This is a genomic window from Cryptosporangium sp. NPDC048952 (genome assembly GCF_043197895.1).
Taxonomy (GTDB): domain Bacteria; phylum Actinomycetota; class Actinomycetes; order Mycobacteriales; family Cryptosporangiaceae; genus Cryptosporangium.
Window position 1 is genome coordinate 397311 of sequence record NZ_JBICTY010000001.1, and the last position, 55877, is coordinate 453187.

Below are 55877 nucleotides of genomic sequence, written 5' to 3' on the forward strand. Positions count from 1 at the left end.
GGTGCATGATGGAACTCATGACTCCTCGCCGCCTCTCCGCACGTGAACTCATCGCGAGTGCGCTCGACGAGGACAGCTGGGAGTCGTGGGACCAGCCGGTCACCGACCCGGTCGACGCCGACGACGACTACCGCGCGGCGCTGGCGGCGGCCCGGGAGAAGACCGGTGTGGACGAGGCGGTGCTCACCGGCGCGGGCCGGATGCGTGGGCGCCGGGTCGCTGTCGTCGTCGGTGAGTTCCGCTTCCTCGCCGGTTCGATCGGCGTCGCCACGGCCCGGCGGGTGGCCGCCGCCGTCGAACGCGCGACGAGCGAGGGGCTGCCGCTGATCGCGGCCCCGACGTCCGGCGGCACCCGGATGCAGGAGGGAACCGTCGCGTTCCTGCAGATGGCGAACATGACCCGCGCCGTGACCGCGCACAAGGCCGCCGGCCTGCCGTACCTCGTCTACCTGCGCCACCCCACGACCGGCGGCGTGTTCGCCTCGTGGGGGTCGCTCGGGCACGTGACGGTCGCCGAGCCGGAGGCGCTGGTCGGGTTCCTCGGGCCGCGGGTCTACGAACTGCTCAACGGCCGCGAGTTCCCGGCCGGCGTCCAGACCGGTGAGAACCTGTTCATGCACGGGCTGGTCGACGCCGTGCTGCCGCCCGAGCAGGTCACCGACCTCGCGGTCCGGACGCTGGACGTCCTGTGCTCGCCCCGGAGCGGGCTGCCGCGGGTGGCCGACGTCCCCCGCGAGGAGCTCGCGGACGTCCCGGCCTGGGAGTCGGTGACCCGCTCGCGCCGCGCCGACCGACCGGGCGTCCGGCGGCTGCTCAAGTACGCGGCCCAGCCGGTGATCCCGCTGAACGGCACGCAGCAGGGCGAGACCGGCTCCGGCATGCGGCTGGCACTGGCCCGCTTCGGCGCCGCGCCGGCCGTCGTTCTGGGGCAGGACCGCCGCGGGCAGACCGCGGAGAGCCCGCTGGACCCCGCCGCGCTGCGGACTGCCCGCCGGGGCATGCGCCTGGCGCAGGAACTGCGCCTGCCGCTCGTCACGATCATCGACACCCCGGGTGCCGCGCTGTCGCGCGAAGCCGAGGAGGGTGGCTTGGCCGGTGAGATCGCGCGCTGCCTCGCTGACCTGATCGACCTGCCTACACCGACGCTGTGCGTGCTGCTGGGGGAAGGGACGGGCGGTGGCGCGCTGGCGCTGCTGCCCGCGGACCGCGTGATCGCGGCCGAACACGCGTGGCTCTCGCCGCTCCCGCCGGAGGGCGCGTCGGCGATCGTGCACCGGACGACCGAGCGCGCGCCCGAGATGGCCGCTGCCCAGGGGGTGCGGTCGCGGGATCTGCTGCGGCACGGGATCGTGGACCGGATCGTGGCCGAGCGTCCGGACGCGGCTGACGAGCCGGAGGCGTTCCTCGCCCGTCTCGGGCGGGTGATCGAACACGAGCTGGTGGGCCTCCTCGACCAGGAATCCGATCAGCGCGTCAAAGCCCGCACCGATCGTTACCGTCGAATCGGCAGCTGATTGGGCGAGTGTTGCCAATGAACCGAGGCGGATTCGTTCCTACGCTCGCCTGATGCGAGTCGTGATCGCTCTCGGCGGGAACGCGATGACCTCGGCGGACGGCAGGGCCCGCCCCGAGGATCAGATCGCGGCGATCCAGCGTGCGGCCGGGCCGATCGCGGACGTGGTCGCCGCCGGTGCCGAAGTCGTGCTCACCCATGGCAACGGCCCCCAGGTGGGCAACCTGCTGGTGAAGAACGAGATGGCCGCGCACGTGGTGCCGCCGGTGCCGCTCGACTGGTGCGGTGCCCAGACCCAGGGAACTGTCGGATTCGTCCTGCTCAACGAGCTTTCCGCGCGCCTCGCTGACCAGCAGGTGGCGGCGCTGGTCACACGCGCCCTCGTCGACCCCCTCGACCCCGGCTTCATGAACCCGTCCAAACCGATCGGCCGCTACCTGCCGTCGGCCGAGGCCGCGCTGATGATTCAGCACGGCCAGCGCTGGGAGGACCGTGGCGAGCGTGGCTGGCGCCGCATCGTCGCCTCACCGGAACCCCGGGCGATCCTCGACGCCCCCGCCGTGCAGGCCCTGCTCGCCGCCGGGTACGTCGTCGTCTGCAACGGCGGTGGTGGCATCCCGGTGGTCCGCGAGTCCGACGGTCGCCTGCGTGGCGTCGAAGCGGTGATCGACAAGGACCTCGGTGCGGCGCTGCTCGCCCACACGCTCGGCGCCGACACGCTGGTGATCGCCACCGACGTCGAGGCGGCGGTCGTCGGGTGGGGTACCCCAGGCGCTCGACCGCTCGGGGCAGTGGATGTCGCATCGATGCGCAAACTCGCCGCCGAGGGCCACTTCGCGTCCGGATCGATGGGTCCGAAGGTGGAGGCCGCCTGCCGGTTCGCCGAGAATGGCGGGCGATCGGTGATCACCTCGCTCGACCACATCGCGGACGCCGTCCACGAAACCGTGGGAACCGTAGTAACGAAGGAGATCTAATGCCCGAGGCCATCGAAGTACGCAAGGTCCCGATCCTCAACGTCAGCGACGCGTCGGGCCTCGCGCAGCTCATCGACGACAAGATCCTGGACGCCGACCGCGTCGTCGCCGTGATCGGCAAGACCGAAGGCAACGGCGGCGTCAACGACTACACCCGCATCATCGCCGACCGGGCGTTCCGTGAGGTGCTGGTCGCCAAGGGCACCCGCAGCGCCGAAGACGTCAAGCAGATCCCGATCGTGTGGTCGGGCGGCACCGACGGTGTTCTCTCGCCGCACGCGACGATCTTCGCCACGATCCCGGCCGACCAGGCCGAGCAGACCGACGAGCCCCGCCTCACTGTCGGCTTCGCGATGAGCGAGGTGCTGCAGCCCGAGGACATCGGCCGCGTCGCGATGGTCGAAAAGGTCGCCGCGGCGGTGAAGGTCGCGATGGAGCGCGCCGGCATCACCGACCCGGCGGACGTGCACTACGTGCAGACCAAGACCCCGCTGCTGACGATCCACACGATCCGCGATGCCAAGAGCCGCGGCAAGACCGTGTGGACCGAGCACACCCACGAGTCGATGGACCTCTCCAACGGCACCACCGCACTGGGTATCGCGGTCGCGCTCGGCGAGATCTCCATGCCGACCGACGCGGACGTCATGCACGACCGCTCGCTCTACTCCTCGGTGGCCTCCTGCTCGTCCGGCGTCGAGCTGGACCAAGCCCAGGTCGTCGTCGTCGGCAACGCGCGGGGCGTCGGTGGCCGGTACCGGATCGGGCACGGCGTCATGAACGACGCGCTCGACGCGGACGGGATCTGGGACGCGATCAAGTCCGCGGGCCTTTCGCTCCCGGACCGGCCCCGTTCCGCGGACCTGGAGGGGCGTTTGGTGAACGTCTTCCTCAAGTGCGAGGTCTCCCAGGACGGCGTCGTCCGCGGCCGCCGCAACGCGATGCTCGACGACTCCGACGTGCACTGGCACCGCCAGATCAAGGCCACCGTCGGCGGTGTGACAGCGGCGGTGACCGGCGACCCGGCGGTGTTCGTGTCGGTCTCCGCGGCCCACCAGGGCCCCGACGGTGGTGGCCCGGTGGCCGCGATCGTCGACCTCGGTTCGGGCGAGCCGACGGGCTACCGCGCCTGATCCTGCGCTTTTCGGAGCCCGGGCCGTTTTCGGCCCGGGCTCCGTTACGTTTCGGCCGTGGACGTCATCGGGATCGTGCTGGCGGCTGGCGCGGGGCGGCGGTTCGGGGGGCCCAAGGCGCTGGTGGAGTACCGGGGTTCGCGCCTCGTCGACCGGGCTGTTGCGTTGCTGCGCGACGGGGGGTGTGGCTCGATCCTCGTTGTATCCGGTGCTGTGCCGCTCACCGTTCCGGGCGCGACCGTCGTCCACAACCCGGCCTGGGAGTCCGGGATGGGCTCTTCAGTGCGAGCTGCGCTGTCAGTGGCTGATGCCGCTGCGGCCGTCCTCGTCCCCGTCGATACGCCTTTTCTCGGTCCTGACGCTGTGAGCAGGGTGATCGCGGCATACCGCGCCGGGGCGATCGTCGCCGCCGCTACCTACGGAGGTAAGCGCGGACACCCCGTGCTGATCGCCGCATCCCAGTGGGAGGCAGTCCGGGAAACGGCTGTTGGTGACGTCGGAGCCCGCGCTTTTTTGAAGCAGCACCCCGAGCTGATCACGCCGGTGCCCTGCGACGGCACCGGTCGCCCGGACGACGTCGACACACCAGATGCTCTGGTGTGATCTACGCTATACCACAATATAACGGGGCGAAAACCTTCAAGGTGCGCATTCGGAGCCGACAGGTAGCGCGAAGGGTGCGGGCACTACGGGGGAGCAACACCATGCGGCGGACGATCACCACGGCCTTCCTGGGCGCGACGCTGGCTTTGACTGTGACCAGCCCGGCGCTGGCCGCTCAGTCGCCCAGCGGATCCACGTGGACCGCGAAGAGCGACTGGAGCCTGCTGGTCGACAACGGCCGCGACATGGACCAGATCGTCGACGGCAGCACCAAGACGCTGCTCACCGGTGAGGCGTTCCAGCGCAAGTACGGGTCGTACTCGCGTGACGGCCGCCGAATCGTGTACTCCGACCAGGGCACGACCGGCTTCGGCGCCCAGATCTGGACGATGAACGCCGACGGGTCGCACCGCCGGCAGTTGACCGCGCTGGACACCGAGGCCGTCGGCCCGGAGCTCTCGCCCGACGGGAAGCTGATCGCCTTCCAGACGCAGGGCGCGATCTGGGTGATGAAGGCGGACGGCACCGGCGCTCGCAAGGTGAGCCGCGACGGCTACTACTACGGCACCGGCATCAGCTGGGCTCCCGACGGCACCCGCTTCGCGGTCACGCGCGGCACGATCGACGAGCGCAGCGGCGAGCCGTACGACATCGAGGTGGTCTCCGTGCGGGCCGACGGTTCGCGCGAGATCGCGCTGACCCGCTCCGGCGGTGACAAGAACAGCCCCGCGTGGAGCCCCGACGGCGCCGCGATCGTCTTCAGCCAGGCTCTCGACGGCGGGAACTACGACCTCTGGTCGATGAAGGCCGACGGCAGCGGGCTCAAGCAGCTGACCCGCACGAAGGACATCGGCGAGCAGGACACCGTGTGGGACCCGACCGGCACCGCGATCGCCTACGCGGCGTGGGCGCAGCAGACCGAAACGGCTCCGCGGGTGATGAAGGCCAAGGCCGACGGCACCGCCGCCAAGTCGATCAACGCCGTCGGCTACCCGACCAGCTGGAGATGACATGCGGATCCGCCGCCGACCGTCGCCCTGCCGCCCGGTCTCGCGCCGAAAGGCCTCGACCCGGCCGTCCGTCCGCAGACATCTGCCACCACCCACCAGACCGCTGACCTGAGGAGGTGATCATTCGAAGACCACCCACAACGCCACAGAGTCACTGCGTCATAGAGGTCGGGCCGGTCCAGGTGGACCGGCCCGACTGCGCGTGGCTCGGCTCAGGCCGCGGTGTAGACGACTACTCGTAGGTCGCCCGGGTTGAGGGTGAGGACGTCGAGATCCAGGTCCAGGTGGCCGTGGATCGGGCTCGGTACGCGCAGTCGGTCCGCGTGGCCGCCCGAGAGGGGTGGAGCATCCCAGAGCTGGACGAATTCCGGGCTTCGGGCCAGCAGATCGGTGATCATCGACGACAGCTCGACGTCGGCCGGGTAGCGACGGGCCGCATCACGCAATTCGGCCACAACGGTGGCCCGGAAACCGTCGAGCCGGTCGGGTTCGCGGAACACCGAGGGCCCGGCCTCCGTGAACGCCCGCCAGACCACGTTCCGATCCCGCCCCGGCGTCTCGGGAACGGTGCACACGTCCGAGTGCCAGAGTTCGTTCGCGGCCAGCACGGTCCAGCTCGCGTCGCAGACACAGACCGCGACTTCGGTCAGCCGGTCCAGCATCCGACGGGCCGTCTCCGTTACCTCGCGCGGGACCATGCCGTCCGGCTCGGGCGACGCGGCGAACCCGGCCAGCGAACGCAGCCGGGCGTGCTCTCCCGACGTCAGTCGCAGCGCTCGCGCGAGCGAATCGACCACACCGATCGACGGTCGCCGGCGACCCTGCTCGAGGCGCTTCACGTGCTCTTCCGAGACGCCCACGATGCCGGCGAGCTCGTCCCGCCGCAGGCCGGGCACGCGCCGGACGGCAGGTAACGACGCCGCCACGCCGACCTCGCCCGGCGTGAGCCGCTGCCGCAGGCTGCGCAGCGCACTCCCGAAGTCGTCGTCCCGCCGCACAACCCCATTGTGTCAGCCGCGAGCGACACCCAGCCCAACCGCTCAGTCGCTCAGTCGCTCAGTCGCGGGCGAGGTTCGGTCCGCCCGGCACCGCGGCGTCCGCGGCGTCGACCGGCTCCATGTAGAACCGTGATCGCCGGATCAGCCCATCGCGCACCGTGATGATGATGACGCCACGCAGCTCCTGGCCGGCTGCCTTGGTGTAGTGCCACTCGCCCCACGTCTCGTCACCGACCTCGACCGCATTCGTCATCGCGATCGTGATGTCCGGCGACATCGTGAAGATCATTTCCCAGTTCCGGCGCACCTGCTCCGGCCCGTGCACGTCCCGGGCCGGGTGCGCCGGCCACTCACCCACGAAGTCCGGCCCGAAACAGGCCGCGATGCCATCGAGGTCATGCCCGTTCAACGCACCGATCAGGCGCTCCACCAACGAATTGCTCATGACGCCAACGCTAGACGCGATACCCCCGGCCCTATCGGGGCCAAGATGTACCACGCACGCGTTTTGCCAGGAACCTGTCGAGCGACACCCCTGGCAGCGGACAGCTTCCTGTCAATCCGCGCCGCGGCTGGGGAGGGGGCGCGGCGGCCAGCGTGACAACTACTTCCAGCTCGACGGGTCTCGGATGTCGCCGGTCATCTCGAACTCGGCGATCGCCCGTTCCGCGAAGTCCACCCCCGCTGAAACTCGGCCCGGCTCCGGCCGACTCACCACCATCACCCTCGTGTCCCCATCGGGCGCGAAGTAGTAGTGGTACTCCCCGCCCGACACGTTCGACTTCGCGACCGGATACGGCCCGATCTGCATGGTGGGCGGCGCCGAACCGCCCATGTTCAGCTGGAACTCCACCCCCGGCCCCACGCCGGCCCGAGCCAGATACATCGCCCGGATCGACGACGTACCCCCACCGGACGAGATGTCCAAGCGCGTCAGCGGCACCTTCGGCGTCACCGACCTGAACGGGAGCGGCGTCGGCGAGCCGAACGTCACGCGCAACGACTCGGCGATCCGCACGGCCACCTCTTTCGCACCCTGCGTGTCCCGGACGTCGACCGAAGCCTGCGCCCCCGACGCCCACCGGAACCGCAGCTCACCGGCCCAGGTACGCACACCCCGGCTCGTTTCCCGCGGGATCCACGTCGTCGCGGAGCCGTTGATCTCCGGTCCTGGTCCAGCCGCGCGTCGCATGGGCTTGTTCGACGGTTCGAGGTCGGGCACCCCGAGACCGCGCGCTGCCACGTAGATGGTGACCCGCTGCGCGCTGTCCTCGAACCCGCCGCTCGTCGTCGCCGTGTAACGCGCGCCCCGGGGCTCCTGCTCCACCCGCCAGTGATCCAGACCCGCTGGCAGCCAACCCGGTTCGACCTGCAGCGCCGCTGGGTCGAACGCGGTGGGTGCAACGACCGTCGGTGACACGGGCACCGGAGTGGCCGGGGGAACCCGGCTGCTGTCGGTCGCCAACGCCAGCGCCACGCTCCCGAACGTCAACAGCAGCACCAGCGCCGCCGCGCCGGCCATGATCAGCCGCTGTCGGCGACGGCGCCGCCACTTCGCTGTGGACGCCGCGGCATAGGAATCCACGTCCGTGTGCATCGGCATCTCCGTGGCCACGTCGTGCAGCAACTCTCGGAGCGTCGGCTCGTTCATCGTCCGCTCCATTCCTGGGTGGAAGCGACTTCTTCGGGGAGGACGCGGCGGAGCGCGGCTAGGCCCCGTGCGGTGTGGCTCTTGACCGTGTTCGCCGGGCAGCCCAACGCCTCAGCTGTTTCGTCGACCGAGAGGTCTGCGTAGTAACGGAGCACCAGTGCAGCGCGTTGTTTCGCCGGCAGGGTCGCCAGCGCGGCCCGCAGCGCGAGCGTGGAGGCCGGGTCGGGGCCGGCGACGGCCACGTGTTCGGGTACGCGGTCGACCAGCACGACCCGGCGGGCCCAGTTGGCCCTGCGCTCGCTCAGGAACACCCGGACGAGCACGGTTCGGGCATAGGCGAGCCGGTTGTCGGCCAACCGTGCCCTGTCCCACGCCAGGTAGAGCTTGACCAACGCGTTCTGCACGAGGTCGTCGGCGCGGTGCCCGTCCTGGCAGAGGACGTACGCCAGCCGGCGCAGCACGGGTAACGCGGACCGGACGTACTCGTGGTACTCCTCGTCCTCCATAACCCCTATGAGGCACCCCGCCGCTGCTCGCGTTGCGGCAATGTTCGAATTAGTTGTCGGGCACTGGGTAGAATCGCGCGGCGTGACTCTCCGTCTCCATGACACCGCCAGCAGGTCTGTCCGCGACTTCGTTCCGATCACTCCGGGGCGATGCGGGATCTACCTGTGCGGTCCGACGGTGCAGTCCGCGCCCCACATCGGTCACCTGCGCTCCGCGGTCAATTACGACGTGTTGCGGCGCTGGCTGACGCGGTCGGGCTACGAGGTCACGTTCGTACAGAACGTCACCGACATCGACGACAAGATCCTCGCCAAGGCCGAGGACGTCGAGTGGTGGGCGCTGGCCTACACCAACGAGCGGGCGTTCGCCGACGCCTACGCCGCGCTGGGCTGCCTCCCGCCGACGATCGCTCCCCGGGCCACCGGGCACGTGCCCGAGATGATCGAGCTGATGAAGCGGCTCATCGACAGCGGCAATGCTTACGACGCCGAGGGTGACGTCTATTTCGACGTGCAGTCGTACCCGGAGTACGGCGCCCTGTCCGGGCAGCGCCTCGACCACATGCAGGGCGACGGCGCCGACGACAACTGCAAGCGCGATCCGCGCGACTTCGCCCTGTGGAAGGGGCGCAAGACAAACGAACCGCCAACTGCTTCCTGGCCGACGCCGTGGGGCCCCGGTCGCCCCGGCTGGCACCTCGAGTGCTCGGCGATGGCCGGCCGGTACCTCGGCGAGGCGTTCGACATCCACGGCGGCGGCCTCGACCTGGTGTTTCCGCACCACGAGAACGAGATCGCGCAGTCGAAGGCGGCCGGGTTCGGGTTCGCGAACTTCTGGGTGCACCACGCCCTGCTGAACCTCGGCCCGGAGAAGATGAGCAAGTCGCTCGGCAACGTCATCGACCTGCCGCACGTGCTCGGCCTCGTCCGGGCGATCGAGGCCCGCTACTACCTCGCGACGCCGCACTACCGATCGACTATCGACTACAGCGAAGAAGCGCTGCTCGAGGCCGCCGTCGGTTTCCGGCGGATCGAGAACTTCGTGGAGCGGGCGGTCGAGCGGGTGGGCGCGGTCGACGGGGTGCCCAGCCCTGCCTTCGCGGCCGCACTGGACGACGACCTCGGCACACCCGCCGGTATCGCGTCCGTGCACGAGGCGGTACGGACGGGGAACGCGGCGCTGGCCGCGGGCGACGACGAGGGCGTCCGCTCGGCGCTCGCGGAGGTGCGGGGCGGCCTGGAGGTGTTCGGGCTCGACCCGCTGAGCACCGAGTGGGCCGCATCCGAGGCCGGTTCGGCCGAAGATCTCCGTGACGTCGTCGACTCGCTGGTCAAGGTCGCGCTGGAGCAGCGGCAGGCAGCCCGTGGCCGTAAGGACTACGGGGCGGCGGACAGCATCCGGGACCAGCTCAAAGAGGCCGGTATCGTGGTGGAAGACACTCCAGCGGGTCCACGCTGGACCCTCTGATCGAAAGAGTGCGCATGCCCGGCAACAGCCAGCGCCCGAACCGTCGCAAGACGGGAACCAAGAAAGGCGCGGTCGTCGGCTCGGGTGGCCAGCGGCGCAAGGCATTGGAAGGCAAGGGGCCGACGCCCAAGGCCGCCGACCGGTACAAGCACAAGGCGAACCGGTCGGCAGCCGCGGCTGCTCGCCGCACCTCCGGTCCCGACAAGCCCCGTGCCACCCCCGGTCGGCGCGGTCAGGGCACCCGGGAGGGCGCTGAGCTGCTGGTCGGCCGCAACCCGGTGGTCGAGGCGCTGCGCGCCGACATCCCGGCGAGCGCGCTGTTCCTCGCGCTCGGCGTCGACGTCGACGAGCGCATCAACGAGGCGGTGCAGACCGCTGGTGACCGTGGGCTGTCGATCCTCGAGGTGAGCCGGGCCGAGCTCGACCGGATGACCGGTGGGGTGCTGCACCAGGGCATCGGGCTCAAGGTTCCGCCCTACGCGTATGCGGATCTGCCAGACGTGTTGGCCAGCGTCGACGGCCCGCCGCTGGTCGTTGCGCTCGACGGGGTCACCGACCCGCGCAACCTGGGTGCGGTGGTGCGCTCGGCCGCGGCGTTCGGCGCCCACGCCGTCGTTCTTCCGGAACGACGTGCGGCGGGCATGACCGCCACTGCCTGGCGGACCTCCGCCGGTGCGGCGGCCCGTCTGCCGGTCGCTCGCGTCACCAACCTCACCCGGACGCTACGGTCGCTGCAGGAGCAGGGGTTCACCGTTCTCGGTCTCGACGCCGACGGCGAGGTCTCCACGGACTCACTCGAAGTGGGCGCCGAGCCGGTCGTCATCGTGGTCGGTTCCGAGGGACGTGGTCTCTCGCGTCTGGTCGGAGAAGCCTGTGACCAGCGGGTTTCGATTCCGATGACGAACGACACCGAGTCACTGAACGCGTCGGTGGCGGCGGCCGTGCTGCTCGCCGAGGTAGCGCGCCAGCGTCGCAAGGGCTAGTCCGAGCAGGAACCCGTAGACGTTGTCCGCGACGTCACGGGTGTCGCAGAAGCGGCTCAGCGGCAGTAACCGCTGAGCCGCTTCGATGCTCAACGGGAGCAGCATCCCGGCCATGATCAGGGTCTTCCGCCGCGTCAGCGCCGCGAAGGCGCCCAGCGGCACGAACATCCAGACGTTGAGACTCCGGCCGTTGATCGGCCACGGCATCCAGGTGGGCTGCCAGCCCCCGTGGATGCAGTGGCTCGTGTCGTTCGCGAAGACCGCCGGCGCCGGGGCAAGCGTGATGACGAGGATCGTCGCGAGCGTGAGCGCCAGGCCGAGCCCGGGTAGCCCCAGCTTTCTCGCGGTGGGCCGCCAGCCGACGGCGAGTGCTGCCAGCGCGACCACCACGAGCGGCACTATGCGTGCGGCGTCAGCGCGCATGGCGTCGCCCAGAATGAAGAAAGCCTGCACCGACCGGGTCGGTGCAGGCTTTCAACGGTGGGTACTGCGTCAGTCGATGCGGGCGCCGGTCTCGGCGTGGAAGACGTGCACGTCGTCCTTGTTGATCTGCAGGCTCACGGTGTCGGCCAGCGCCGGAACCTTGCGACCGTCGGTACGCGTGACGATCCGCGTGTCGTCGCCACCGATCTCGGAGTGGCCGTAGACGTAGGCGTCCGAGCCGAGCTCCTCGACCAGGTCCACGACCAGCGGGAGGCCGGTGCCGTCGGACACGACCTCGATCGCCTCCGGCCGGAAACCGATCGTGACGTTCTTGCTGCCACCCTCGCTGGCGGCCGCGACCTGCTCACGGGTGAGCGGGACGACGATCGGGCCGAGCTGCGCGCCACCCTCGGTCAGCGGGACCGTCTTGAGGTTCATGGCCGGCGAGCCGATGAAGCCCGCGACGAACGCGTTGCCCGGGCGGTCGTAGAGCGCACGCGGGGTGTCGCACTGCTGGAGCAGGCCGTCCTTGAGGACCGCGACGCGGTGACCCATCGTCATGGCCTCGACCTGGTCGTGCGTGACGTAGACCGTGGTGATCTCGAGCCGCTTCTGCAGCGCGGCGATCTGCGAACGGGTCTGCACACGGAGCTTGGCGTCGAGGTTCGACAGCGGCTCGTCCATGAGGAAGACCTGGGGCTGGCGGACGATCGCCCGGCCCATCGCAACACGCTGACGCTGACCACCGGAGAGCGCCTTCGGCTTCCGGTCGAGGTACTCCTCGAGGTCGAGCAGCTTCGCGGCGTCGCGCACCTTCTCGGCGATCTCGGCCTTCGGCGTCTTTTTGAGCTTCAGTGCGAAGCCCATGTTCTCCGCCACCGTCATGTGCGGGTACAGCGCGTAGTTCTGGAAGACCATCGCGATGTCGCGAGCCTTCGGCGGGAGGTGCGAGACGTCCTTGTCGTTGATGAGGATCGCGCCCTCATTGACGTCTTCGAGACCGGCGAGCATCCGGAGGGAAGTCGACTTCCCACAACCGGAGGGGCCGACCAGGACCAGGAATTCGCCGTCCTGGATCTCGAGGTCCAGCTTGTCGACCGCGGGCTTCGTGGAGCCGGGGTAAACCCGGCTGGCGCCCTGGTACGTGACAGTTGCCATGGTGATGCAGTCCTTTCCACCGGCAGGAACGTGCCGGACGATCCGAGTGGCGAGGACGGCGCACATGGCTCCGTCGCCCGTGGAGCAAAGATAACCCCAACATGTCGTTGACGTTGCTGTTCGGCGAAAGGAAATGCTTTACGCCGATTAACGCCCTGTAAACGACTGATTTCTCTTGGTAATCTCTATGCGCATGAATCGATTCAAATAGTCACGATGGGTGCGCCGATGACGTACATCACAAAGGCCCTGGGTTACCGGCGGGTATACGCCGAGCGCTTGATCGGTTAGGGTCCGCCCATGATGGCCCAGCGCCAGCCCCGTCGGACCGCCACACTCGCGTCGTTGGCGGCGGAACTCGGCGTGTCTCGCACGACAGTTTCCAACGCCTACAACCGCCCCGACCAGCTATCTCCACAGCTGCGTCAGCGGGTGCTCGAAGCTGCGAAGCGCCTGGGATACCCCGGGCCGGACCCGCTCGCCCGGTCGCTGCGCACCCGCCGCGCCGGCGCGATCGGACTACTGCTCACCGAGGCACTGTCGTACGCGTTCCGCGACCCCGCCGCTGTCGAGTTCCTCGAGGGCCTCGCGCGCGAATGTGAAGACGCCAAGACCGGGCTGCTCCTCGTACCGGCCGTTCCCGGCGCCGGCACCGACCCGGCACTCGCCGCGGCCGCCGCCGTCGACGGCTTCATCGTCTACTCGCTGCCGAACGACGACCCCCACCTGGATGCCGCGCTCGCGCGCCCGGTGCCCACCGTCATCGTCGACGAGCCGCTCAACGCTGCGGGAGCCGACTACGTCGGTATCGACGACCGCGCCGCCGCCGCGAAGGCGGGAGCACACCTCGCCGAGCTCGGCCACCGCAATATCGGCATCATCTGCAGCCGCATCAGCTCGCAGCGCGGCCCCGGCGGTCAGGTCACGCCGGACCGGCAGCGGTCGTCTCCTTACGACGTCGTCCGGCTGCGGCTCGACGGCCTCTTCGACGGGCTGCAGCTCGACCGCGACGACGTGCCGGTGTGGGAGTGCTGGGAGAACACGATCGACTCCGCGGCCGCCGCGGCCAAGGAGATGCTCGACGCCTACCCCGAACTGACCGCTGTCGCGTGCACCACTGACGTACTCGCGCTGGGCGCGGTCCAGGCGGTGCGCAGTTCCGGGCGTTCGGTGCCGGACGACGTCTCCGTGACCGGGTTCGACGACATCCCCGAGGCCGGCGCCAGCGGGTTGACGACGGTGCACCAGTCGCACGCGGAGAAGGGCCGGGCCGCCTGGCGTCTGCTCAGTCGCGACGACCGGGACGAGACCCCGACCATGCGGGCCACGATTCCGACTGAATTGCGTATTCGTCAGTCGACGAGTCGGTTGGCCTGAGGCCTGTTGGGCGGCGCTCAGTTCTAGTTGGATGGTCCAGTGGACTCGGTGCGGACCAACTCTGACTTATACCTCGCGATGTCCCGACTCGGTTCCTCCACCCGCAGACCGCTGGAGGAGTTCCTGCGCGCCTGGTGGGCTTCCGGATACGACCTGAGCGACTCGAAGTCGGTGGAGCCGTCGTCGCTGCTCTCGTGGGTCTCGGACGCTCTGACGGCGCCGGCGCCGCCGTTCGAGCGGTACTGGGCGCGGGAGGACCTGGAACTTTCCGAGCTCGACGGGTTCACGGCGTGGTCGCGGGTGATCCGCGCGCAGGTGTGTGACCTTTCCGAGATGACGGCGGCCGGCGTCCTGAGGTCGCAGGACAGCTATCTGGGGTTGGACGCGCCCCGGCCGCCGGGCACCGGACGACGGCCCACACCTCGGCGCTGGTTCAACCTGGACGTCGGCAGCTACCTCGAGTCCGGTGTGATGGCGACGGTCGGCGGGTGGCGTCCGGAGTTCGAGGACGCGCTGGTGGACGAGCCGCCGGCGGAGCCGTTCGAGATCGGTCCGTTCGACTGGACCGACCTCACGAAGTTCGTGCTGGGTGCGCAGACGCACCAGTGAGCACGGAGCGGCTACCATCTGGGTGACCTGCTGGTGTGGCGCAATTGGTAGCGCACCCGACTTGTAATCGGGCGGTTAGGGGTTCAAGTCCCCTCACCAGCTCTCTGTTCTTACGGCTCAGGCGGCTCGCCGCTGGTTCCGGTCGCTGTCGCCCGGCGCCGGGACTTGTGAGATTGTCATGCTGCCCAGATTTCGAGACCGTCGTGTACCTGGAAGTCCTCGAAGTCCTTCACATTGAAGGTCGCCAGCGGAACGTGGTGGACCAGGCAGCAAGCTGCAATCCAGGTGTCGTTCTGCGGACGTGGACGGCCGCGGAGCTGCGCGCCCGCCTGCAGCGCGCCCCAGGTTTCGGCCACCCGACGGCTATAAGGCAGAACGACGACCCGGGTGTAGAAGGAAGCCAACGTCGCCGTACGTCGCGGCCCGAAGTCGCGGACCAGGCGCCAGCGTTCTAACTCGGCGACAGTCACAAACGTGACTGCTAGATCGCGACCCGTCAAACGGGTGGCTAATGGGTCGGCCAGCCGTCCTCGCAGGATTGCCGAGGCGACGTCAGTGTCCAGGACGACGTAACTCACGTTGACGCGGCTCCACGTCGGGACGCGTAGAGGTCGGCGAGGAACTGCTCATACTCCTCGTCGCTCTCCCAGAGTTCGGGGTGTGCGAGCTCGCTGAGTGAGGTCACCGGCTTGATGCCCTGGCGTCGCGCAAGTTCGTCGAGGCTCGGCTCGTCGTCCGGTGGCAGGGCGGCCGGATGCGGGTCAGCGGTCATGGCATCCACCTCCTCCTTCAGTTCCTACAGTTTGCCACCAGAGACGTGGTCCTGGCTCACCCCGAAAGCCCTGTGGATCGACTTTCGAACGGGCAGCCTGCGCGCCGACTGGCTCGCGAGCGTGTCACCCAGATGTCACGCGGACCGCGCAACTACGGCGGACGGCGACGGACGCAGTCGGACGGCGGTCCAGCTCTGACCTGGGGCGGAGTGGAAGACAGCGGCCCTGGACGGACGGTGGCGGACGTGTCACACCGCACTTGTAATCGGGCGGTTAGGGGTTCAAGTCCCCTCACCAGCTCTTTTTTACCGGGCAGTTCGCGTTACCGAGCGACTTGACCGGTTGGCGGAGTAGCCACGTTTCGTCAGAGCCGCCCGAGGTCGAGGTCGATCGTGAGCGGTGCGGTCGTCTTGATGACCCCGGTGTGGAGTTCGCTCTCGCGGTACCGACTACTGGCGGGGTCGAGAACGTAGGTGTAGACGAGGGGGATGCCGGTCGCGGTCTGCTCGACTCGCCAGTAGAAGGCGATGCCAGCCTTCGCGTATTGGTCGGTCTTGACGATGCGGTCGGTGGTCTCGGAGCCGGGCGACACCACCTCGACGACCAGCAAAACGTGCTCCGGCCGGGTGGGTGCGGCGTCGATGGTGTCGGCCCGATAGACCGTGATGTCGGGCCGTCGATTGTTCAACGGAACGTCCGTCAGCTGCACGTCGAAGTCGGTGTCGGCGTTCCAGTCGGTGCCGCCAGCGGCGTCGAGGACGTTCGCGAGGATCCGGGCCAGGCGGTTGTGGCGCTTGGACGCACTGGGACTTACAACGACCATCCCGTCGACGATTTCGATACCCGCGCACTGCTCCTCGGTCCAGGCCGCGTACTGCTCGGCAGTGACCTGGTCGTGCATCCAGGCCGGCGCCACCATCCCAGTCATGCGGCATCTCCCAGCGGCGTGGATCAGCGTGGTGCTGTTGTCGCCAGTCAGCGTAACGTCCGCAGGTGACCGTGGCGCGGTCACGAACCCTGTCACCCAGATGTCACGGTGGCCGCGCAATTGGCGCAGACGGCGACGGACGCAGTCGGACGTCCAACCATCGCTGACCAGCGCCGGAACAGACGGTGGCGGGCGGTTCCGGACGTCGACGGACGCGTCGCACCGCACTTGTAATCGGGCGGTTAGGGGTTCAAGCCCCCTCACCAGCTCTCTTTGACCAGGCAGTTCACGTTCCGGCTCAGGTGACTCGGAAGACCGGCCAGCCGATCTCGGTACGCCACGCCGCAGGATCGCTCGTGTCGCGCGGGCCGACGAGGTAGACCTCGCGCACCGGCCCGGCCACCGACATGGCGTTTTGAACCACCCAGGTGCCGAGTTCGCCGTAGGTGACCTCGACCCCGTCGTGCTCGCCGACGTGGGTCGCGACGGCCAGTTCGGCGGCCGGAAGGGTCACGGGGTGCACGCGTCCGGCGCGAGGTGGAGTGGCCGTCGGCAGGTACACCAGTGCGTGACCACGTTCTTGTTCGAACAGGGCGTTGTCGTAGTTGCCGCCCGGCGGTCCGGCCACCGCCTCACCGACGGCCGCCTGCAGCTCGGCCATTGCGCCGGCGAACCAGGCCTCGACGTCACTACTCCTGACCACGGCCTCCACCGCCGCGACCGTGCGGGCGGGCTCAGCGCGCAGCTCCACGTCGATCGGTGCTGGAGAAGGCTCGAGCAGACGACGCAGCGACACGACGGCTGCCCGGGTGCGGTCGAGTTCGTCCTCGAGGCGTTGCAGGTGCTCTGCGACCAGGCCCCCGCGAACAGCGGGGTCGGGGGTTTGCAGGATGCGCCGCACGTCGCCCAGGGGGACATCGAGTTCACGAAGCCGGTGGATCACCTGCGCGGTCGGGATCTGGTCGACGCCGTAGTAGCGGTAGCCGGTGGCCTGGTCGACCACGGCGGGTTCCAGCAAAGAGGCCTCGTGATATCGACGCAGGGTCCGCACGCTCAGGTGGGTCAGCCGCGATAGCTCGCCGATCGTCAACACTCCCGCAGTCTGAACCCTCCCCCGGGGAGAGGGTCCAGGGGCTTGACTCTCCCGCCGCGGCGGGCCGCACGGTGCTCTCATGACGCACAACAACGATCTCCCCACCGCCGTGCGCGACTTCCTCGCCGTGCACATCGTCCGCGACGCCGACACCGCCTCGAAGTTCCTGACCGAGGACGTGGTGGCCGTCGACCAGGGCGAGACCTTCCGTGGCCGCGACCAGGTCCACGCGTTCCTGCGCGACGCCGGCTCCGAGTTCGAGTACACGACCGAGCAGATCGGCGCTCGCCTCATCGACGACACCCACTGCGTGGTGACCGTGCGGCTCGAGGGCACGTTCCCCGGCGGCGTCGCTGAGCTCGACTACCGGTTCACGCTGCGCGAGGAGCTCATCGCCGAAATCGTCATCGCCAACCACGGGGCCTGACCATGACTGTTACGGATCGCGACCGTCTCGACGGTCGCCGCGCGCTCGTCACGGGCGGATCGAAGGGCTCGGGCAGGGCCGTCGTCGACAGACTGCGGCAGATGGGCGCCGATGTGTACGTCACGGCCCGCACGATGCCCGACGGGTACGACCAGCCCGACCGGTTCATCGAAGCGGACACCTCGACGGCCGATGGCACCGACGTCGTGGCCGCGCGCATCGCCGAGGCCGGCGCACTCGACATTCTGGTGCACGTCGTGGGGGGTGCCTCGACGCCGGCCGGTGGATTCGCCGTCATCAACGACGACCAATGGCTCACCGAGCTCAACCTCAACTTCCTGGGGGCAGTGCGGCTCGACCGTGCGCTGCTGCCGGCGATGATCGAGTCCGGATCGGGCGTGGTGCTGCACTTCACCTCGATCCAGCGTGAGCTACCGCAGTACGACGCGTCCCTTGCGTACGCGGCAGCGAAAGCCGCGCTGCGTACGTACAACAAGGGCTTGGCCAACGAGCTCGCGCCGCGCGGTGTGCGGGTCAACGCGATCAGCCCCGGCGGGATCGAGACCGAGGCGTACGAAAGGTTCGTGGACCGGGTCGCCGAGGGCAACGGCATCACCCGCGACCAAGCGAAGCAGACCATCTTCGACTCCCTCGGAGGAGTACCGCTCGGTCGCTTCGCCAACACCGAGGAGATTGCCGACCTGGTCGGGTTCCTGGTCTCCGATCGCGCCTCGGCGATCGTCGGCGCCGAGTATGTCATCGACGGCGGGACAGTCCCGACCGTCTGAGCGGGAGAACCCATGTCCTCACACGTCGTGGTCCCGGTCGGACCGCCGCCGCCGTTCGACCCAGAACTTGCGCCCGTGGTGGAGATGCTCGGCAGCGTGCGCGCGCCCGACGCCTACCGCCCCGACAACATCGCCGAGATGCGCGCTTCCGTCCCCGGCGTGTAAGCCCCGACCGACGAGGACCTCGCCCGCGGGGGCAGTTACAGCGTGCAGCAGCGCACCGTGCCGGGGCCGGACGGGGAACCGGACATCTCGCTTCTGATCTGTCTGCCGAAGCGCGTGGCGACCCCGACCGCGGCGATCTACCACATCCACGGCGGCGGCATGATCGTCGGAGACAACCGCTTCGGACGCCGCACCCCGGTCCCGTCGCCGACTGCTACGCCGGGCTGACGTGGACGTCGGCTCACGCCGCCGAACTCAACATCGACCCCCAACGCATCGTCATCGCCGGCGCGAGCCCGGCGGATTTCACGAGTTCGACGTCGTGGCTCCGCATGCCGCCATCTCCGGAGACGCCATCGCAGCCCGAGCGGCCTGGCTGCGCGACAGCTGAACATGTAGCGACTCCGCCGCGGCGACGACGGCAGGGCTCTGACCAGCAGCGGAATGGACGTCAGCGGTTGACGGCGGACGGCAAGGTGCGCGTCACGCCGCACTTGTGATCGGGCGGTCAGGGTTCAAGTCTCTTCACCTCACGCGCTGACCCGCTGAAGGGCTCACGAATCAGGGCTCGGTACTTACCCGCGCGCGTCGGGGTTAGGCCACGAAGGCCAGCCACGCGACATCGTCAGTAATCGGTTAAAACTTCCCATAGCGGGCAGTTCTCATCGTAAAGGGGACGAGTTCCTAGGGGGATCGCGATGACTGGCCCAGCTCAGCAATCTTTTCCGCAACAGCCGCCCTACGGCTACGGGCCGCCCCCGAAGAAGAAGAGCAAGTGGCCCTGGTTCGTCCTCGGCGGTGTCGTGTTGCTGCTGGTCTGCTGCGGTGGCGGCGTCGCAATGATTGCCTCCGGTAGCAACGACGACGACTCGACCGCGATCAACGATGCGGCAGCTTCCGCGACAGCATCGGCAGCCAACGTCGACGAGAAGGCGCCGGCCGCCGCAGCCGCGAAGCTGGGTAGCCCCGTACGTGACGGCAAGTTCGAGTTCGTCGTGTCCAGCGTGAAGTGCGGGGCGACGAAGGTCGGCGGCGAATATGCCAACGAGACGGCTCAAGGCCAATTCTGCCTCGTGGCGATGACAGTCAAGAACATCGGAGACGAGCCCCAGAGCCTCGCGTCCTCCGTCCAGAAGGCGTTCAACGCATCTGGCCAGGAGTACACGGCAGACGACTCCGCGTCTCTGTACGTCAACGAGGATCAGCAGGTCCTGTTCAACGAGATCAACCCGGGCAACCAGGTCAAAGGCACGATCGTGTTCGACATCCCAAAGGGCCAGAAGCTGGTCAAGCTCGAGCTGCACGACTCGGCATTCTCTGGCGGAGTTGAGGTGACCGTGTAGGCGCCGCGCCTTCCTTGCGGGGGCCGGGCCGTGCGACTTGGTGAAGCTCGGCCATGGCGACTAATGCTTCGTACGTCGGGGCCCCGGTTTGATGCGGAGAGGTATGGAGTCGCGTCCCCCGAGCGAGCTACATGCAGGTGTCCACCACGCGGTGACGTTTCAGAACCCTGAAATTCATAGCGTTCCTTGTAGCCGCGGCACCCTGGTCGCGGACCCCCTCAAGGAGCGGTCATGCGATTCATCTTCCAGCTCGTAGCGGTCGTCGCCGTCGCTGCGATCGGTGGCCAGGCAGCAACCGCGGCGCAGGGCAACCCCTGGCTCAGCCTCATCGTCGGCCTGGTGGTCGCCGTAGCGGCGGCGTTCGTCTACGGCTGGGTCGTTCGCCGCACCGAAAAGCGGAAAGTCACCGAACTGGACCGAAGCAAAGCCGGCACCCAGTTGGTACGAGGCACCGCGATCGGCCTCGCCATGTGCGCGGCGGTCATCGTCAACATCTGGTTCCTCGGCGACTTCCACGTCGACGGCTACGGCTCCGTCAGCGGCGCCCTGGGCCTCCTCGGTTTCATGGCCGCAGCCGCGACCACCGAAGAACTGATGTTCCGCGGCATCCTGTTCCGCTGGGTCGAGAAGCTGACCGGCACCTGGCTCGCCCTCATCCTGACCGGCGTCCTGTTCGGCGCATCACACCTGTTCAACACCGACGCCACCCTCTGGGGCGCCACCGCGATCGCGATCGAGGCGGGATTCATGCTCGCCGCCTGCTACGCCGCCACGCGCAGCCTGTGGGTCACGATCGGCCTGCACTTCGGGTGGAACTTCGCCCTCGGTGGCATCGTCAGCGCGTCGGTCTCCGGCAACGGCGACTCGAAGGGGCTGCTCGAGACCACGCTGTCGGGCTCGGACATCGTCACGGGCGGCACGTTCGGCCCCGAGGGCAGCCTCTACACGGTGACCGCCGGCGTCATCCTGACGATCGTCTTCCTCTGGCTCGCCGCCCGCCGCGGCAACGTCGTCCCGCTGCGCCGCAGCCGCCGCGAGGCCCCCGTCGCCGCGTGACCCGCGTGACCCGCGTGACCCGCGTGACCCGCGTGACCCCCGTGACCGCGTGATCCAGCGCGACTCCGCGCGACTACCGCGGCCCGCCCAGAGCCTGCTCCAGCAAGCGAATCAGCTGATCGTGCTCGACGGCATCCAGGCGGTCGGTCGCGGGGGAGAGGGCCTGACGAACCTCGACATAGACCCGGTCGGCCAACTCCAGGCCGGCCGGAGTCATGTAGACGTCCACGACCCGACCGTCGTCAGGGTTCTTCCCCCGGGCCAGCAAGCCCCGCTTCTCGGCCCGGTCCACCAGCCCCGACAACGTCGACTTGTCCAGCCCTAGGAACACCGCCAACTCGGTCATCCGGGCCCGGCGATCACGCAGGATGCCGAGCACCCGCAACTGGGTGAGCGACAGGTCGTGCGCGGCACCGATGCGGGTGAGCGCGCCCATCACCTCGAACGACGTCCGGACCAGGGCGTCCATCAGCGCATCGGTACTCATGCCAGGAGACTACTTGACATGGTTCGTATTACAAACCATTCTGAAGATGGTTGGAAATACGAACAAACAGGAGAGCTCAATGCGCGCCGCTGTCATCGACACCCCCGAGACCACTCCGGCCTACCGCGAACACCCCGAACCGCAGCCGACGAGCAGCGACGAGATCGTCGTCGACGTCCTCGCCTCCGGCCTGCACCACCTGACCCGCTCCCGCGCCACCGGCGCGCACTACAGCAGCGCCGGGGCGTTCCCGCTGGTCCCGGGCATCGACGGGGTCGTCCGCGATCAAAACCACAAGCTCCGCTTCGCGGTTCTGGACGATACGAAGCTCGGCATGTTCGCTGAACGCACCGTCATCGACGTCCGACGAAGCGTGGTGCTGCCGGACGGTGTCGACCCCGTGCGGATCGCCGCGGCGATGAATCCCGCGATGTCGTCCTGGGTCGCGCTGCGCCGGCGCGTCGAGTTCGAGAAGGGCCAGCGGGTGCTGGTGCTGGGCGCCACCGGCAACGCCGGGCGGATGGCCGTGCAGATCGCCAAGCTGTTCGGTGCCTCGCACGTGATCGCGGCGGGGCGGGACACCGCGCGGCTCGCCGCGTTGCCCGCGCTCGGCGCCGACGAGGTCATTACGTTCGACCGGGTCGAGCGCGCGGCTGACGTCGACGTCGTCATCGACTACGTGTGGGGCGAGCCGTCCGCCAACGCGATGGTGCCGCTGCTCACGAAGCGCGCCGACCGCAGCGCCCCGCTGACCTGGATCCAGATCGGGTCGATGGGCGGCTTCACCGCGCCGATCCCGTCCGCGGCCCTGCGCGCGGCGCGCCTGCAGATCGTCGGCAGTGGCATCGGGTCCGTGCCTGCCCGCGACTTCCTCGCGGAACTGCCGGAGATCGCCGCGGCGGTGGCGGACGGCGCGATCGACGTGCAGGCCCGTGCGGTGCCGCTCGCCGGGATCGCGGAGGCGTGGAACGAGCAGACCGACGAGCGCATCGTGTTCGTGCCCTAGGTCCGCGTGATCGACAGGCCGAAGGGCACGGGCCCCCACGTGAGGATCGCGGGGCCGTCGTCAGTCCGCCCAGGTCGACGACCTGGTCCGATGCCCAGCCGAGGTCGCCCAGCAGCGCCAGGGTCAGCGTCTTGGCGTCCGGGTCGTCGCCCGACAGGAACGCGGTCATCGCCGCGGGCGGATGCGCCATCAGCGACACGTGCATCATGTTCACCATCCGGACGTCCGGCAGTGCGGCGGCCAGTTCCTCGGCGAGGCTGCTCCCCGGGTAGCGCAGACCGGTGGCGAACCCGTCCGGACCGATGTGCACTGCATTGGCGACGTCGATCAGCACCGCGCCCGGGGGCGAACGACGCGCCGCTCAGGAGCTGAACGGACACGTCGCCGGGTACGGCGTTCACCACCATGTCGGCGCTTGCCACGACGTCGGCAAGCGTGGAACGGGAGCCGAAGGCAACCGGATGCCCGGCGGCCTCGAGCGGACCGGCGAGCGTGCGACGACCGCCCCCGTCCCGGCGAATGCGATTCGTGTCATGCAGCGACGCTATTTCCGAGTCGGTAACAGCGGGATCTGCACCGCACGTTCGCGGGTGCGAGCGGAAGATGCTCACGCAGACCCTCCGCGGGCTCGAGCGTGATGGGCTGGTGGCGCGGACCACTGTCGGGACGGGTCCGTCACAGGGGAAGTACCGGCTGACACCGCTGGGAGGCGATGCCCAGCGTTGTCAACTGGGCGGAAACACACATCACGGAGGTGAGCGCCGCCCGAGCAAAGTGGGATGGGAATTGCTAAAAGTTGGCATCCCACTTTGCGTGTGGATTCAATGACGAGGGGTAGGGGCCATCAGAATCGCTCTGTCCGGGCAGAGCATGATCCCAGGGAGGGAATCCATGGGCTTGGTGTGGCACAGACCGTTGACGCCCGAAGACGTCGCAACCGCATACAGATTGCTCGATCTGCACGAGCCAATCGAGCGCTACGGCGACAGCCCGATGTGTGGGAACGCCGGTCACTGGGGCGCGGCGCCCACCTGGCCGTGCAGTCGCGTCCGCTGGTCGGCCGAGGTGATCGCGGCCTCCGAACGCGGCGAGATACCCGACGAACTGCGAGCACCGGCATGACCACCCCGCCAGAAGATTCACCCGACCTCGCGCTGACTGCGGGCGACGTGGTCGCGCTCGTCGCGCAGCAGATCGAGGTCAGTGGAGCGCGTCCCGTGCTCACCGACGATTCACGGGAGGCGGCCGAGCGGGCCGCGGAGGACCTGCTGGATTCGCTCAGCGGTGAGCAATCCACGCCGCCGAAGCGGGCCAACGGCGCCGAACACGATTCGGATTAAACGAACCGGTTCCGGGCAGCACCGGCCGCATGACGACGACACACAGCGCGCTGGTCGATGCGCGGGATGGTGCTGCCGGCGACGAGGCGTTGCAGCAACTCGGTCGCGCGCTCCGGGCCGCCGGATACACGTTCACGACCGTCACGCCGGTCACCCACCAGCGGGTCAACCGTCGGCCGGGCAACGCCTGGGCGCACGACCTGCGCGGCGCGCTCGGGTGGAGCCGACCGTTCCGGCCCGACACGCTGCCGCCGTCGATCGTCGAGTTGATGGACGCCGCCGGCGTGCTGGAACGCGACGGCGACGCCTGGCGCAGCACCGTGCGATTCTCCACCTACGACGGCGAGCTGTTCGTTCACTCCGCGTTCCCCACCACGGCGGCGAACGCGGTGTTCTTCGGCCCCGACACGTACCGGATGGCCGATGCCGCTGCCGCGCACGTGCTCGCCCGCACCACGCCGGTGCGCCGCGCCGTCGACATCGGCTGTGGCACCGGAGCGGGCGCGATCACCGTCGCCAAGCGCGCGCCGGGCGCCGAGGTGTTCGCCGTCGACATCAACGACACCGCGCTGCGCTACGCCCGCGTCAATGCCGCGGTCGCCGGCACGAGCGGCGTCCGGCCCTGCCGGAGCAACCTGCTCTCCGACGTCGACGGGTCGTTCGACCTGATCGTTTCCAACCCGCCGTTCATGGTCGACCCGGCCGGGCGCGCCTACCGTGACGGCGGCGGGCCCGGCGGTCACGGGCTCACGCTCGCGATCCTCGACGCCGCCACGACGCGGCTCGCGCCGGGCGGCTCGCTGGTCCTGTTCAGCGGCGTCGGCATCGTCGACGGCCACGACTCGCTCCGGGCTGCCGCCGCGGAGCGGCTCGCGTCCACCGACCTCGAGTGGACGTACCGCGAGGTCGATCCGGACGTCTACGACGAAGAACTCGACGGCGACGCCTACTCCGACGCCGAGCGGATCGCTGTCGTTCTGCTGACCGCGGTGCGTCCGGGGTGAGCGCGGCGCTCACGGTCGGCGTCGAGGAGGAGTACCTGCTCGTCGACCCGGTCACCGGGCAGAACGTCTCGGTGATCGAGCAGGTGACGGCCAAGCTGCCGGAAAGTCTGGTGTCGCGGAGCCGGTCGGAGTTCCGGCGGTGCATGGCGGAGATGGTCACCGAGCCGACCGTCGATCTGAGCGACGTGCGGGAACAGTTGTCGCAGAACCGGTCGGCGGTGGCTTCGGCCGCTGCCTCGGCCGGTGTGCTCGCGGTGCCGGTGGGGGCGACGCCGGTCGCGGAGACCGACCGGCGCCCGGTCGACGATCCGCGGTTCGTGGCCATCGCCCGGCACTACGGGGCGATCGCGCACGATCCGGCGGTGTGCGGCACCCACGTGCACGTCGGGGTGCCGTCGCGGGCCGCCGCGATCGACGTGTGCCGGCGGATCCGGCCGTGGCTGCCGGTGCTCCAGGCGCTGACGGTCAACTCGCCGCTCCACGAGGGCGTCGACACCGGGTACGCGAGCTGGCGCTCGGTGCAGCTCGACCGCTGGCCGAGCCTCGGCCCGATTCCGCACTTCGAGTCGGCGGAGGAGTACGACCGGGCGGTGGAGTCGCTCGTCGCGTCCGGGGTGATGCTCGACGCTTCATTGGTGCTGTGGCACGTGCGGCCGTCCGCGAGTTACCCGACCGTGGAGGTGCGGGTCGCTGACACCCCCGCGACGGTGGACGACACCGTTCTGCTGGCCGAGTTGGTGCGCGGGCTGGTCGGTGCTGCGGTCGACGGGCCGGCGGTGGCCGATCACCTGCTGGCGGCCGCGCACTGGAACGCGGCCCGTGCCGGGATGAGCGGCACGCTGCTGGATCCCCGGTCCGGGCGCGTTCGACCGGCGTGGTCCCTCGTCGACGAGCTGGTCGGGCTGTGCGACGACGCCCCGGACGTCGTCAGCGGACTGGAACGTCTGAAGCGCACGGGAACCGGCGCGGACCGGCAGCGCGACGCGCTGGCCCGCACCGGGAGCATCCCCGCGGTCCTCCGCGAGCTCGCCCTCTAGGCCCTGTCCTGCGAATCCATGCTCGGCTGAGCGGGGCCTCGCTGCGAGCGAGATTCGCAGGACAGGGCCTAGTCGCCGGGCGTTCCGAGGAAGGCCTTCGTGAAGGCGAAGGGGTTGGGGGCGTTGCCGGCGCAGGCGTCGGAGTCCGCGTCGGCTTCGACGCCGGTCGGGCACGGGCGGTCGCGGGTGACCGACCACATCGAGTAGAACGCGGCGCCCTTCTCACGCGCGAACTCACCGAGCTTGACGGCGTCGTCCAGGGAGAAGACCTCGGTCGCCGGTGAGTTGACGCCGATCAGCGGGGTCACGGCGATCCGGCTCCAGGCCTCTTCCTCGCTGAGACCGAACACCTCGCGGATCGTCGCCACGGCGTTCGTCATCGCCTGGGTGGCGTAGGTGCCCATCATTCCTTCGGGCTCGGGCGCCGCCCAGCGTCCGTAGTCCATCGCCATGACGTTGACCGCGTCGATCCGGGCGTGCGCGGTCGCCGCCGCGGTCAGGATGCGAACCGGGCTGGCGGTGAACCCGCTCGGATTGACCGGCAACGTCAGCGAGACGTCGAGCTTCTTGCCGCTCGCCTCGGCGTTCTTCTGCAGGAGAGCGATCGCCTCGCCCCGCCGCACGTGCCCCGGGGTGTCCCCGAGCTCGTTGCCTTCGACGTCGAAGTCCACCGCCGTGGCGGAGTACAGGTCGATGACACGCTGATAGGCGTCGGCCAGAGCAGGAACGGAATCACAGACGGCGGCGAGCTCGTCGCCGGTCGCACCACCGAACGAGATCCGGACGTCGCCGCCCGCGGCGCGGAAGTCGTCGATCCGCTGGCGGACCTCTTCGTCGTCGATCGCGAGGTCGCCGTCCCAGCTGGGCGTGCAGCCGTCCTTGGCGACGACGAAACCCAGGATGTAGCGGGAGATACCGGCCTTCTCCACCGAGCCCGCCAGGTCGTACGGCGGGTAGTAGCCCACGTCGACGTAGGGCTCGAACGGCGTGTCCGGTACCGGCAGGGGCGAGGGAGATTCGCTCACCGCGGCGAGGGGGCTCGACGCGGTCACCGCGGTGTCGTCGGAGGGGCGGTTCAGTACGGTCATCGCGCCGGCGGCCAGGACCATGGCGGCACCCAGGCCTGCCATGACGCGGTACGGCGTATCGCTGGGACGCTTGTGGCGGCCACCCTTGACCGGCGGTAAGGGTGGGTGCATGGCGCAACACTCTACGCCGGTGTCAGCGCTCTATCAGCGTCCTAACAGGTCGTATCCGCACACTGATGCACGAGCGTCGGTAAGCGCGGCCGGGTCGGGCGAAGGGGAGCGCCGGTGATGAGCACCGAAACAAGCAGCACCGTCAGGTCGGCCGACGGGACGCCGATCGGGGTGCTCAGCCTCGGGCAGGGGCCCGGACTGGTCGTCGTCCCTGGTAACAACCGCCGGGCGTCGCACTACAGATCGCTCGCCGAAGAGCTCGCGGAGGACTACCGCGTGCACGTGATCGACCGGCGCGGGCGCGGCCGCAGCGGACCGCAGGGGCCGTTCTACAGCATCGAGGCCGAGGCTTCCGACGTTCACGCGGTGTTGCGCGAGACCGAGTCCGACCTGCTGTTCGGGCACGGCCACGGCGGTCTGGTGGCCCTGCACCTCGCGCTGTGGCGCCCGGTCGACGCGCTGGTCGTCTACGAGCCGGCGGTGAGCATCGGTGGCTCGTTCGACGCCGGCTGGATCCCGGAGTTCCGTCGCCAGCTCGCCACCGGGCGGTACGGCGCGGCGATGGCGACGTTCCTCAAGGGCAGCCGGATGGTGCCGCTCGGCAACGCGCCGATGTTCGTCTACCGGGCGCTGGCCGAGATGCTGCTGCACGGCGACGACGGCGCGGAGACCAGGGCGATCCTGGCGACGGCTCCGGCCGAGGTCGACGAGATCGCGCGGCTGGACTCGGACGGCCGGCGGTACGCGTCGATCCACTCACCCACGCTGCTGCTGGGTGGTGGGCGTACCGCCGACTATCTGAACACCGCACTCCAGCGGCTCGACGAGCTGATGCCCGACTCCGAGTGCCGCGTTCGCCCCGAGCTCGACCACTACGCGCCCGACTATTTCGCGCCGCGGACCGTGGCCCAGGACATCAGCGCGTTCATCACGAACCGCAACGCTGCCCGCGTCCAACTGGGTATCGAAAGTGTCCTGGTGGCCGAACACTAGGCTGTCGGCATGCGGCGGTTCGCGGTCCCGGTGGCAGTGCTGGCGCTGCTGACCGGTTGCTCGGCACTGCGCTCCGTACCGTCCACCGAGACGCACATCGTGTCGTTCGAGCTCGAGACCGTCCGCCCGGCCACGTTCGTCGACATGAAGGCCAGCTACTCGCTGGAACCGTTGGCCGACAAGAAGAACACCGCGTTCGGCTCGTCCTGGGACAACGAACTCACGTTCCACTACCCGGACGTGGACCGGCTGACGTTGCTCGGCGAGGTCCGGGTCAAGGACCGTCCGCTGATCCCGCCGCCGAAGGCCGCGGTCGAGTTGCGGTGCCGCATCAAGGTCGACGGTGTCCTGGTCGCGGAGAACACCGGGTTCACCGTGTCGTGCACGCACACGATGACCGCGGGTCGGCAGCAGCGCTCGACGAAGTCGTCCTGATGTGACGTACGTCGCGATTCGGTATCACGGCACCGGGTGACCACTCTTGTTCGTTGTGCCACCAGCTACGGGGAGGGGACCCGCCTTGACCACGAATGAATCACCACGCGGTGGGACCGGACCGTTATTCGCCGCGTTAGCCGTCACCGGCGTCGTGGCGTCGCTCGCCTGGGCCGTCCGGGACATCCCGTCCGCCATCGGCGGTCGTCCGAGCGGTGCCCGGCTCGACCGGATGCGCCAGTCGCCGCGCTTCCACGACGGCGCGTTCCAGAACGAGCAGCCGTCGGCGCTGGCCGCCGTGCCCGGGGGGCGCGGCATGATCGGCGAGATGCTGTTCGGCCGCCAGCGGCGCCGTCCCAGCAAGCCGGTGCCGATCGTGACGCCCAGCGTCAGCGAGCCGGCCTCCACCGGGCTGCGCACCACCTGGCTCGGCCACGCCACCGTCCTGCTCGAGATCGAGGGCCGCCGGGTGCTGTTCGACCCGGTGTGGAGCGAGCGTTGCTCGCCGTCGTCGCTCGCCGGCCCGCGCCGCCTGCACCCGGTTCCGCTGGAGCTGGCTTCCCTTCCCGCTGTCGACGCCGTCGTCATCTCGCACGACCACTACGACCATCTGGACGAAGCGAGCATCCGGACGCTGACCCGGCTCCAGGACGCGTCGTTCCTGGTCCCGCTCGGTGTCGGCGCCCACCTGGAGCGGTGGGGCGTACCGAGCGACCGGATCGTCGAGCTCGACTGGGACGAGACCGCCACGATCGCCGGCCTGGGCTTCACGGCGACCGCGGCCCGCCACTTCTCCGGACGCCTCCGCTCCGACAACGCGACGCTGTGGGCCTCGTGGGTCGTGGCCGGCGCGGAGCGCAAGGTGTTCTACACCGGCGACTCGGGTTACTTCGCGGGCTACGAGACGATCGGCGCCGCCCACGGCCCGTTCGATCTGACGCTGGTTCAGATCGGCGCCTACGCACCGTATTGGCCCGATATCCACATGACGCCCGAGGAGGGTGTCGCCGCGCACGTCGCAGTGAACGGTGGTCTGCTCGTTCCAGTGCACTGGGGGACGTTCAACCTGGCGCTGCACGACTGGTCCGAACCGGTCGAGCGGCTGCTGACCGAAGCCGACGAGTGTGGCGTCCGGGTGGCGGTTCCGCGCCCCGGTGAAGCGGTCGACGTCGACGCCCCGGCGAAGCCCGACGGTTGGTGGCGTTCCATCGCCTGACCACCTGGTTCGGATCCCTGAACTCAGCACCGCCCTCGCGCCTCCCCTCTCCGCGCGGGGGCGGTTCTGCGTCCGCGCACAGTTCCCGTCCCGGCCGCGACCCCCGACCGGGGTGCGCCGGGGTGCGGCGCGCCCACCATTCGGCGGGCGTCCGACTGAGGGGACGGGGTGAGCGTTGACCGGAAGGGGGATTCGGCGGGGCTGCGCCGCGTTACGCCACTACTTAGCGTAATTAGTTGAATCCGGACGGATCCGGTTCAGGGGCCTGGGGGAGGAAGCCGTGTCGAAGGGGTTGCATCGCGCTCAGCGCAGACGGAGAAGATCGGGGTTCGGCGGTCGGGTGGCCGTCGTCGCGGGGGCGGTCGTGCTGGCGACGATCGTCGTCGGGCTGCCGCTGGCCGCCGCCCCGCGGACGGCGACCGGCAGCACGACCGACGGGGCGGCCGCGGACTGCGTCGCGTCCGCCGTCGGGGCGAATCTGGTGCGGATCATCTGCGGCATCACCGACCTGAGTCGCGACGGCGACTCGGTGTACGTCGGCTGGCGGACGACGAGCGGTGGGGTCCGCTCGATCTACCACCGGGAAGGTGCCGGCCACACGAGCTCGGCGACCGGCTACGCGCCGACGGCGGCCGATGAACCGCCGCACCGGGTGCTCTGGAGAATCTGCCGCGACCGGCAGGCTCCATGGCGGGACACGTGCTCGGAGTGGCGGACCGTCTGGGCCTACCCGACCGCCGCCTAAGCCTAGGTTCGTTCGATGTGGCGGACCGGCTGGCCGGGCCGCCACATCTCGACGATCATCACGTTGCGCTCGTTGTCGACCGAGGTGAGCACCGCGTCCAGCAGGTCGACGCGGAAGAGGTGGAACGGCTCCGGGGGGTGCCGTTCGTCGATGTACGCCTTCTGGTCGACGATCTCCTCGGCGACGCCGCTGATCTTGGCGTCGCCGCCGTCCATCGTCCCGTCGCCCGGGTTCGCGTGCAGCGCCAGCCGGCCGTCCCGCCGCAGGTCGAGCGCTTTCCGGGCTTCCCACATCGATCCGAAGGTCAGGTCGGGGCCGTAGAAGTCGACCTCGGTGCCGCTGACCCGCGGTGATCCGTCGGCGCGCAGCGTCGCCAACACGTGGTGCTTCGTCGCCGTGAACCGTGCCTTGATCTTCTCCGCGAGGTCCGGTGCCTCGGCGGAGAACTGCTTCCAATTCGCCATGCCGACGACTCTGCTAGTGAACCCTGACAGTTTCCGGCATGGTTTCGATCGCCGTCACGATGTCGGCCTGGACGCCGGCCACCAGCTCGTCGACGACCGTGTCGTCGAAGCCGATCGTGCGGTCCTCCGCGCGGGACGCCCGCGGCACCTCGCGCACCCGGGTCTCCGCCCAGTGCAGGCAGCTGGAGATGATCCGCGAGCTGGCCGGGTGGACACCCGGGGCGTCCAGGGCCTCGATCAGCGCGAGCATCTCGGGGTCGGTCGCGTCCGACGCCGGGCGCAGCGAGGTGCGGTCGGTCTGGGACAGCGCGGGGGAGCGCAGCGCGACCACCCGGCCGGCGGCGACGACCAGTCGCGTCTGGAACTCGTCCAACCCGATCCGGTCGGCGACCTCCGCGCAGAGGTCGGTCACGGCAGCGGCACCGGCGACGCCGGCGGTCACCGGCAGCTCGACCTCCGCGGTGTCGGCCGACGCCACGCTCGAGGCACGCACGACGCGGTTCCGCCCGGTCGCCTTCGCGTGGTACATCGCACGGTCGGCGTCACGCAGCAGCGCGTCGTCGTCGACCAGGCCGATGGCCGACGCGACCCCGAGGGAGCCGGTGACCGGCACCAGGCAGGATGCCGAGACCTCGACCGGCCGGGCGCAGAGCGCCGCGCGCAGCCGCTCGGCCATGATCGCCGCACCGGACTCGTCGGTGTCCGGCAGCAGCCAGACGAACTCTTCGCCGCCGAAGCGTGCTACGACATCTCCTCCTCGGGTCACGGCCTGCAGCCGCGCTGCGGCCTGGACCAGCGTCACGTCGCCGGCGTGGTGGCCACGCTCGTCGTTGATCTTCTTGAAGTGATCGAGGTCGAGCACGACCAGGGAGAGCGGACGCCCGGTGCGTCGTGCGCGGGCGACCTCGGTACGCATCGTGTCGTCGAAGAACCGGCGGTTGTGCAGGCCGGTCAGCGGGTCGGTCACCGCGAGCCGCTCCTGTTCGCGCAGGGCGGTGGCGAGCTGGCGGGCCAGGTCGGTGCGGTCGCGGGTGACCAGGTACTGCCGCACCATCAGACCGGCGACGACGACCAGCCCGACGAGCAGGGTGCCGTAGCCACCGCCGCGCTCGACGAACTCCAGCGCCAGCCCGATCGAGGCGGCGGTGCCGGCGGCCAGCAGCGGGACGACGGTCAGGTCCCGGCCGACGGCCAGGCGGACCGCGTCGGGCTCCCGGTGCCGGGCGGCGACCACGCCACCGATGGCGAGCAGCACCGCGGACAGCTGGTAGCCGTTGTCGAGCCAGCTCCCGTCGCCGTACGTCCGGTGGATGCGGCCGTACATGTACAGGCAGTCGGTGACCGCGTAGATCAGGTACGACCAGCCGACCAGGCGCACCGAGACCGGCAGCCGGCGGTGACCGGACAGGCCCAGCGTCAGCAGGCAGACCAGCACCAGGATGTCGGCGAGCGGGTATGCGGCGGTGACGACGAGGGAGATGCCCTCGGTGTTCGTCAGCTGCGGCGCGGCCAGCAGCCGCCAACCGAGGGCGCCGAGGCCGACCAGCACCAGCGAGACGTCGAACAGCGCGCGGCCCCGGCGGGAGCGGTGGCCCTGCCCGAATGCGATGAAGAAGCCGGGGAGCACCACGAGGTACTGGGCGAGGAAGAGGGCATCGGAGACCGACGGGTACGGGATCTCGGGGCCGGAGACCCAGACGTACCCGACCCAGACCGCCTCGCCGGCGAGCCAGAGGGCGTACGACGCGGCGAACGCGATCCACGCCCGGCCGGTACGGCTCTGGCCGGCGCGGCGACGGGCGGCGACGGCCGCGGCCACGACGGCCACCGCGATCGGTACCAGGAACAGCGCGTTGGCCGCCGTACGCAACGGGGTGCCCTCGTCGCGGGCCGCCCAGTTGAACACCGCGTAGGCGACGAGCCAGTAGAGGCCGCCGATCGTCGCGAGACGGACCACGCGGTCCGCGCGGATCAGCCGCATCACGGCGGTGCCGGGGCTGCCCTCTGCACCTTCGTAGATCAGCCCTTCACGCTCCGCGGCGAACTTCTCCATCGCGACTCACCCAGCCCCGGCTCAGCGGGCCGCTGCCCGTTCACGCCTTCCCATCGGCGTGTCGGCGCGTCGACAGGAGTGCGGTTGGGGCATCTCCCGGTTGCGCGTCAGTGGCGCGTGAGCACGATCTCCACCGCGCCGGGCTCCGCGGCCAGGTAGCAGGAGCCGCCGACCGGGAACGTGTAGACGGGGTCGGTGGGGCCCACGTCGACGTTCGCCAGTACCGGCACGCCGGCCAGCTGCGGTGCGGTGGTGACGATGTGCCGGAGCAGCTCCTGGGGAATCTCGGTCCGCCGCGGGAACCGGCCGACGACCAGGCCGCGTACGACGATGCCGGTCTGCAGGAGCGACGTGAGGCCTCCGGCGAAGTCGTGGACGCTGTCTTCCGCCACCACGACGACCGCGCCGTCGAGGTCGGGCCAGTACGGCGTGCCTTGCAGGAGGTTGACCGAGCTCAGGGTGCCGCCGACGATCGGCCCGTTGGCGGTGCCCGGCTGCAGCACCCACCAGCCCTGATTGCCCGGCGACGGAACCCAGCTGACGGCCTCGTCACTGAACACCGCACTCCGAAAAGCCGCGACCGTCGCTTCGGCGTCCCTGCCGAACGTCGAGAAGCGCGGTCCCGAGTACGTGACGAGGTTCGCGCGGGCCACTAACGCCCCCTGCAGCGCGTCGGAGAACCCGACGAGCACTTTCGGGTTCGCGCGGATCAGGTCGTAGTCCAGGTGCGGCAGCAACTGGTTGGCGTGACCGCCGTCCACCGTCATGATGCCCGCCACGTCCGGGTCCGCGAACGCGTCGTGCAGGTCGGCGACGCGACCGGCCACCGGCCCGACGCCCAGCGGCCCCGACTCGTGCACGTGCTCGCCGAAGGTGACCCGGACTCCGAACTCGCTCTCCAGCCGGCCCACGGCGGCGAGGCGAACGGCGTCGGGCAGCAGTGCGAGCGACGACGAGGGGGCGACCACGCGAACCTGGTCGCCGGCCGTGAGCTTGCGGGGCAGGGTGGTCATCGGCCGAGGCCCTCCAGCACTTCGGCGGTGGGGAGCCCGGCCAGCGTGGCGCCGGAGATCCGGATCTTGGACTCGCGCAGCCCGCTGCCGATGACCAGGCTGCTTCCCGCCGCCACCGCGCTGTCGACGAGCACCGGCCAGTCCGCGGGCAGGCCGAGCGGCGTCACCCCGCCGTAGGCCATCCCGGTGGCTTCGACCACCTCGTCCAGCGGTGCGAACGACACTTTGCGGACGTCGAGGTGCTTGCGGACGAGCCCGTTGATGTCCGCCCTGGTCGTGGCCAGGACCAGGCACGCCGCGTACTTGACGACGCCACCCCGCTTGCCGGCGACGACGACGCAGTTGGCCGACTCCTCCAGCGGCTCGCCGTACCGCTCGCAGAACGCCTCGGTGTCGGCGTCAGTGGGGTCGATCGCTGCCACCTGCACGTCGCCGAGTTCTTTCACGGCGGCCGCGACCGGCGGCGCGAGCAGTTCGAGGTGGTCGGCGGCGGGTAGCCAGGTAAGCGTCTCGGGCATGCTGCAACCCAACCACGAATGCGCTCGGCGAGAGGAACCCCATGACCGGAGTTGTGCTCGTGACCGGTGCGGCAGGGCGGATCGGTACCGCGCTGCGCACCCGGATCGCGCGTCCGGGCCGCACGTTGCGGCTGCTGGACGTCGCTCCGCTCGGCGAACTCGCGCCCGGTGAGGAGGCGGTGCGTACCTCGCTCGCGGACGCCGAGTCGGTGGCCGCGGCCTGCGAGGGTGTCGACGCGATCGTGCACCTGGCCGGAATCCCCACCGAGTCGACGTACGACGAGATCCAGACGGTGAACGTCGAGGGCACCCGCGCGGTGCTCGAGGGAGCGCGCCAGCACGGCGTCGGCCGGCTCCTGTACGCGAGCTCGAACCACGCGGTCGGGTTCGCGCGGCGGCAGGACGAACCGCTCCCCGCCGACACCCCGTTCGCACCGGACACCTGGTACGGCTGGTCGAAGACCGCGGCCGAGTCGATGTGTGCGCTGTACCACCACCGGTTCGGCATCGACGTCGTGTCGCTGCGGATCGGGACGTGCTTCCTGAAGCCGCCGCACGTCCGGGCGCTGGCCACCTGGCTTTCGTTCGACGACGCCGGCCGACTGGTGGAGGCCGCGCTCACCGTGCCGTCACCGGGCTTCGCGCACGTGTGGGGCGTCTCGGCGAACCAGCGGCGCTGGTGGTCGCTCGCCGAGGGTGAGGCCATCGGCTACCACCCGCAGGACGACGCCGAGGTGTTCGCCGACGGGCTCACCGGAGAGGACTCCGACTACGTCGGCGGCGAATACACCACGCTGCCGCTGGGCGTCAGGCGCTGAGTGAATTCTTTTCGACCGACCCCAGCGGGCTCGCTAAGTCCGCGGGGATCCGTGAGGTTGAAAAGAGTTCACTGACGCCCGGGCGCGGTCGAGCGTCCGGGCGATCGCCAGCGTCTCGTCGAGCGGCATGTACTCCGATTCGGTGCGGCCCGCACGGACGCAGCGGGCCACCTCCTCGGCCTGGAACGTGTAGCCGTTGCCGGGGAGGTCGAACGTCTCGTGCCGGGGCTCGGCACCGCGGCGGTACAGAGTCAGCTCGTTCGCGCGGAAGAACAGTGGGTGCAGCTCGATGCGGCCGCGCGTGCCGGTGATCTCGGCGCGCGTCGGCGTGTCACCGCGCAGCGAGCAGTGCAGCACCGCGACCGCGCCCGAGTCGTACCCGAGCAGGATGCCGGTGTTCGCATCGACGCCGGTCGCGGCCTGACCGGTGGTGGCCAGCACCGTCGACGGCTCACCGAGCAGCATCGAGGCCAGCGAGACCGGGTAGATGCCGAGATCGAGCAGGGCACCGCCGCCCAGCTCCGGGGCCCACAGCCGGCCCTTCGGATCGTAGTCCGCCGCGAAGCCGAAGTCGGCCTGCACGGAGACGACCTCGCCGATCGCGCCGTCGTCGACCAGTTCGCGCAGCAGCGCGATCGCCGGGTTGAACCGGGTCCACATCGCTTCCATGCAGAACACGCCCGCTGCGCGGGCGGCAGCGATGACCTCGGTCGTCTGCCCGGCGTCGAGGGTGAACGGCTTTTCCACGAGGACGGAACGCCCGGCGGCGATGCAGGTCAGCGCGGCGGCCGCGTGGCCGGAGTGCGGGGTCGCGACGTAGACCACGTCGACGTCGGGGTCGTCGGCCAGCGCCTGGTAGCTCGCGTGCGCGGAGGAGATGCCGTGCTCGGCGGCGAACGCCTCGGCGGTGTCGGCGGCACGCGAGCCCACCGCCACGACCTCGTGGTCGGGCAGCGTCAGCAGGTCCGACGTGAACGTCCGGGCGATGCCACCGGTACCCAGGATGCCCCAGCGAAGCTTGCTCATCAGGCCAGGTTAGTGGGGTGCGCGGTCCCAGATGCCGGAGACCATCACTCCGTCGACCTCGAGGTTCGAGGAGAGGACGAGCAGGTCGGCGGTGAAGCCCGGCACCAGCGCGCCGATCCGGCCGCCGAGTCCGAGCGCGCGGGCCGGTGTCGAGGTCAGCGCGGTGACCACCTCGGTGACCGGCACCCCGGCGTCCACCGCGCGGCGGAGTGCGGCGTCCTGGGTGAGCGTGCTGCCGGCGATCGCCCCGGTGTCCTCGACCAGCGCCACGCCACCGCGCACGTCGACGTTGCGGTCGCCGAGCCGGTAGCGCCCGTCGCCGGCGCCGGCGGCGGCCATCGCGGCGGTCACGAGCGCGACCCGCTCCGCGCCGCAGAGGCGGAACACCATCGAGAGCAGCGAGTCGTGGAGGTGGACGCCGTCGGCGATCAGTTGCACCGTCACGTCTGGGTGTTCGAGCAGGGCGCCGACCGCTCCCGGCTCACGTTGCGCCGGCCCTGGCTGCGCGTGGAACAGGTGGGTAGCCAGCGACGCGCCCGCCTCGATCGCGGCGAGGGTCCGCTCGTAGCTCGCGCCGGTGTGCCCGATCGCGACCTGGACGCCCTGGTCGACAGCGCGTTTGACCAGCTCCATCGCGCCGGGCAGCTCCGGTGCGAGCGTCAGCACACGCAGGTGGCCGCGGCTGGCGCGGATCAGGCGCTGCAGCGCGTCGGGGTCGGGCACGAGCATCGCGGCGGGGTCCTGCTCGCCGGCGTGGGCGGGGGAGAGGAACGGGCCCTCGGCGTGGATGCCGGCCAGCTTTCCGGCGTCGGTCAGGTCGGCGAGCGTTCCGGCGGCGCGCACCATGTCGTCCATGGGGGCCGTGGCGAGGCTGGCCAGCGACGTCGTCGTGCCGTGCTCGCGGTGCAGCGACCGAATCGTGTCCGCGGTGCCGACCCGGGAGAAACTCTGCCCGCCACCACCGTGGACGTGGAGATCGACGAAACCGGGAACGATCCACCGTCCACCGAGGTCGATGACCTCGGGGTCGCGCGGGCGGGACCGCTCGGGGCCGCCGACCGCGGTGATCCCGCCGCCGGTCACCGCCACCCAGCCGCCCTGGACCACACCCACCGGAAGGACCAGTGTGGCGTCGGAAAGCACGGGCATGCCGCTCCTCCGCCAGACCGAGATCATGACCGTTGGTCATCGTACCTTCGGCCGATTGTGGTCGACCGGGCGATCCGAGCTCACGCCAGACTGTTCACACGGCCCCGTCCGAAGACGCATCGGTGGCTAGAGTGGGGACGCTACGCGACGCGCCGGAGGAGGGACGAGGAGTCAATGGACCACCGCCCGGAGGAACCGGTGCTGACCGAGATCCAAGAGTCCGGATTGAATGAACGAGAACTCGCGATTCTTGCGTTCGAACGGCAGTGGTGGCAGCACGCGGGTGCCAAGGAACAGGCCATTCGCGACCAGTTCTCACTGTCGGCCACGCGCTACTACCAGCTGCTGAACGCGCTGATCGATCGGCACGAGGCACTCGTGCACGACCCAATGCTCGTCAAGCGCCTGCGCCGGGTGCGTGCCGCGCGTCAGCGGCAGCGCTCGGCCCGCCGCCTTGGCGTCCGGCTCTGATCAACCGCAGGGCAGGCTCACCCGCAGCCGGGTTCCGGCGCCGGCCCTGCTCTCGACGAGGGTCCGGCCGTGCAGAGCGCGGATGCGGTCGTCGATGCCCGCCAGTCCGCCCCCCGGAACCACTCTGGCCCCACCAGGCCCGTCATCGGCGACGAGGCCGTGCAGCCACCCGTCGGCCTCGGTGACCTCGATCCGCACCCGCGCTTCGGGCGCGTATTTGGCCACGTTCGTCAGTCCCTCGCAGAGCGCGAAGTAGGCGGTGGCCTCCACTGCCGGTGGCTTGCGCCCGGCGTCGACAGCCAACTGGACGGCCAGCCCGAGCCGGACGGCGACTTCGTCGAGGGCGGCACCGAGGCCGTCGGTGCGCAGCACCGTCGGGTGCAGACCGCGGGCCAGCGCCTCCAGGTCCTCGATCGTGCCGAGCACCTCGTCGTGACAGGACGCCACCACGGACCGGGCCGGCTGCGGAAGAGCGTCGAGACGGCTCAGTCGCTCCGCCAGCGCTGCGAGCTGTCGCTGCGCTCCGTCACGCAGGTCCTTCTCCAACCGCTGCCGCTCCGCTGTCTCCCGTTCCTCGACGCGTGCCTGCGCGGCGAACACCTGCTCGAGCTGGGTGGTGGCCACCGCTTGGAGCTGTGCGGTGAGCAACGCCTGCGACCCGGCGCGGAGCACGGCGTCGACCATGCCTTTTCGCAGCCGTAGACCGTCGTCGAGCTCGACGAGAGCCAACGGCTGACGATCGTCCATCCGCGCCTCGGCCAGCCACCGCCCGGCCGTCGCGGACGGATCGAGCACCAGGCGACCCCGCCGGTCGACGTAGCTGCGCTCGGCCGGGATCCAGAACAGCAGCCGCAGCGGCGGATCGCGCAGGGCCGCGGCGAGCGCGTCGCGCACGGTCGCCACCGACGTCGTGGACGAGGTCATCCGCACCACGCGGTGCGGTGCGTCCACCTCGCGCCAGCGTTCACGCAGGGCTCCGGACAGCACGGCCAGCGCGAGCACCGCGGAGATCGTGTTCTGCACGACGTAGAGCGAGAGCAGCGACTCGAGGTCGGTGAACGTACGGGTCCGTGCCGTGGCGGCGATCGCGGCCGCGGCGATGCCGGTACCGATCAGCACCGGGATCGCGGCCGGACGCTCCGTGGACGACAGCGCACGACCGCGGCGCACGAGCAGCACGAGGTACCAGGCCGCGAGCACGACCTGCAGCCCGGTCACGGTCGCGATCCCGGCGTCGAAGGCCGGACGGTTCGCCACCAGCGTCGGCCAGAACACGTCCGGGGAGAGGTCGTTCCACTCCGGATGCGACACGAGCTCGACGAGCAGCTCACCGACGATCAGCACGCCGATCGCCGCGTACACCCAGCAGCGGTCGGCCCGGTCGACGAGCCGGCCGGCCGGGTAAGCGAGCACGGCGGCGCCGGAGACGATCAGGCTCACGCCCTCGCAGTAGAACGCGAACGTTGGCCAGATTCCGCTGTCCCAGATCGCCGACCAGGCGAACGCGCCGAACACCGCCCCGACCAGGAGGAGCTGGCCGCTGCGCTGCCGACTGTCACCGGTGCCGAGCAGCAGTCCGCCGGCGGCCCCGAACACACCGGCGGCGGGCACCGCGATCGCGGCCGAGGTCAGGTGCTCGCACCAGTACGGCACGCCGCAGAGAAACGTGAGCACGCCGACGCCGACCCCCACGAGGGCGGCGCGACCGGTGTGCCCGGGAACCGGCAGGACAGCGCGCATCGACACGGTGCCTCCGTTCTCCGCAGCGCATGATACGGAGCTTTGCCCTAGCGAGCGTCCCGCTGGTCGGCGTACGCGGCGAGGTGGGCCACCTGCACCGGGTCGAGCGACGGCCGGACGCGGCCCTGGGCGGTGCGCAGGTGGGCGGCGGTGACCTCGGCGGTGTCCATCGACTCGCGCATCGCGGCCAGCGCGGCCTCCCGCACCAGCGCGGCGCAGTCCGCGGACGAGAAGCCGTCGAGCTCCTTCGCGACGTCGGCCAGGTCGATGTCGTCGGACAGCGGCACCTTGCGGGACGAGGCCTTGAGGATGTCGGCGCGGGCCTCGTGGTCCGGCGGCGGCACGAACACCAGCCGCTCCAGGCGTCCCGGGCGCAGCAGCGCGGGGTCGACCATGTCGGGCCGGTTCGTCGCCCCGACCACGACGACGTTACGCAGGCCTTCGACGCCGTCGAGTTCGGTGAGCAGCGCGGCCACCACCCGGTCGGTGGTGCCGCCGTCGGTGGACTGGCCGCGCACCGGCGCCAGCGCGTCGACCTCGTCGAGGAACACGAGCGTCGGCGCGGCCTCGCGAGCACGGCGGAACAGCTCGCGCACCGACCGTTCGCTCTCGCCGACCCACTTCGTGAGCAGCTCGGCGCCCTTCACCGCGAGCACGTTGGCCTGCCCGGTACCGGCGAGTGCACGGACCAGAAAGGTCTTGCCACACCCCGGCGGACCGTAGAGCAACACACCCCGCGGCGGATCGACGCCCAGGCGCGTGAACGTGTCCGGGTACCGCAGCGGCCAGAGCACCGACTCGGTCAGCGCCTCCTTGACCTCTTTCATGTCCCCGACGTCGTCGAGGCTCAGGGAAGCGACCTCGAGCGTGGACTCGGCCATCGAGGTGGGCCGCACCGACTGGGCGGCGGCGTCCAGGTCGACCTTGGCGATCTCGGGGGTCTCCGCGTCGCGCTGGCGCATCGCCGCGCGGACGCCGGCTTCGCGGACGAGCGTTCCGAGGTCGGCGGCGACGAAGCCGGGGGTGCGGGCGGCGATGTCGTCGAGCGAGGCGTCGTCGGCGACGGGCAGGTTGCGGGTGAACAGCGCGAGCAGGTCACGGCGTTCGACGGCATCGGGCATCGGCACGCGGAGCTCGTGGTCGAGCACGCCGGGGCGACGCAGGCCGGCGTCGACGTCCTCGGGGCGGCTGGTGGTGCACACGACGGCGGTCTTGCCGTCGCTGACCAGCCCCGCGATCAGCTGGACGAGCACGGTCGCGATCGGCGGTGGGTCGGTGCGGGGTGCGAGGGCTTCGACGTCGTTGAGCAGGAGCACTGTGGGCTGCTCTTTTTCCGCCTGGGCGGCCGCTTGGCGGAGGGCGTTCGCGGCGGCGTCGGGGGCTACCGCGGCGAGGCCCGGGCACCAGATGCGCACCACCGAGGCGCCGGTGGCCTGGGCCACCGAACGGACGAGAGTCGACTTCCCGGCGCCGGGCGGGCCGGTGACCAGCACGCCGAGCTGCACCGTCGTGCCGAGGCGCTCCAGCACCTCGCCGTGGTGGAACGCGAGATCGAACAGCTCGGTGAGGTGGGCGGCCTGGCTCTTCAGGCCGATCAGGTCTTCGGGTGGCCGGGGTTCGTCGTCGAGCGCGGCTCCGGGCTCCGCGAACACCTGCTGCATCCCTTTGTCGACGCTCTGAGGCCGAGCGGCGGCGGCAGCTCCCGCAGCCCCACCCGCCCCGGGCGACCGCGGCGGCGTCTGGGGAAAGACCGGTGCGCCCGTCCCTCGAACCGGAGTGGTGCCCGAGCTGGTGCCGCGGGTGCCCCAGACGGCGCCGCCGGAGGTTTCGGACCAGGTGACGATCGTGTCGGGGGTGATCAGCGCTGCGGTTTCGGGCTCGGCGGCGACGACAGTGAGCAGCGCCGCGGTCCAGCCGCTGCCGACCGCGTTGGACAGGCTGCGCCGCGCGCTCTCCAGCAGCGGCCGGTGCGGGTGCGCGGGGTCGAGGTCCTGCGGCAGCAGCGACACGTCGTCCCCGCTGGTGACCACCTTGCTCAGCAACGCCAGCCGCAGCATCTCCGGCGAAACCGCGGCTACGACAGTGGCGTCGCCCGCCACCGTAACCGTGCGCGCCGCCTGGATCGGCGCGGCACTGACCTCCACCGACGCCCCGTCGCGAATCCGCAGGTTCCCCATCGTCAGGTCGTCGGCAAGCAGCAGCCCGCGCGCCGCGCCCGCGTCACCCACGGCCGCGATCCCGGCCGACGTCCTGTCCGCGCTGCGCAACAGCACCGGATCGCCCGGATTGAGGTCGAGCGCTGCCAGCACTTCCGGATGCAGCCGCACCACCCCGCGCCGCGCGTCGAGCACAGCCGACCGCAGGCTCGCGGTCAGGGTCAGGGAGGGAGCTTCGGAAGTCACCCTGTAAGTCTGCGTCGTCCTGCAAGTCGGGCGCTGTGTCGGGGCTGAGAGGTCAGCGGTCTCTCAGGAAAGCGGACCTAGTGTGTGGCTGTGGAAACAGATACAGCGCGCGGGATGCCGGGGCCGGCGCGCTCGGGGTGGCGTGCGGTGGTCACTACCCGGCGGATCGTGACGACGCTCGTCGTGGTGGCTGTGATCGCTGCGCTGGTCGCGTGGATCCGCTGGCCCGACGGCGAGTCGGTGCGCTCGACCGACGCGATGGTCACCGTGCAGTCGGGGCCGTCGCGGAACGAGCCGATCGAGCTCGACACCACGATCTACGTCCCGGAGAGCGCCTCCTCGTCGCACCCCGTGCCGGCGATCCTGCTCGCGCACGGCTTCGGGGGCAGCAAGGCCAGCGTCGCCGCCGACGCCCGACGGCTCGCCGGCCAGGGCTTCGTCGTGCAGACCTGGAGCGCACGCGGCTTCGGCCGGTCCGACGGCACGATCTCGCTGGACAGCCCCGACTACGAGGTCAACGACGCCCGCGCACTGATCGACCGGCTCGCCGACCGCGACGACGTACGGCGCGATGCCGACGGTGACCCGCGGGTGGCCGCGGTCGGAGGTTCCTACGGCGGCGCGCTGAGCCTGCTGCTGGCCGGCTACGACCAGCGCGTCGACACGATCGTTCCGCGGATCACCTGGAACGACCTCGCGAACTCGTTCTTCCCGGAGGCCACCGGCGGCGGTCCCGAGGACGGCGTCTTCAAGCGTTCCTGGGCGGGTCTGTTCTTCGGCAGCGCGAGCGGCGGCGGCGCCACCAGCGCCGGTGACCTGGCGTCCCTGCTCGGTGCCCGGCAGGACTCCGAGGGCGGGATCGACCCGAGCAGCGTCGACCCGTCGAAGATCGGTGACCTGGTGCAGTGCGGGCGGTTCGCGCCGGACCTCTGCCGCGAGTACCTCGCGGTCGCCACGACCGGCCGGTCCACTCCGGCGATCATCGAGCGGCTGCGCCGCTCCAGCCCGTCGACGGTGCTGAACCGGATCAAGGCTCCGACCCTGCTGGTCCAGGGCCAGCAGGATACGCTGTTCCCGCTTTCCGAGGCCGACGCCAACGCGCGGGGCATCGCGGCGAACGGGACGCCGGTGAAGGTCGCCTGGTACGCCGGTGGCCACGACGCGAGCGCGTCGACGCGCGAATCCGATCGGGTGAACGAGCTCGAACTGGCCTGGCTGCGGCACTACCTCGACGGCTCCGGCCCGACGCCGTCGGACGAGTTCAGCTACACGACCGCCGGGGCGATCAGCGTCCGCGACACCCGGCCGACGAGCCGGGTCTACACGCTGGACTCGTATCCGGCAGCGGACGATCCCTATCGGGTCCGGGTCTCCGGCATCAGCCCGCAGCCGATCGCGAACCCCCCGGACTCCACGCCGGCCGGCGTTTCGACGCTCCCCGGTTTCGGGGCACTCACCAGCAGTTTCGCCAGCGCGGGCATCGATGTCCCCGGTCAGTTCGCCGCCTACAGCGGCGTCGAACTGGAGCGGTCGGTCGACGTCGCGGGTGCGCCGACGGTACGGCTGGCGGCGGCGTCACCCACCGGTGAGGCGGTGCTGTTCCTCAAGCTCTACGACGTCGACGCGGACGGGCGGGCCACGCTGCCCGGCGGGGCGGTGGCTGCGGTCCGGCTCACCGGGCTCTCACCGACGATCGGCACCGCGCCGCTGGTCATGGTCTCGCTGCCGATGATCGGTCACCGCTTCGAGTCCGGGCACAGCGTCCGCCTGGTGATCGCGACCGCGGACCAGGCGTACGCCGGGCCGGTCGCGCCGGCCGTCTACCAGGTCGCGGTGCAGGCGAACAGCCTGCACCTGCCCGCTGTGACGCCGGTGCCGGTCGCGAACTCGACCGGGCTGTGGACGTGGGTGCTGATCGGGCTGCTGGCCGCGGTGGCGCTCGGCGTGATCGTCGCCGTGGTGATCGTCCGGATGCGCCGACGGCGGCTCGACGTGTCTGTCGACCCGGACGCGGCCGATTCGCCGCTCGTCGTCCGGGGCCTCCGCAAGGCCTACGGCGACGGTTACCTCGCGGTGAAGGACCTGTCGTTCTCCGTCGAGGCCGGCCAGGTCGTCGGCCTGCTCGGGCCGAACGGAGCGGGCAAGACGACGACGCTTCGAATGCTGATGGGGCTGATCCGGCCCACGGGCGGCGAGATCCTGGTGTTCGGTCACCGGATCGTGCCCGGCGCGCCGGTGCTGTCCCGGATCGGCGCGTTCGTCGAGGGACCCGGCCTGTTGCCGCACCTCTCCGGTCTGGACAACCTGCACCGCTACTGGCAGGCCACCGGACGCCCCGCCGAGTCGGCACACCTCGAAGAGGCGCTGGAGATCGCCGGCCTCGGCGCGGCAGTGCACCGCAGGGTGAAGACGTACAGCCAGGGCATGCGCCAGCGGCTGGCGATCGCGCAGGCCATGCTCGGCCTGCCCGACCTGCTGGTGCTCGACGAACCGACGAACGGACTCGACCCGCCGCAGATCGCGGAGATGCGCGCGGTGCTGTCCCGCTACGCCACCGACGGACGGGCCGTGCTGGTCTCCTCGCACCTGTTGGCCGAGGTCGAGCAGGTGTGCAGCCATGTCGTCGTGGTGAGCAAGGGCACCGGCGTCGCCGCCGGGACCGTTGGGGACATCGTCGGCGAAGGGCGGTCGGTGCTGGTGGAGGTCGCCTCCGGAGACCAGGACGCCGCTGTCGCCGCGCTCCGCGCGATGCCCGGCGTCGAGGTCGTGCACCCGAACGGCCAGGGACTCGTCGTCGAGCTGGCCGGTGCCGAGCGCAGCGACGTCGTCCGTGAGCTGGTCGGGGCCGGTGTCGGCGTCGAACGGCTCGTTGCCCGGCGTCGACTGGAAGACGTGTTCCTGGAGCTCGTGGGGGAGCAACGATGACCGCGGCAGTTCACCGGCCGGGGCGGACCCTGCGGTTCGGCGCGGAGTTCGCACGCCAGCTCACCCGTCGGCGCACCCAGATCGCGCTGGGGTTCCTGGTCGTGCTGCCGCTGATCCTGGTGGCGGCGTTCAAGATCGGCGTGCCCGACGATCCCGACTCGGCGCAGGAGGGCAGCAGCCTCGCCGACCTCGCGACCTCGAGCGGAGCCAACTTCACGCTCTTCTCGATCTACGTGGCCTCGAGCTTCCTGCTGCTGGTGGTCGTCGCACTGTTCTGCGGCGATACGGTGGCCAGCGAAGCGAGCTGGGGCACGCTGCGCTACCTGCTGGCGTCACCGGTGCCGCGGGGCCGGCTCCTGCGGCAGAAGCTGACAGTCGGTTTGGCCTACAGCGGATTCGCGCTCGCGTTGCTGCCGACCGTCGCGATGATCGCCGGGACGCTCGCGTTCGGCTGGGGACCACTGCGTACGCAGCTCGGCGTCGACATCCCGGCCACCGAAGCGCTCGGGCGCATCGTTCTCGCTGTCGTCTATATCGCGGTGACTCTGCTACCCGTAGCCGGACTCGCGTTCTACCTCTCGGTGCGAACCGACGCCCCATTGGGAGCCGTCGGTGGCGCCGTGATGCTCTGGATCATCTCGAATATCTTGGAAGCGGTCACCGCACTCGGAGATCTTCGCGCCCTGCTCCCGACCCGTTACGGAACGGCGTGGTTGTCTCTGCTTTCCTCTCCGATCGAGGCAGAAGACATGGTGAAGGGCGCGGTTTCGGCGGTGGCGTACACAACCGTCTTTCTCGCCCTGGCTTGGTGGCGCTTCCTCCGGAAAGACATTGTCAGTTGAGCCGCATCCGGTAGTCGCATCCCTGACGAGTGCGTCCCTTTCGAGGGCGCGGACTGCGACTATCAGCAGACCACCTTCGCACCCAAAGGATCGTGTGATGTTCAAAAAGCTCTCGGGCATGTTCGGCGGCGGCGCGTCCGTCGATACCGTGCTCGCCTCTCCGCACACCCACCCGGGCGACGTGCTCCGCGGCGAGGTGCGGATCAGCGGCGGCAACGTCGAGATGGTCGTCGACAAGGTCGAGCTCGAACTGGTCGCGAAGGTCGAGGTCGAGGGCCAGGCCGGTGGGGACGACTACGAATACAACACGATGCTGCCGTTCCAGCGCCTGCACCTCGGGCACCGGTTCAGCCTGCAGCCGGGTGCGCGTCACGCGGTTCCGTTCGAGCTCGCGGTGCCGTGGGAGACCCCGGTGACGACAGTCAACGGTTACCCGCTGCACGGGATGCAGCTGGGCGTCCGGACGGATTTGGAGCTGGCCGGTTCGCTGGACAAGGGCGACATGGACCCGATCCAGGTGAACCCGCTACCGGCGCAGGCCCGGCTGCTCGACGCGTTCAGCCGGCTGGGGTTCCAGTTCAAGGGCGCCGACCTGGAGCGGGGCACGCTCTACGGGTCGCGGCTGCCGTTCTATCAGGAGATCGAGTACTACCCGGCGCACCAGTACGCCGGCTCGATCAACGAGCTCGAGGTCACGTTCATCTCCGGCCCGCAGTCGATGGACGTGCTGCTCGAGCTGGACAAGCGCGGTGGGTTCCTGACCTCCGGCAGCGACGCGTACAACCGCTTCACGGTGCAGTACGCGGGCGCCGAGCAGCTCAACTGGGAGCAGTGGCTCCACGAGCACCTGCAGATCCTCACGCAGAGGCGCGGGATGTTCCACTGAGTGTGCGGCGGCTCACCGCACGGTGAGCCGCCGCACGCCGTAAACTGGGCGCCACAACTTCATAGGAACTCATCCAGAGGGGCAGAGGGATACGGCCCGGTGAAGCCCCGGCAACCATCGCATCCAGCGAATCGCGCACAGCGAGGCGAGGTGCGACAGGTGCCAACTCCGTCCCGGTTGATCCGGGAGAGATGAGGCAAGCCTCGCCATGACGTCACTTCTCGCTGCCCAGGACACCGCCAGCCCCGCTCGCGCGCTGCGCTGTCGCAACTGTGGTGCGGAGTTCCCGCTCATCGCGATCCACGCGTGCGCCGAGTGTTTCGGCCCGCTGGAGGTCGGTTACGACGCCGACGCGCTCGCGTCGGTGACCCGCGAACAGATCGAAGCGGGCCCGCAGAACATCTGGCGCTACGCGCCGCTGCTCCCGGTCGGGCAGAACGCCGACGACCGCGTGAGCCTCAACCCGGGCCTGACGCCGCTGGTCCGCGCCGACCGGCTCGCCGCGGCGGTAGGCCTGAGCGCCCCGCTGTGGGTCAAGGACGACTCCGCGAACCCGACCCACTCGTTCAAGGACCGCGTGGTTTCGCTGGCGCTCACCGCCGCGAAGGGCCTCGGGTACAGCTCGGTGGCGTGCGCCTCCACCGGCAACCTGGCCAACTCGGTCGCCGCGCACGCCGCCCGCGTCGGCTGGCAGGCCACCGTCTTCATCCCGGCCGACCTCGAACCCAGCAAGATCCTCGCCTCCGCGGTCTACAACCCACGGTTGGTCGCTGTCGACGGCAGCTACGACGACGTCAACCGCCTGACCAGTGAACTGCAGGAGGACGACGCGTTCGAGACGACCGCGTTCGTCAACCAGAACGTGCGGCCCTACTACGCCGAGGGCTCCAAGACACTCGGCTACGAGGTCGCCGAGCAGCTCGGCTGGCGTCTCCCGGCGCAGGTCGTGGTGCCGATCGCGTCCGGATCGCTGCTCACCAAGATCGACAAGGCGTTCGGTGAGCTGGTGACGGCCGGCATCGTTTCCGATTCTTCCTGGCGCGTGTTCGGGGCCCAGTCGGCCGGCTGCTCGCCGGTCTACACCGCGTTCGCCGAGGGCCATGACGTCGTCCGACCGGTGAAGCCGACCGGAATCGCGAAGTCGCTCAACATCGGGAACCCGGCCGACGGGCCGTACGTCCTCGACGCGGTGCGTCGCACCGGAGGCTCGATCGCCGCTGTCGACGACGACGACATCCGCGACGGCATCCGGCTGCTCGCCGAGACGACCGGCATCTTCGGTGAGACCGCGGGTGGCGTGACCGTCGCGGTGCTGAAGAAGCTCGTGGAGTCCGGGGAACTCGACCCGAACGCCGAGACCGTCATCTTCAACACCGGTGAAGGACTGAAGACCGCCGACGCGATCGAGGGCCGCGTGGGGCCGACGCACCGCATCGCGCCGTCGCTGCGCGGAGCCCGCGAAGCTGGTCTACTCGGCTGATCCGGACGCCCAAGGACGGCCTCGCACTAAACAGTGCGAGGCCGTTCGTCTAAGTAATAAAATGCATATAGTGGTACGAATAGCGCGGTAGGTAGTAGAGCTGATAAGCGATAACCGCGATACCTCTTACTCAGACCAGTGAGGCTGGTGGTTCTCCTGGTTATCGCATCGATTAGCGCCCGGCTGCAGAAAGTTGCTTGCTAAGACTGCCCTTTTCCAAACGTCACTTTCGTACTGCCTAGAGGTCCGGTACCGTCCTGACCGGTCATAGTTCTTGCCAGTGTTCGTGCGATGTGCAGTGCGGGGCTCTTGGACGAAGACCCGGGACGCATGGTCAAGGAGTGCGCCTCGTGGGTACCAGCAAGTAAGGGAAGTGCACAGTGGCGCAGGGCACTGTCAAGTGGTTCAACTCCGAGAAGGGCTATGGCTTCATCGCTGTCGATGGCGGCGCTGATGTCTTTGTCCATTACTCGGCGATCATGATGGACGGGTACAAGTCTCTCGAAGACGGCCAGCGAGTCGACTTCGAAGTCACTCAAGGTCCGAAGGGTCCCCAAGCGGAAAACGTCACCGTCGTCGCGTCGTAGTTCCAGACTTCCAGCGAGGCCCGTTCCGGTGGGTGCGACCGGAACGGGCCTCGTCTGTTTTGTTGAGCCCGACGGTAAACCGGTACGCCATTCCTAGTCGGTAATTCAGAGATTCGAACAATCTCTCGGATTCGGCGTCGGTTCTCGCCGGGGGGCGGCCGCGGGCCCTCCGGACGCCTGTGGGACCCTCCCCGTTTGCTTGCACTCGCCTGGGTCGAGTGCTAAACAGGGCATTGGCACTCGGTAGTCTTGAGTGCCAAGGTCGGGGAGGTGAGGCTCCCGGCTCGTCGGTCCGTGCCGACGCAGTGGGGGGTCGTCCGTCGCGGGCACCGTTCCGACCGTGCAGTCTCCGGCTGTCTTACGCGGCATCCGGGGGTCCGACACCATCGGAGGACATCACCGAATGGCCAAGTTGATCGCGTTCGACGAGGAAGCTCGTCGCGGCCTCGAGCGGGGCATGAACCAGCTCGCCGACGCTGTGCGGGTGACGCTCGGTCCCAAGGGCCGCAACGTCGTGCTCGAGAAGAAGTGGGGCGCGCCGACCATCACGAACGATGGTGTGTCGATCGCCAAGGAGATCGAGCTCGAGGACCCGTGGGAGAAGATCGGCGCCGAGCTGGTCAAGGAAGTAGCTAAGAAGACCGACGACGTCGCGGGTGACGGTACGACCACGGCGACCGTGCTGGCGCAGGCGCTGGTCCGTGAGGGTCTGCGCAACGTGGCCGCCGGTGCGAACCCGATCGCGCTGAAGAAGGGCATCGAGGCAGCCGTCGCGGCTGTTTCCGAGGCTCTCGGCAACGCGTCGAAGGAGATCGAGACCAAGGAGCAGATCGCTTCGACGGCCTCCATCTCCGCGGCTGACACCTCGGTCGGCGAGATCATCGCCGAGGCGATGGACAAGGCCGGCAAGGAAGGCGTCATCACCGTCGAGGAGAGCAACACCTTCGGGCTCGAGCTGGAGCTCACCGAGGGCATGCGCTTCGACAAGGGCTACATCTCGCCGTACTTCGCCACCGACACCGAGCGGATGGAGGCCGTCCTCGACGACCCGTACATCCTCTTCGTCGAGGGCAAGATCTCCACGGTGAAGGACCTGCTCCCGCTGCTCGAGAAGGTCATGCAGGGCGGCAAGCCGCTCGCGATCATCTCCGAGGACGTGGAGGGCGAGGCCCTCGCCACCCTGATCGTCAACAAGATCCGGGGCACCTTCAAGTCGGTCGCCATCAAGGCGCCGGGCTTCGGTGACCGCCGGAAGGCGATGCTGAACGACATGGCCATCCTCACCGGTGGCACCGTCATCAGCGAGACGATCGGCCTCAAGCTCGAGAACACCACTGTCGACCTGCTGGGCACCGCCCGCAAGATCGTCGTGACCAAGGACGAGACCACGATCGTCGACGGTTCGGGCGACGCGGAGCAGATCGAGGGCCGGAAGAACACCATCCGGGCCGAGATCGAGAACTCCGACTCGGACTACGACCGCGAGAAGCTCCAGGAGCGCCTCGCCAAGCTGGCCGGCGGCGTGGCCGTCATCAAGGTCGGCGCGGCCACCGAGGTCGAGCTCAAGGAGCGCAAGCACCGCATCGAGGACGCGGTGCGCAACGCCAAGGCCGCCGTCGAGGAGGGCATCGTCGCCGGTGGTGGCGTCGCTCTGCTCCAGGCGTCCACCGTCGCGTTCGAGAAGCTCGACCTCTCGGGCGACGAGGCGACCGGCGCGAACATCGTCAAGGTGGCGCTCGAGGCTCCGCTCAAGCAGATCGCGGTGAACGCGGGTCTCGAGGGTGGCGTCGTGGCGGAGAAGGTGCGCAACCTTCCGTCGGGCCACGGCCTGAACGCCGCCACCGGCGAGTACGTCGACCTGGTCGGCGCGGGCATCATCGACCCCACCAAGGTCACCCGCTCCGCGCTGCAGAACGCCGCTTCGATCGCCGGTCTGTTCCTCACCACCAACGCGGTGGTGGCGGACAAGCCGGAGAAGGCCGCGGCTCCGGCCGGCGACCCGAGTGGCGGCATGGGCGGCATGGACTTCTGAGTCCCGCCTAGCTAGCTCGCACCACGCAAGGGCGGTGCCCGGTTCCACCGGGCACCGCCCTTGCGTGTGCGCGGCCGCGCCGGCCCGAGCGGTCCCGTTCCGGCTCGCCAGGGCACGCCCGAATGAGACCGCTTCGAGGGTGGCACGGCGGCCCGGCGGAGTGGGCCCCTTCGGGCGGGCCGGGACGCGCCCGAACGGGACCGCTCCGCGGGCCGCGGGCCGAGGGCCGCGGGCCGAGGGCCGGGGCGGGGGTCAGCGGGGGCGGGGGGCTTCGCCCTGGCGGGCCAAGGTGACTGCCGCTGCGGCGTCGATGGTGCCGGCGCCGATGACGTTGCGGGCGTTGCCGCCGCAGGCTGGCGCCTCGCCGAGGGTGGCGTCCTGGGCGCTGGCGCGCAGGAGCGCCGCGGTGCGGACCACGTCGCCACGCAGGGACGGCGCGGCCTGCCAGACCAGCGCCACGACGCCCGCGACCTGCGGCGTCGCCATCGAGGTGCCGGACAGGCGCGAATATCCGCCGCCCGGCCACGCCGACAACACGTCTACTCCGGGCGCCACGAGGTCCGGCTTCGACTCGGCGTCCCCGGGCACCGGACCGCGGCTGGAGAACCGCGCGATCACCTTCTTGTCGTCCACCGCCCCGACCGTGAACACCGAGTCGTACCGACCGATCGGGTCGGTGATCGAGCGGCACTTCGCGCCCTCGTTACCGGCCGCGGCCACCACGAAGATGCCCGCGTCACGCAGCGCGTCGACCGCCGGTTCGAGCGTGTCGGCCCCGCACCCCTCGATGTCGGGGCACCCCCACGAGTTGCTGAGCACGTCCGCCGCGCGGGACGGGTCCCCGTCGGTGAGCGGATCGCCGCCCGCGCGGAACGGGGCGAGCATGAACTGCAGGCAGTCCAGGTAGTAGCCGGGGTTCCCGAGCGGCCGGGCCAGGTTCGCGCACCCGATCCACGTCGCGGCGGGCGCCACCCCTACGTTCTTGCCGACCGCGCTGCCCGCGGTGTGGGTACCGTGGCCGTTCGGGTCGGTGGGGGACGTCGTGTGGTTCCACGGGTCGTACCAGCTGTCGGCGCCGCCGCGGTAGGTCGAGCGCAGCGCCTCGTGCCCGGCGTCGACGCCGCTGTCGGAGAAGCCCACGATGATGCCGCGGCCGTCCGCGCCTTCGCGCCAGGCCTGCGGGGCCTTGATCGCGTCGAGGTTGGCCGGGGTGCCGGTGAGCGTGGGGGAGTCGGCGGCGCCGGCGGCGTCGACCTCCGGAATCGGGCGGAGCTCGGGGTTCGGCCGGATCGACGCGACCTCCTCCGCTGCCGCGAGAATGCCGCGCACGAGCGGGGTGTCGTCGACCTCGATGGCGTTGACCAGGTAGTACGACTTCGGATGGGCGCCGACCTGGCGGAGCGCGTCGAGCAGGGGCGCCTGGGTGCGCTTGGCGTTCCCGACCAGCACGCGGTACATCGCCTCGCGGCGCTCGGTGAGATTGCTCGTGGAGTTCGGGATGGCTCTGGTGTTCGTCTGGTTCTTCAGGACGACGAACAGCCGGTCACCGTGGAACCCGGTCTGCCCCGTACCCACCCACACCACCGCCGACGCGATGACCACCACCGCCGCGAGCGCCCCCGCCAACACCCGCCCCCGAGCCCCTGTCTCCTTGACCTCGGCCGCGCGGCGAGCACGGAGGACCAGGACCAGGGCGGTGATGCCGCCGGCCATGAGGGCCAACCAGGCCGAGGTCGCGGCGCCGATGGCCGCCCACTGCGGTACGTCGCCGGGAACCAGGAGGAGCGTGACCTCCTCGGCGTCGACCAGAGCGACGGGACCGAAGACGGCGGGTGCCACGAGCAGGACACCGGACCACCGGCGGGCCGGATCGGTGCACGCCAGCGCCAGGCAGGTGGCCGGCAGCACGGCGAGCAGCAGCAACTGCGAGCCGGGCGCACCGAACGCGCCGGCCAGCAGCGTCAGCGGCACCGCGAGCACCAGCGCGTCGAGCACCAGCCCGGCGACCGGGCCACCCACCGGAACGCGCAACGGACCGGTGCGACGCACGCCCGACACCAGCGCGCCGAGCGCGAACGCGGACAGGACCGCCGCGACGACGTCCAGCGGCCCGCCGAGCGCACCCACCCACCACCACGGCAGCAGCACGACCAACCCGCACGCCAGCGCGACGATCGGCCCCACGCCCGCGATCCGCGGGCTCGACGGCGCCGCACCCGCCCAGCGGCGCACCGCGAGCGCCAGCGCGAACGCGAGCGCGGCCTGCACCACGCCGACCACCGTGTCGCCGACCGACCACGGGACCAGCCGGGCCAGCCCGACCAGCGCCCCGCACGCCGCCGCGAGCGACCAGCTCCGCGCGACAGCACGGAGAACCGGCCGCTTCACCAGGAACCAGGCCAGCGCCGAAGGTGCGCCGGACACCAGCGCGATCAGTACCGTCAGCCCCGGCCAGTACGCCCTGGGCACCGGGTAACCACTGATCACCAGCACCTCGGACGTCACCCACGTGATCGGCTGAGCCACTGCCGTGACCCCGACGGCCCAGAGCCCGGCGAGGGTGACCAGGGTGGGAGCCACCCAGCGGGGAACGCCACCGGCCGGACGCGGAGAGGGCGCGTTGGGCTGCATGCGCGCACCGTATCTCCCCGTACCGACAGACACGCTTTTGCCTGGTCCCGCCGTCGACGGGAGTCAGCAGCGACGTACCGTGGAGCAGTGAGCCGTGATCCCCAGGTGTCCCGTTTCGCCGCCAGCCAGCTCGGGCCGCAGCAGCGCGCCGACGCGATCGCGCGCCTGCGCACCGAAACGTTCGACGTCGTCGTCATCGGCGGGGGAGTCACCGGTGCCGGTGCCGCGCTCGACGCGGCCAGCCGTGGCCTCTCGGTCGCGCTGGTCGAAGCGCGTGACTTCGCCGCGGGCACGTCCAGCCGGTCGAGCAAGCTCATCCACGGTGGTCTGCGCTACCTGGAGCAGCTCAACTTCAGCCTGGTGCGGGAAGCGCTCGAGGAACGCGGCCGCCTGCTGACGACGCTCGCGCCGCACCTGGTGCGCCCGACGCCGTTCCTGCTGCCGCTCAACCACCACGGGTGGCAGCGGCTGTACTACGGCGCCGGGGTGGCCCTCTACGACACGCTCGGATCGATCCTGGGCACGGCCCGGGGCGTGCCGCGCCACAAGCACCTCTCCCGCACGTCAGCAAGAAGGCTGTTCCCGAGCCTGCGCCGCGACGCCCTGGTCGGCGCGATCCGCTACTACGACGGACACGTCGACGACGCCCGCTTCGTGCTGACGCTCGCGCGCACCGCCGCGTCCTACGGGGCGGTCACCGCTACCAGCACGCGCGTGGTCGACCTGCTGCGCAACGCCCGCGAGGTCGTCGGCGTCCGGGTGCGTGACCTGGAGACGGACGACGAGTTCGAGATCCGCGCCCGCACGGTCGTCGCGGCCACCGGCGTGTGGAGTGACGACCTCTCGGAGATGCTGCACGAGCGCCCCGGCCTGCGGGTGCGCGCGAGCAAGGGCGTCCACCTCGTGGTGCCGCGCTCGGTGATCTCGGGCGACGTCGGGCTCATCCTGCGCACCGAGAAGTCGGTGCTGTTCGTCATCCCGTGGGGCGGGCACTGGATCATCGGCACCACCGACACCGACTGGGACCTCGACCGCGCCCACCCGGCGGCGTCCAGCGTCGACATCGACTACATCCTCGAGCACGTCAACGCGGTGCTGGAACGTCCGATCACGCACGACGACATCGAGGGCGTCTATGCGGGTCTGCGGCCGCTGCTGGCCGGCGAGGACGAGTCGTCGTCGAAGCTGTCGCGGGAACACGCGGTCGTGGAGCCGATGCTCGGGCTGATGGTCGTCGCCGGTGGCAAGTACACGACGTACCGCGTGATGGCCGCCGACGTCATCGACAAGGCCGCCCACCGGCTGCGCGACGTGCCGAAGAGCCGCACCCAGGACATCCCGTTGATGGGTGCCGACGGTTTCGCGGCGATCTGGGCCAACCGGGCCGACCTGGCGCGGCGGCACGGCCTGACCGTCGGGGCGATCGAGCACCTGCTGGAGCGCTACGGCTCGCTCACCACCGAGCTGCTCGCGAACATCGACGCGGACCCGCGGCTGGGTCAGCCGGTCGTCGGTGCGCCGGAGTACCTGGCCGCCGAGATCTCCTACGCCGCCTCGCACGAAGGTGCGCTGCACCTGGAGGACGTGCTGACGCGTCGCACCCGGATCTCGATCGAGACCGCGCACCGCGGGCTCGATTCCGTCGAAGACGTGGCCGACGTACTGGCACCGGTGCTGGGCTGGGACGCCGCCACCCGGCGGCGGGAGGTGGAGCACTATCGCGCCCGCGTGCTCGCCGAGCGCGAGTCGCAGCGGATGCCGGACGACCTCACGGCCGACGCCGCCCGGCTGGGCGCGCCCGACGTCCGCAAACCGTCGGGGCGCCCCTGACGGTCTAGGAGCGGACCTCGTCGAACAGCGAGTGCTCCTGGGCTCCCTCGTGGGCCGGCTCGAGGTCTTCCTCGTTCGAGTGCTTCCGACCCCACATCGCCGCACCCATGATGCCCGCGATAACCGCGACCGTCAGTGCGGTGAAGAGCGTCAAAACCAGAGGTGTGCTCATAGTGCTCAGCGTCCGGTGTGAAAGCGCCATCGTCAAGCGCCCTGGTCCGTTCGGGTGAGGTCTTCGACCGGTCGTGGGAGCAGGCAACTCTCCGTCGCGTGAGCAATTTGTCTGCGTCCCAATTCCGGTCAGTCGGCAGTTCTCCATCGTCAGTTTGATGCCTCTTCGACAGGGAAATCGGCTCCCGACAGCACGGGGAGACGAAGACGACGAAAGGCTGACGATGGCTGCGCAATTGAACGGTGCCCGGATCGCGTTCGTCGCTGCGGACGGCGTCGAGCAGGTGGAACTCGACCAGCCGTGGGCTGCGATCCGCGATGCCGGAGGACAGCCGGAACTGATCTCGCTCTCGTCCGGGAAAATTCAGGCGTTCAATCACATCGATCATGGCGAC

56 protein-coding genes, 1 tRNA gene and 1 riboswitch (1 of these 58 only partly in view) are annotated in these 55877 nt (G+C 70.0%); of the genes, 35 read left to right on the forward strand and 22 right to left on the reverse strand.

Features of this window, described 5'->3' with window-relative positions; translation table 11 throughout:
* The first annotated feature begins 17 nt into the window (after window positions 1-17).
* From ACGFY5_RS01850 to ACGFY5_RS01870, 5 genes are all read left to right on the forward strand, one after another.
* A complete protein-coding gene (locus tag ACGFY5_RS01850) occupies window positions 18-1514 on the forward strand; it encodes a carboxyl transferase domain-containing protein (RefSeq protein WP_392716244.1) in 1497 nt (498 codons plus the stop codon).
* A 52-nt stretch (window positions 1515-1566) separates the two neighbouring features.
* Window positions 1567-2490 (forward strand): carbamate kinase, encoded by a 924-nt coding sequence (locus ACGFY5_RS01855; RefSeq protein ID WP_392716246.1) that lies wholly within the window; start codon window positions 1567-1569, stop codon window positions 2488-2490.
* The gene (locus tag ACGFY5_RS01860) at window positions 2490-3623 is read left to right on the forward strand and encodes a ring-opening amidohydrolase (RefSeq protein WP_392716248.1); all 1134 of its coding nucleotides are present in this window, start codon (window positions 2490-2492) and stop codon (window positions 3621-3623) included. The genes ACGFY5_RS01855 and ACGFY5_RS01860 overlap by 1 nt, the downstream gene beginning before the upstream one ends.
* 57 nt (window positions 3624-3680) lie before the next feature.
* A complete protein-coding gene (locus ACGFY5_RS01865) occupies window positions 3681-4226 on the forward strand; it encodes an NTP transferase domain-containing protein (RefSeq protein WP_392716250.1) in 546 nt (181 codons plus the stop codon).
* A gap of 101 nt (window positions 4227-4327) precedes the next feature.
* Window positions 4328-5236, forward strand: a complete 909-nt coding sequence (locus ACGFY5_RS01870) for a TolB family protein (RefSeq protein ID WP_392716252.1) — start codon at window positions 4328-4330, stop codon at window positions 5234-5236.
* Between the two features lie 212 nt (window positions 5237-5448).
* Here ACGFY5_RS01870 and ACGFY5_RS01875 read toward each other — a convergent pair whose 3' ends face one another.
* The 4 genes from ACGFY5_RS01875 to ACGFY5_RS01890 all read right to left on the reverse strand — a co-directional run bounded on the left by ACGFY5_RS01875 (window position 5449) and on the right by ACGFY5_RS01890 (window position 8391).
* Window positions 5449-6234 carry a helix-turn-helix domain-containing protein gene (locus ACGFY5_RS01875; protein WP_392716254.1) on the reverse strand — a complete coding sequence of 262 codons (786 nt, stop codon included), beginning with the start codon at window positions 6232-6234 and terminating at the stop codon, window positions 5449-5451.
* 58 nt (window positions 6235-6292) lie between these two features.
* Complete coding sequence (locus tag ACGFY5_RS01880) at window positions 6293-6679, reverse strand: nuclear transport factor 2 family protein (protein ID WP_392716256.1); 387 nt, start codon at window positions 6677-6679, stop codon at window positions 6293-6295.
* Between the two features lie 159 nt (window positions 6680-6838).
* Complete coding sequence (locus ACGFY5_RS01885; RefSeq protein WP_392716258.1) at window positions 6839-7885, reverse strand: hypothetical protein; 1047 nt, start codon at window positions 7883-7885, stop codon at window positions 6839-6841.
* A complete protein-coding gene (locus tag ACGFY5_RS01890) occupies window positions 7882-8391 on the reverse strand; it encodes a SigE family RNA polymerase sigma factor (protein ID WP_392716260.1) in 510 nt (169 codons plus the stop codon). Before ACGFY5_RS01890 ends, ACGFY5_RS01885 begins: the two co-directional genes overlap by 4 nt.
* An 82-nt stretch (window positions 8392-8473) precedes the next feature.
* Between ACGFY5_RS01890 and cysS the strand changes: the two genes are divergently transcribed.
* Together cysS and rlmB are read left to right on the forward strand one after the other, a co-directional pair.
* Window positions 8474-9859 (forward strand): cysteine--tRNA ligase, encoded by a 1386-nt coding sequence (gene cysS / locus ACGFY5_RS01895; protein WP_392716262.1) that lies wholly within the window; start codon window positions 8474-8476, stop codon window positions 9857-9859.
* A 14-nt stretch (window positions 9860-9873) separates the two neighbouring features.
* A complete protein-coding gene (gene rlmB, locus ACGFY5_RS01900) occupies window positions 9874-10842 on the forward strand; it encodes a 23S rRNA (guanosine(2251)-2'-O)-methyltransferase RlmB (RefSeq protein ID WP_392716264.1) in 969 nt (322 codons plus the stop codon).
* On the opposite strand, the gene ACGFY5_RS01905 is transcribed toward rlmB, so the two are convergent.
* Window positions 10774-11295: a VanZ family protein gene (locus ACGFY5_RS01905; protein WP_392716266.1), complete on the reverse strand. Its 522-nt coding sequence runs from the start codon at window positions 11293-11295 to the stop codon at window positions 10774-10776. The genes rlmB and ACGFY5_RS01905 overlap by 69 nt on opposite strands.
* Before the next feature lie 39 nt (window positions 11296-11334).
* Window positions 11335-12423, reverse strand: a complete 1089-nt coding sequence (locus ACGFY5_RS01910; protein ID WP_392716268.1) for an ABC transporter ATP-binding protein — start codon at window positions 12421-12423, stop codon at window positions 11335-11337.
* A gap of 300 nt (window positions 12424-12723) precedes the next feature.
* Here ACGFY5_RS01910 and ACGFY5_RS01915 point away from each other — a divergent pair, with 300 nt between their 5' ends.
* The 3 genes from ACGFY5_RS01915 to ACGFY5_RS01925 all read left to right on the forward strand — a co-directional run bounded on the left by ACGFY5_RS01915 (window position 12724) and on the right by ACGFY5_RS01925 (window position 14511).
* A complete protein-coding gene (locus ACGFY5_RS01915) occupies window positions 12724-13800 on the forward strand; it encodes a LacI family DNA-binding transcriptional regulator (RefSeq protein ID WP_392716270.1) in 1077 nt (358 codons plus the stop codon).
* 78 nt (window positions 13801-13878) lie between these two features.
* Entirely contained in the window at window positions 13879-14409 is a 531-nt protein-coding gene (locus ACGFY5_RS01920; protein ID WP_392716272.1) for a hypothetical protein, read from the forward strand.
* Between the two features lie 29 nt (window positions 14410-14438).
* A tRNA-Thr gene (locus ACGFY5_RS01925) sits at window positions 14439-14511 on the forward strand.
* Window positions 14512-14585: 74 nt separating this feature from the next.
* Here the strand turns inward: ACGFY5_RS01925 and ACGFY5_RS01930 are convergent.
* The 4 genes from ACGFY5_RS01930 to ACGFY5_RS01945 all read right to left on the reverse strand — a co-directional run bounded on the left by ACGFY5_RS01930 (window position 14586) and on the right by ACGFY5_RS01945 (window position 17203).
* Window positions 14586-14987: a type II toxin-antitoxin system VapC family toxin gene (locus ACGFY5_RS01930; RefSeq protein WP_392716274.1), complete on the reverse strand. Its 402-nt coding sequence runs from the start codon at window positions 14985-14987 to the stop codon at window positions 14586-14588.
* Window positions 14984-15181: a hypothetical protein gene (locus ACGFY5_RS01935; protein ID WP_392716276.1), complete on the reverse strand. Its 198-nt coding sequence runs from the start codon at window positions 15179-15181 to the stop codon at window positions 14984-14986. The genes ACGFY5_RS01930 and ACGFY5_RS01935 overlap by 4 nt, the downstream gene beginning before the upstream one ends.
* A gap of 365 nt (window positions 15182-15546) precedes the next feature.
* Window positions 15547-16101: a Uma2 family endonuclease gene (locus ACGFY5_RS01940; protein WP_392718611.1), complete on the reverse strand. Its 555-nt coding sequence runs from the start codon at window positions 16099-16101 to the stop codon at window positions 15547-15549.
* Window positions 16102-16408: 307 nt separating this feature from the next.
* The gene (locus ACGFY5_RS01945; RefSeq protein ID WP_392716279.1) at window positions 16409-17203 is read right to left on the reverse strand and encodes a MerR family transcriptional regulator; all 795 of its coding nucleotides are present in this window, start codon (window positions 17201-17203) and stop codon (window positions 16409-16411) included.
* 79 nt (window positions 17204-17282) lie between these two features.
* On the opposite strand from ACGFY5_RS01945, the gene ACGFY5_RS01950 reads away from it, so the two are divergent.
* The 6 genes from ACGFY5_RS01950 (at window position 17283) to ACGFY5_RS01975 (ending at window position 20982) form a co-directional block, all read left to right on the forward strand.
* Window positions 17283-17630 (forward strand): nuclear transport factor 2 family protein, encoded by a 348-nt coding sequence (locus tag ACGFY5_RS01950; RefSeq protein WP_392716281.1) that lies wholly within the window; start codon window positions 17283-17285, stop codon window positions 17628-17630.
* 2 nt (window positions 17631-17632) lie between these two features.
* Complete coding sequence (locus tag ACGFY5_RS01955) at window positions 17633-18418, forward strand: SDR family oxidoreductase (protein ID WP_392716283.1); 786 nt, start codon at window positions 17633-17635, stop codon at window positions 18416-18418.
* Window positions 18419-18430: 12 nt separating this feature from the next.
* Window positions 18431-18583: a hypothetical protein gene (locus tag ACGFY5_RS01960; protein ID WP_392716285.1), complete on the forward strand. Its 153-nt coding sequence runs from the start codon at window positions 18431-18433 to the stop codon at window positions 18581-18583.
* Window positions 18584-18625: 42 nt separating this feature from the next.
* On the forward strand, window positions 18626-18811 hold the full coding sequence (locus ACGFY5_RS01965; RefSeq protein WP_392716287.1) for a hypothetical protein: 186 nt from the start codon (window positions 18626-18628) through the stop codon (window positions 18809-18811).
* A gap of 470 nt (window positions 18812-19281) precedes the next feature.
* The gene (locus ACGFY5_RS01970; RefSeq protein ID WP_392716289.1) at window positions 19282-19926 is read left to right on the forward strand and encodes a DUF4352 domain-containing protein; all 645 of its coding nucleotides are present in this window, start codon (window positions 19282-19284) and stop codon (window positions 19924-19926) included.
* Window positions 19927-20157: 231 nt separating this feature from the next.
* Window positions 20158-20982, forward strand: coding sequence for a type II CAAX prenyl endopeptidase Rce1 family protein (locus ACGFY5_RS01975; RefSeq protein ID WP_392716291.1), 825 nt, complete (start codon window positions 20158-20160; stop codon window positions 20980-20982).
* Between the two features lie 73 nt (window positions 20983-21055).
* Here ACGFY5_RS01975 and ACGFY5_RS01980 read toward each other — a convergent pair whose 3' ends face one another.
* Complete coding sequence (locus tag ACGFY5_RS01980) at window positions 21056-21469, reverse strand: MarR family winged helix-turn-helix transcriptional regulator (RefSeq protein ID WP_392716293.1); 414 nt, start codon at window positions 21467-21469, stop codon at window positions 21056-21058.
* A 79-nt stretch (window positions 21470-21548) separates the two neighbouring features.
* On the opposite strand from ACGFY5_RS01980, the gene ACGFY5_RS01985 reads away from it, so the two are divergent.
* The 5 genes from ACGFY5_RS01985 to ACGFY5_RS02005 all read left to right on the forward strand — a co-directional run bounded on the left by ACGFY5_RS01985 (window position 21549) and on the right by ACGFY5_RS02005 (window position 25856).
* The gene (locus tag ACGFY5_RS01985; RefSeq protein ID WP_392716295.1) at window positions 21549-22475 is read left to right on the forward strand and encodes a zinc-binding alcohol dehydrogenase family protein; all 927 of its coding nucleotides are present in this window, start codon (window positions 21549-21551) and stop codon (window positions 22473-22475) included.
* 519 nt (window positions 22476-22994) lie between these two features.
* Entirely contained in the window at window positions 22995-23303 is a 309-nt protein-coding gene (locus ACGFY5_RS01990) for a winged helix-turn-helix transcriptional regulator (RefSeq protein ID WP_392716297.1), read from the forward strand.
* 290 nt (window positions 23304-23593) lie between these two features.
* Window positions 23594-23815 (forward strand): hypothetical protein, encoded by a 222-nt coding sequence (locus tag ACGFY5_RS01995; RefSeq protein WP_392716299.1) that lies wholly within the window; start codon window positions 23594-23596, stop codon window positions 23813-23815.
* Between the two features lie 29 nt (window positions 23816-23844).
* Complete coding sequence (locus ACGFY5_RS02000; protein WP_392716301.1) at window positions 23845-24819, forward strand: methyltransferase; 975 nt, start codon at window positions 23845-23847, stop codon at window positions 24817-24819.
* Window positions 24816-25856: a glutamate--cysteine ligase gene (locus ACGFY5_RS02005; RefSeq protein WP_392716303.1), complete on the forward strand. Its 1041-nt coding sequence runs from the start codon at window positions 24816-24818 to the stop codon at window positions 25854-25856. Before ACGFY5_RS02000 ends, ACGFY5_RS02005 begins: the two co-directional genes overlap by 4 nt.
* A 68-nt stretch (window positions 25857-25924) precedes the next feature.
* On the opposite strand, the gene ACGFY5_RS02010 is transcribed toward ACGFY5_RS02005, so the two are convergent.
* Window positions 25925-27055, reverse strand: coding sequence for a chitinase (locus ACGFY5_RS02010; RefSeq protein WP_392716305.1), 1131 nt, complete (start codon window positions 27053-27055; stop codon window positions 25925-25927).
* Between the two features lie 117 nt (window positions 27056-27172).
* Between ACGFY5_RS02010 and ACGFY5_RS02015 the strand changes: the two genes are divergently transcribed.
* The 4 genes from ACGFY5_RS02015 to ACGFY5_RS02030 all read left to right on the forward strand — a co-directional run bounded on the left by ACGFY5_RS02015 (window position 27173) and on the right by ACGFY5_RS02030 (window position 30444).
* The gene (locus ACGFY5_RS02015) at window positions 27173-28048 is read left to right on the forward strand and encodes an alpha/beta fold hydrolase (protein WP_392716307.1); all 876 of its coding nucleotides are present in this window, start codon (window positions 27173-27175) and stop codon (window positions 28046-28048) included.
* A gap of 9 nt (window positions 28049-28057) precedes the next feature.
* The gene (locus tag ACGFY5_RS02020) at window positions 28058-28483 is read left to right on the forward strand and encodes a hypothetical protein (RefSeq protein ID WP_392716309.1); all 426 of its coding nucleotides are present in this window, start codon (window positions 28058-28060) and stop codon (window positions 28481-28483) included.
* 85 nt (window positions 28484-28568) lie between these two features.
* Window positions 28569-29699: an MBL fold metallo-hydrolase gene (locus tag ACGFY5_RS02025; RefSeq protein ID WP_392716311.1), complete on the forward strand. Its 1131-nt coding sequence runs from the start codon at window positions 28569-28571 to the stop codon at window positions 29697-29699.
* Window positions 29700-29979: 280 nt separating this feature from the next.
* Window positions 29980-30444, forward strand: a complete 465-nt coding sequence (locus ACGFY5_RS02030; protein WP_392716313.1) for a hypothetical protein — start codon at window positions 29980-29982, stop codon at window positions 30442-30444.
* Between the two features lie 2 nt (window positions 30445-30446).
* On the opposite strand, the gene ACGFY5_RS02035 is transcribed toward ACGFY5_RS02030, so the two are convergent.
* The 4 genes from ACGFY5_RS02035 to ACGFY5_RS02050 form a co-directional block, all read right to left on the reverse strand.
* The gene (locus ACGFY5_RS02035) at window positions 30447-30908 is read right to left on the reverse strand and encodes a pyridoxamine 5'-phosphate oxidase family protein (protein ID WP_392716315.1); all 462 of its coding nucleotides are present in this window, start codon (window positions 30906-30908) and stop codon (window positions 30447-30449) included.
* A gap of 13 nt (window positions 30909-30921) precedes the next feature.
* Window positions 30922-32961: a GGDEF domain-containing protein gene (locus ACGFY5_RS02040; RefSeq protein ID WP_392716317.1), complete on the reverse strand. Its 2040-nt coding sequence runs from the start codon at window positions 32959-32961 to the stop codon at window positions 30922-30924.
* A 107-nt stretch (window positions 32962-33068) separates the two neighbouring features.
* Window positions 33069-33974, reverse strand: a complete 906-nt coding sequence (locus ACGFY5_RS02045) for an LD-carboxypeptidase (protein WP_392716319.1) — start codon at window positions 33972-33974, stop codon at window positions 33069-33071.
* A complete protein-coding gene (locus tag ACGFY5_RS02050) occupies window positions 33971-34492 on the reverse strand; it encodes a YbaK/EbsC family protein (RefSeq protein WP_392716321.1) in 522 nt (173 codons plus the stop codon). The genes ACGFY5_RS02045 and ACGFY5_RS02050 overlap by 4 nt, the downstream gene beginning before the upstream one ends.
* Before the next feature lie 41 nt (window positions 34493-34533).
* Between ACGFY5_RS02050 and ACGFY5_RS02055 the strand changes: the two genes are divergently transcribed.
* Window positions 34534-35310 (forward strand): NAD-dependent epimerase/dehydratase family protein, encoded by a 777-nt coding sequence (locus ACGFY5_RS02055; protein ID WP_392716323.1) that lies wholly within the window; start codon window positions 34534-34536, stop codon window positions 35308-35310.
* 33 nt (window positions 35311-35343) lie between these two features.
* Here ACGFY5_RS02055 and ACGFY5_RS02060 read toward each other — a convergent pair whose 3' ends face one another.
* Window positions 35344-36336, reverse strand: coding sequence for a Gfo/Idh/MocA family protein (locus tag ACGFY5_RS02060; RefSeq protein WP_392716325.1), 993 nt, complete (start codon window positions 36334-36336; stop codon window positions 35344-35346).
* Between the two features lie 9 nt (window positions 36337-36345).
* On the reverse strand, window positions 36346-37485 hold the full coding sequence (nagA, locus tag ACGFY5_RS02065; protein WP_392716327.1) for an N-acetylglucosamine-6-phosphate deacetylase: 1140 nt from the start codon (window positions 37483-37485) through the stop codon (window positions 36346-36348).
* A 174-nt stretch (window positions 37486-37659) separates the two neighbouring features.
* Here nagA and ACGFY5_RS02070 point away from each other — a divergent pair, with 174 nt between their 5' ends.
* Window positions 37660-37956 (forward strand): DUF3263 domain-containing protein, encoded by a 297-nt coding sequence (locus ACGFY5_RS02070; protein WP_392716329.1) that lies wholly within the window; start codon window positions 37660-37662, stop codon window positions 37954-37956.
* On the opposite strand, the gene ACGFY5_RS02075 is transcribed toward ACGFY5_RS02070, so the two are convergent.
* Entirely contained in the window at window positions 37957-39702 is a 1746-nt protein-coding gene (locus ACGFY5_RS02075) for a sensor histidine kinase (RefSeq protein ID WP_392716331.1), read from the reverse strand.
* A 41-nt stretch (window positions 39703-39743) separates the two neighbouring features.
* Complete coding sequence (locus ACGFY5_RS02080; protein WP_392716333.1) at window positions 39744-42098, reverse strand: AAA family ATPase; 2355 nt, start codon at window positions 42096-42098, stop codon at window positions 39744-39746.
* A 114-nt stretch (window positions 42099-42212) separates the two neighbouring features.
* Between ACGFY5_RS02080 and ACGFY5_RS02085 the strand changes: the two genes are divergently transcribed.
* The 6 genes from ACGFY5_RS02085 (at window position 42213) to groL (ending at window position 50850) form a co-directional block, all read left to right on the forward strand.
* Window positions 42213-45023 carry a CocE/NonD family hydrolase gene (locus ACGFY5_RS02085; RefSeq protein ID WP_392718613.1) on the forward strand — a complete coding sequence of 937 codons (2811 nt, stop codon included), beginning with the start codon at window positions 42213-42215 and terminating at the stop codon, window positions 45021-45023.
* Entirely contained in the window at window positions 45020-45865 is an 846-nt protein-coding gene (locus tag ACGFY5_RS02090; RefSeq protein WP_392716335.1) for an ABC transporter permease, read from the forward strand. Before ACGFY5_RS02085 ends, ACGFY5_RS02090 begins: the two co-directional genes overlap by 4 nt.
* A gap of 97 nt (window positions 45866-45962) precedes the next feature.
* Complete coding sequence (locus tag ACGFY5_RS02095) at window positions 45963-46751, forward strand: sporulation protein (RefSeq protein WP_392716337.1); 789 nt, start codon at window positions 45963-45965, stop codon at window positions 46749-46751.
* Between the two features lie 66 nt (window positions 46752-46817).
* Window positions 46818-46949, forward strand: a riboswitch (SAM riboswitch).
* A gap of 10 nt (window positions 46950-46959) precedes the next feature.
* Complete coding sequence (gene thrC, locus ACGFY5_RS02100) at window positions 46960-48231, forward strand: threonine synthase (RefSeq protein WP_392716339.1); 1272 nt, start codon at window positions 46960-46962, stop codon at window positions 48229-48231.
* A gap of 380 nt (window positions 48232-48611) precedes the next feature.
* Entirely contained in the window at window positions 48612-48818 is a 207-nt protein-coding gene (locus ACGFY5_RS02105) for a cold-shock protein (RefSeq protein WP_392716341.1), read from the forward strand.
* 403 nt (window positions 48819-49221) lie between these two features.
* Complete coding sequence (gene groL, locus ACGFY5_RS02110; RefSeq protein ID WP_392716343.1) at window positions 49222-50850, forward strand: chaperonin GroEL; 1629 nt, start codon at window positions 49222-49224, stop codon at window positions 50848-50850.
* Window positions 50851-51102: 252 nt separating this feature from the next.
* On the opposite strand, the gene ACGFY5_RS02115 is transcribed toward groL, so the two are convergent.
* Window positions 51103-53481 carry a S8 family serine peptidase gene (locus ACGFY5_RS02115; RefSeq protein ID WP_392716345.1) on the reverse strand — a complete coding sequence of 793 codons (2379 nt, stop codon included), beginning with the start codon at window positions 53479-53481 and terminating at the stop codon, window positions 51103-51105.
* Window positions 53482-53586: 105 nt separating this feature from the next.
* Between ACGFY5_RS02115 and ACGFY5_RS02120 the strand changes: the two genes are divergently transcribed.
* Window positions 53587-55311, forward strand: coding sequence for a glycerol-3-phosphate dehydrogenase/oxidase (locus ACGFY5_RS02120; RefSeq protein WP_392718615.1), 1725 nt, complete (start codon window positions 53587-53589; stop codon window positions 55309-55311).
* A gap of 4 nt (window positions 55312-55315) precedes the next feature.
* Here ACGFY5_RS02120 and ACGFY5_RS02125 read toward each other — a convergent pair whose 3' ends face one another.
* A complete protein-coding gene (locus ACGFY5_RS02125) occupies window positions 55316-55483 on the reverse strand; it encodes a hypothetical protein (RefSeq protein WP_392716347.1) in 168 nt (55 codons plus the stop codon).
* Between the two features lie 223 nt (window positions 55484-55706).
* Between ACGFY5_RS02125 and ACGFY5_RS02130 the strand changes: the two genes are divergently transcribed.
* Window positions 55707-55877, forward strand: partial view of a type 1 glutamine amidotransferase domain-containing protein gene (locus tag ACGFY5_RS02130; protein ID WP_392718617.1) — the beginning only. 366 nt of this gene lie beyond the right edge of the window; only the first 171 of its 537 coding nucleotides appear in the window; the start codon lies at window positions 55707-55709; the stop codon falls past the right edge of the window.

Coding starts and splice junctions, on each gene's coding strand:
- ACGFY5_RS01885 (WP_392716258.1), bottom strand. CDS start 7,885: ATGAACGAGCCGACGCTCCGAGAGTTGCTGCACGACGTGGCCACGGAG.
- ACGFY5_RS02060 (WP_392716325.1), bottom strand. CDS start 36,336: ATGAGCAAGCTTCGCTGGGGCATCCTGGGTACCGGTGGCATCGCCCGG.
- ACGFY5_RS02125 (WP_392716347.1), bottom strand. CDS start 55,483: ATGAGCACACCTCTGGTTTTGACGCTCTTCACCGCACTGACGGTCGCG.
- ACGFY5_RS01870 (WP_392716252.1), top strand. CDS start 4,328: ATGCGGCGGACGATCACCACGGCCTTCCTGGGCGCGACGCTGGCTTTG.
- ACGFY5_RS01990 (WP_392716297.1), top strand. CDS start 22,995: ATGCGATTCGTGTCATGCAGCGACGCTATTTCCGAGTCGGTAACAGCG.
- ACGFY5_RS02000 (WP_392716301.1), top strand. CDS start 23,845: ATGACGACGACACACAGCGCGCTGGTCGATGCGCGGGATGGTGCTGCC.
- ACGFY5_RS01950 (WP_392716281.1), top strand. CDS start 17,283: ATGACGCACAACAACGATCTCCCCACCGCCGTGCGCGACTTCCTCGCC.
- ACGFY5_RS01855 (WP_392716246.1), top strand. CDS start 1,567: ATGCGAGTCGTGATCGCTCTCGGCGGGAACGCGATGACCTCGGCGGAC.
- ACGFY5_RS01850 (WP_392716244.1), top strand. CDS start 18: ATGACTCCTCGCCGCCTCTCCGCACGTGAACTCATCGCGAGTGCGCTC.
- ACGFY5_RS01935 (WP_392716276.1), bottom strand. CDS start 15,181: ATGACCGCTGACCCGCATCCGGCCGCCCTGCCACCGGACGACGAGCCG.
- ACGFY5_RS01940 (WP_392718611.1), bottom strand. CDS start 16,101: ATGGTGGCGCCGGCCTGGATGCACGACCAGGTCACTGCCGAGCAGTAC.
- ACGFY5_RS02035 (WP_392716315.1), bottom strand. CDS start 30,908: ATGGCGAATTGGAAGCAGTTCTCCGCCGAGGCACCGGACCTCGCGGAG.
- ACGFY5_RS01920 (WP_392716272.1), top strand. CDS start 13,879: ATGTCCCGACTCGGTTCCTCCACCCGCAGACCGCTGGAGGAGTTCCTG.
- ACGFY5_RS02020 (WP_392716309.1), top strand. CDS start 28,058: ATGCGGCGGTTCGCGGTCCCGGTGGCAGTGCTGGCGCTGCTGACCGGT.
- ACGFY5_RS01970 (WP_392716289.1), top strand. CDS start 19,282: ATGACTGGCCCAGCTCAGCAATCTTTTCCGCAACAGCCGCCCTACGGC.
- ACGFY5_RS01995 (WP_392716299.1), top strand. CDS start 23,594: ATGACCACCCCGCCAGAAGATTCACCCGACCTCGCGCTGACTGCGGGC.
- ACGFY5_RS02095 (WP_392716337.1), top strand. CDS start 45,963: ATGTTCAAAAAGCTCTCGGGCATGTTCGGCGGCGGCGCGTCCGTCGAT.
- ACGFY5_RS01985 (WP_392716295.1), top strand. CDS start 21,549: ATGCGCGCCGCTGTCATCGACACCCCCGAGACCACTCCGGCCTACCGC.
- ACGFY5_RS01975 (WP_392716291.1), top strand. CDS start 20,158: ATGCGATTCATCTTCCAGCTCGTAGCGGTCGTCGCCGTCGCTGCGATC.
- ACGFY5_RS01980 (WP_392716293.1), bottom strand. CDS start 21,469: ATGAGTACCGATGCGCTGATGGACGCCCTGGTCCGGACGTCGTTCGAG.
- ACGFY5_RS02010 (WP_392716305.1), bottom strand. CDS start 27,055: ATGCACCCACCCTTACCGCCGGTCAAGGGTGGCCGCCACAAGCGTCCC.
- ACGFY5_RS02040 (WP_392716317.1), bottom strand. CDS start 32,961: ATGGAGAAGTTCGCCGCGGAGCGTGAAGGGCTGATCTACGAAGGTGCA.
- ACGFY5_RS02085 (WP_392718613.1), top strand. CDS start 42,213: ATGCCGGGGCCGGCGCGCTCGGGGTGGCGTGCGGTGGTCACTACCCGG.
- ACGFY5_RS01910 (WP_392716268.1), bottom strand. CDS start 12,423: ATGGCAACTGTCACGTACCAGGGCGCCAGCCGGGTTTACCCCGGCTCC.
- ACGFY5_RS02055 (WP_392716323.1), top strand. CDS start 34,534: ATGACCGGAGTTGTGCTCGTGACCGGTGCGGCAGGGCGGATCGGTACC.
- nagA (WP_392716327.1), bottom strand. CDS start 37,485: ATGCCCGTGCTTTCCGACGCCACACTGGTCCTTCCGGTGGGTGTGGTC.
- ACGFY5_RS02050 (WP_392716321.1), bottom strand. CDS start 34,492: ATGCCCGAGACGCTTACCTGGCTACCCGCCGCCGACCACCTCGAACTG.
- thrC (WP_392716339.1), top strand. CDS start 46,960: ATGACGTCACTTCTCGCTGCCCAGGACACCGCCAGCCCCGCTCGCGCG.
- ACGFY5_RS01915 (WP_392716270.1), top strand. CDS start 12,724: ATGATGGCCCAGCGCCAGCCCCGTCGGACCGCCACACTCGCGTCGTTG.
- ACGFY5_RS01955 (WP_392716283.1), top strand. CDS start 17,633: ATGACTGTTACGGATCGCGACCGTCTCGACGGTCGCCGCGCGCTCGTC.
- ACGFY5_RS01880 (WP_392716256.1), bottom strand. CDS start 6,679: ATGAGCAATTCGTTGGTGGAGCGCCTGATCGGTGCGTTGAACGGGCAT.
- ACGFY5_RS02090 (WP_392716335.1), top strand. CDS start 45,020: ATGACCGCGGCAGTTCACCGGCCGGGGCGGACCCTGCGGTTCGGCGCG.
- ACGFY5_RS02115 (WP_392716345.1), bottom strand. CDS start 53,481: ATGCAGCCCAACGCGCCCTCTCCGCGTCCGGCCGGTGGCGTTCCCCGC.
- ACGFY5_RS02045 (WP_392716319.1), bottom strand. CDS start 33,974: ATGACCACCCTGCCCCGCAAGCTCACGGCCGGCGACCAGGTTCGCGTG.
- groL (WP_392716343.1), top strand. CDS start 49,222: ATGGCCAAGTTGATCGCGTTCGACGAGGAAGCTCGTCGCGGCCTCGAG.
- ACGFY5_RS02070 (WP_392716329.1), top strand. CDS start 37,660: ATGGACCACCGCCCGGAGGAACCGGTGCTGACCGAGATCCAAGAGTCC.
- rlmB (WP_392716264.1), top strand. CDS start 9,874: ATGCCCGGCAACAGCCAGCGCCCGAACCGTCGCAAGACGGGAACCAAG.
- ACGFY5_RS01890 (WP_392716260.1), bottom strand. CDS start 8,391: ATGGAGGACGAGGAGTACCACGAGTACGTCCGGTCCGCGTTACCCGTG.
- ACGFY5_RS02015 (WP_392716307.1), top strand. CDS start 27,173: ATGAGCACCGAAACAAGCAGCACCGTCAGGTCGGCCGACGGGACGCCG.
- ACGFY5_RS01860 (WP_392716248.1), top strand. CDS start 2,490: ATGCCCGAGGCCATCGAAGTACGCAAGGTCCCGATCCTCAACGTCAGC.
- ACGFY5_RS01960 (WP_392716285.1), top strand. CDS start 18,431: ATGTCCTCACACGTCGTGGTCCCGGTCGGACCGCCGCCGCCGTTCGAC.